General features: G+C 33.5%; 56 protein-coding genes, 2 pseudogenes and 1 CRISPR repeat array (2 of these 59 cut by a window edge). Of the genes and pseudogenes, 46 read left to right on the forward strand and 12 right to left on the reverse strand.

Annotated features, from left to right (window positions below; genetic code table 11):
- Positions 1 to 244: pseudogene (locus ssp1_RS00250) on the reverse strand (FMN-dependent NADH-azoreductase) (its annotated part extends 371 nt beyond the left edge of the window); the annotation flags it as partial.
- A 304-nt stretch (positions 245 to 548) separates the two neighbouring features.
- On the opposite strand from ssp1_RS00250, the gene ssp1_RS00255 reads away from it, so the two are divergent.
- Both ssp1_RS00255 and ssp1_RS00260 read left to right on the forward strand, forming a co-directional pair.
- Positions 549 to 1,979 (forward strand): MDR family MFS transporter, encoded by a 1,431-nt coding sequence (locus ssp1_RS00255; RefSeq protein ID WP_075777701.1) that lies wholly within the window; start codon positions 549 to 551, stop codon positions 1,977 to 1,979.
- Positions 1,980 to 2,003: 24 nt separating this feature from the next.
- Positions 2,004 to 3,242, forward strand: coding sequence for an ArgE/DapE family deacylase (locus tag ssp1_RS00260; RefSeq protein WP_075777700.1), 1,239 nt, complete (start codon positions 2,004 to 2,006; stop codon positions 3,240 to 3,242).
- Positions 3,243 to 3,308: 66 nt separating this feature from the next.
- Here ssp1_RS00260 and ssp1_RS11855 read toward each other — a convergent pair whose 3' ends face one another.
- Entirely contained in the window at positions 3,309 to 3,575 is a 267-nt protein-coding gene (locus ssp1_RS11855; protein ID WP_075777699.1) for a hypothetical protein, read from the reverse strand.
- A 153-nt stretch (positions 3,576 to 3,728) separates the two neighbouring features.
- On the opposite strand from ssp1_RS11855, the gene ssp1_RS00265 reads away from it, so the two are divergent.
- Positions 3,729 to 4,463, forward strand: a complete 735-nt coding sequence (locus tag ssp1_RS00265) for a class I SAM-dependent methyltransferase (protein WP_075777698.1) — start codon at positions 3,729 to 3,731, stop codon at positions 4,461 to 4,463.
- A gap of 341 nt (positions 4,464 to 4,804) precedes the next feature.
- On the opposite strand, the gene isaB is transcribed toward ssp1_RS00265, so the two are convergent.
- The gene (isaB, locus tag ssp1_RS00270) at positions 4,805 to 5,314 is read right to left on the reverse strand and encodes an immunodominant staphylococcal antigen IsaB family protein (RefSeq protein ID WP_049425553.1); all 510 of its coding nucleotides are present in this window, start codon (positions 5,312 to 5,314) and stop codon (positions 4,805 to 4,807) included.
- Positions 5,315 to 5,597: 283 nt separating this feature from the next.
- Between isaB and ssp1_RS00275 the strand changes: the two genes are divergently transcribed.
- Entirely contained in the window at positions 5,598 to 6,533 is a 936-nt protein-coding gene (locus ssp1_RS00275; RefSeq protein ID WP_075777736.1) for a hypothetical protein, read from the forward strand.
- Positions 6,534 to 6,658: 125 nt separating this feature from the next.
- On the opposite strand, the gene ssp1_RS00280 is transcribed toward ssp1_RS00275, so the two are convergent.
- Complete coding sequence (locus ssp1_RS00280) at positions 6,659 to 7,696, reverse strand: PTS sugar transporter subunit IIC (protein WP_075777737.1); 1,038 nt, start codon at positions 7,694 to 7,696, stop codon at positions 6,659 to 6,661.
- 305 nt (positions 7,697 to 8,001) lie between these two features.
- On the opposite strand from ssp1_RS00280, the gene ssp1_RS00285 reads away from it, so the two are divergent.
- The 7 genes from ssp1_RS00285 to ssp1_RS00315 all read left to right on the forward strand — a co-directional run bounded on the left by ssp1_RS00285 (position 8,002) and on the right by ssp1_RS00315 (position 14,464).
- Positions 8,002 to 8,223: a hypothetical protein gene (locus ssp1_RS00285; RefSeq protein ID WP_002450216.1), complete on the forward strand. Its 222-nt coding sequence runs from the start codon at positions 8,002 to 8,004 to the stop codon at positions 8,221 to 8,223.
- Positions 8,224 to 8,346: 123 nt separating this feature from the next.
- Positions 8,347 to 8,952: an FMN-binding negative transcriptional regulator gene (locus tag ssp1_RS00290; RefSeq protein WP_075777738.1), complete on the forward strand. Its 606-nt coding sequence runs from the start codon at positions 8,347 to 8,349 to the stop codon at positions 8,950 to 8,952.
- Positions 8,953 to 9,006: 54 nt separating this feature from the next.
- Positions 9,007 to 9,564, forward strand: coding sequence for a sugar O-acetyltransferase (locus ssp1_RS00295; RefSeq protein WP_075777739.1), 558 nt, complete (start codon positions 9,007 to 9,009; stop codon positions 9,562 to 9,564).
- Positions 9,565 to 9,788: 224 nt separating this feature from the next.
- Positions 9,789 to 11,150 carry a branched-chain amino acid transport system II carrier protein gene (gene brnQ, locus ssp1_RS00300; RefSeq protein ID WP_002450219.1) on the forward strand — a complete coding sequence of 454 codons (1,362 nt, stop codon included), beginning with the start codon at positions 9,789 to 9,791 and terminating at the stop codon, positions 11,148 to 11,150.
- Between the two features lie 159 nt (positions 11,151 to 11,309).
- Complete coding sequence (locus tag ssp1_RS00305; RefSeq protein WP_075777740.1) at positions 11,310 to 12,665, forward strand: MFS transporter; 1,356 nt, start codon at positions 11,310 to 11,312, stop codon at positions 12,663 to 12,665.
- A 339-nt stretch (positions 12,666 to 13,004) separates the two neighbouring features.
- On the forward strand, positions 13,005 to 14,198 hold the full coding sequence (gene fmdA, locus ssp1_RS00310) for a formamidase (RefSeq protein WP_015364571.1): 1,194 nt from the start codon (positions 13,005 to 13,007) through the stop codon (positions 14,196 to 14,198).
- Positions 14,198 to 14,464, forward strand: a complete 267-nt coding sequence (locus ssp1_RS00315; protein ID WP_015364572.1) for an FmdB family zinc ribbon protein — start codon at positions 14,198 to 14,200, stop codon at positions 14,462 to 14,464. Before fmdA ends, ssp1_RS00315 begins: the two co-directional genes overlap by 1 nt.
- A gap of 84 nt (positions 14,465 to 14,548) precedes the next feature.
- On the opposite strand, the gene ssp1_RS00320 is transcribed toward ssp1_RS00315, so the two are convergent.
- Positions 14,549 to 15,103: a cysteine hydrolase family protein gene (locus ssp1_RS00320; protein ID WP_118828054.1), complete on the reverse strand. Its 555-nt coding sequence runs from the start codon at positions 15,101 to 15,103 to the stop codon at positions 14,549 to 14,551.
- A gap of 116 nt (positions 15,104 to 15,219) precedes the next feature.
- Here ssp1_RS00320 and ssp1_RS00325 point away from each other — a divergent pair, with 116 nt between their 5' ends.
- The 3 genes from ssp1_RS00325 (at position 15,220) to ssp1_RS00335 (ending at position 17,497) form a co-directional block, all read left to right on the forward strand.
- The gene (locus ssp1_RS00325; RefSeq protein WP_158256662.1) at positions 15,220 to 15,615 is read left to right on the forward strand and encodes an AsnC family transcriptional regulator; all 396 of its coding nucleotides are present in this window, start codon (positions 15,220 to 15,222) and stop codon (positions 15,613 to 15,615) included.
- A gap of 116 nt (positions 15,616 to 15,731) precedes the next feature.
- Complete coding sequence (locus ssp1_RS00330) at positions 15,732 to 16,295, forward strand: TMEM175 family protein (RefSeq protein ID WP_075777742.1); 564 nt, start codon at positions 15,732 to 15,734, stop codon at positions 16,293 to 16,295.
- A 266-nt stretch (positions 16,296 to 16,561) separates the two neighbouring features.
- Positions 16,562 to 17,497 (forward strand): amidohydrolase family protein, encoded by a 936-nt coding sequence (locus ssp1_RS00335; protein WP_107536062.1) that lies wholly within the window; start codon positions 16,562 to 16,564, stop codon positions 17,495 to 17,497.
- 52 nt (positions 17,498 to 17,549) lie between these two features.
- On the opposite strand, the gene ssp1_RS11970 is transcribed toward ssp1_RS00335, so the two are convergent.
- The 3 genes from ssp1_RS11970 to ssp1_RS00345 are packed head-to-tail and all read right to left on the reverse strand — an operon-like array spanning position 17,550 to position 19,898.
- The gene (locus ssp1_RS11970; protein ID WP_342669753.1) at positions 17,550 to 18,452 is read right to left on the reverse strand and encodes an FAD-dependent oxidoreductase; all 903 of its coding nucleotides are present in this window, start codon (positions 18,450 to 18,452) and stop codon (positions 17,550 to 17,552) included.
- Positions 18,425 to 18,703 carry an FAD-dependent oxidoreductase gene (locus ssp1_RS11975; RefSeq protein WP_240328890.1) on the reverse strand — a complete coding sequence of 93 codons (279 nt, stop codon included), beginning with the start codon at positions 18,701 to 18,703 and terminating at the stop codon, positions 18,425 to 18,427. Before ssp1_RS11975 ends, ssp1_RS11970 begins: the two co-directional genes overlap by 28 nt.
- Before the next feature lie 46 nt (positions 18,704 to 18,749).
- Positions 18,750 to 19,898 (reverse strand): FAD-dependent oxidoreductase, encoded by a 1,149-nt coding sequence (locus tag ssp1_RS00345; protein WP_075777744.1) that lies wholly within the window; start codon positions 19,896 to 19,898, stop codon positions 18,750 to 18,752.
- Between the two features lie 321 nt (positions 19,899 to 20,219).
- Between ssp1_RS00345 and rbsR the strand changes: the two genes are divergently transcribed.
- The 4 genes from rbsR (at position 20,220) to rbsK (ending at position 23,630) form a co-directional block, all read left to right on the forward strand.
- Positions 20,220 to 21,209 (forward strand): ribose utilization transcriptional repressor RbsR, encoded by a 990-nt coding sequence (gene rbsR, locus ssp1_RS00350; protein ID WP_075777745.1) that lies wholly within the window; start codon positions 20,220 to 20,222, stop codon positions 21,207 to 21,209.
- Positions 21,210 to 21,390: 181 nt separating this feature from the next.
- On the forward strand, positions 21,391 to 22,272 hold the full coding sequence (rbsU, locus tag ssp1_RS00355; protein ID WP_118828056.1) for a ribose/proton symporter RbsU: 882 nt from the start codon (positions 21,391 to 21,393) through the stop codon (positions 22,270 to 22,272).
- An 18-nt stretch (positions 22,273 to 22,290) separates the two neighbouring features.
- On the forward strand, positions 22,291 to 22,695 hold the full coding sequence (rbsD, locus tag ssp1_RS00360; RefSeq protein ID WP_002467333.1) for a D-ribose pyranase: 405 nt from the start codon (positions 22,291 to 22,293) through the stop codon (positions 22,693 to 22,695).
- A 23-nt stretch (positions 22,696 to 22,718) separates the two neighbouring features.
- Entirely contained in the window at positions 22,719 to 23,630 is a 912-nt protein-coding gene (gene rbsK / locus ssp1_RS00365; protein ID WP_075777746.1) for a ribokinase, read from the forward strand.
- A 182-nt stretch (positions 23,631 to 23,812) separates the two neighbouring features.
- On the opposite strand, the gene ssp1_RS00370 is transcribed toward rbsK, so the two are convergent.
- The 3 genes from ssp1_RS00370 to ssp1_RS00380 form a co-directional block, all read right to left on the reverse strand.
- Complete coding sequence (locus ssp1_RS00370) at positions 23,813 to 24,781, reverse strand: amidohydrolase family protein (protein ID WP_075777747.1); 969 nt, start codon at positions 24,779 to 24,781, stop codon at positions 23,813 to 23,815.
- A 66-nt stretch (positions 24,782 to 24,847) separates the two neighbouring features.
- Positions 24,848 to 25,219, reverse strand: coding sequence for a DoxX family protein (locus ssp1_RS00375; RefSeq protein ID WP_023374382.1), 372 nt, complete (start codon positions 25,217 to 25,219; stop codon positions 24,848 to 24,850).
- Positions 25,220 to 25,239: 20 nt separating this feature from the next.
- Positions 25,240 to 26,661, reverse strand: a complete 1,422-nt coding sequence (locus ssp1_RS00380) for an MDR family MFS transporter (RefSeq protein WP_075777748.1) — start codon at positions 26,659 to 26,661, stop codon at positions 25,240 to 25,242.
- 135 nt (positions 26,662 to 26,796) lie between these two features.
- Between ssp1_RS00380 and ssp1_RS00385 the strand changes: the two genes are divergently transcribed.
- The 28 genes and pseudogenes from ssp1_RS00385 (at position 26,797) to ssp1_RS00525 (ending at position 57,559) form a co-directional block, all read left to right on the forward strand.
- Entirely contained in the window at positions 26,797 to 27,582 is a 786-nt protein-coding gene (locus ssp1_RS00385; RefSeq protein ID WP_075777749.1) for an arylamine N-acetyltransferase family protein, read from the forward strand.
- A 30-nt stretch (positions 27,583 to 27,612) separates the two neighbouring features.
- Positions 27,613 to 28,185, forward strand: coding sequence for a TetR/AcrR family transcriptional regulator (locus ssp1_RS00390; protein WP_171970100.1), 573 nt, complete (start codon positions 27,613 to 27,615; stop codon positions 28,183 to 28,185).
- Between the two features lie 286 nt (positions 28,186 to 28,471).
- On the forward strand, positions 28,472 to 29,311 hold the full coding sequence (cntK, locus tag ssp1_RS00395) for a histidine racemase CntK (RefSeq protein ID WP_075777751.1): 840 nt from the start codon (positions 28,472 to 28,474) through the stop codon (positions 29,309 to 29,311).
- Positions 29,311 to 30,126, forward strand: coding sequence for a staphylopine biosynthesis enzyme CntL (gene cntL, locus ssp1_RS00400; RefSeq protein ID WP_075777752.1), 816 nt, complete (start codon positions 29,311 to 29,313; stop codon positions 30,124 to 30,126). Before cntK ends, cntL begins: the two co-directional genes overlap by 1 nt.
- Entirely contained in the window at positions 30,119 to 31,417 is a 1,299-nt protein-coding gene (cntM, locus tag ssp1_RS00405; protein WP_075777753.1) for a staphylopine biosynthesis dehydrogenase, read from the forward strand. The genes cntL and cntM overlap by 8 nt, the downstream gene beginning before the upstream one ends.
- A gap of 61 nt (positions 31,418 to 31,478) precedes the next feature.
- Positions 31,479 to 33,077, forward strand: a complete 1,599-nt coding sequence (gene cntA, locus ssp1_RS00410; RefSeq protein ID WP_075777754.1) for a staphylopine-dependent metal ABC transporter substrate-binding lipoprotein — start codon at positions 31,479 to 31,481, stop codon at positions 33,075 to 33,077.
- A gap of 12 nt (positions 33,078 to 33,089) precedes the next feature.
- Complete coding sequence (gene opp1B / locus ssp1_RS00415; RefSeq protein ID WP_075777755.1) at positions 33,090 to 34,025, forward strand: nickel/cobalt ABC transporter permease; 936 nt, start codon at positions 33,090 to 33,092, stop codon at positions 34,023 to 34,025.
- A complete protein-coding gene (gene cntC, locus ssp1_RS00420) occupies positions 34,022 to 34,891 on the forward strand; it encodes a staphylopine uptake ABC transporter permease subunit CntC (protein WP_075777756.1) in 870 nt (289 codons plus the stop codon). The genes opp1B and cntC overlap by 4 nt, the downstream gene beginning before the upstream one ends.
- Positions 34,888 to 35,703, forward strand: a complete 816-nt coding sequence (cntD, locus tag ssp1_RS00425; protein ID WP_075777757.1) for a staphylopine uptake ABC transporter ATP-binding protein CntD — start codon at positions 34,888 to 34,890, stop codon at positions 35,701 to 35,703. The genes cntC and cntD overlap by 4 nt, the downstream gene beginning before the upstream one ends.
- Positions 35,696 to 36,445, forward strand: a complete 750-nt coding sequence (locus ssp1_RS00430; RefSeq protein ID WP_075777758.1) for an ABC transporter ATP-binding protein — start codon at positions 35,696 to 35,698, stop codon at positions 36,443 to 36,445. Before cntD ends, ssp1_RS00430 begins: the two co-directional genes overlap by 8 nt.
- An 11-nt stretch (positions 36,446 to 36,456) precedes the next feature.
- On the forward strand, positions 36,457 to 37,635 hold the full coding sequence (cntE, locus tag ssp1_RS00435) for a staphylopine family metallophore export MFS transporter CntE (protein WP_118828058.1): 1,179 nt from the start codon (positions 36,457 to 36,459) through the stop codon (positions 37,633 to 37,635).
- Positions 37,636 to 37,770: 135 nt separating this feature from the next.
- Positions 37,771 to 37,842 (forward strand): annotated as a pseudogene (locus tag ssp1_RS00440) (type I toxin-antitoxin system Fst family toxin); the annotation flags it as partial.
- A 52-nt stretch (positions 37,843 to 37,894) separates the two neighbouring features.
- A complete protein-coding gene (locus tag ssp1_RS00445) occupies positions 37,895 to 37,984 on the forward strand; it encodes a type I toxin-antitoxin system Fst family toxin (RefSeq protein WP_428848729.1) in 90 nt (29 codons plus the stop codon).
- A 290-nt stretch (positions 37,985 to 38,274) separates the two neighbouring features.
- Positions 38,275 to 39,213: a VOC family protein gene (locus tag ssp1_RS00450; protein WP_075777760.1), complete on the forward strand. Its 939-nt coding sequence runs from the start codon at positions 38,275 to 38,277 to the stop codon at positions 39,211 to 39,213.
- A gap of 156 nt (positions 39,214 to 39,369) precedes the next feature.
- A CRISPR array of direct repeats spans positions 39,370 to 40,064; the repeat unit is 36 nt; unit sequence GTTTTAGTACTCTGTAATTTTAGGTATGAGTGAAAC.
- 317 nt (positions 40,065 to 40,381) lie between these two features.
- Positions 40,382 to 43,546 (forward strand): type II CRISPR RNA-guided endonuclease Cas9, encoded by a 3,165-nt coding sequence (gene cas9 / locus ssp1_RS00455; RefSeq protein WP_075777761.1) that lies wholly within the window; start codon positions 40,382 to 40,384, stop codon positions 43,544 to 43,546.
- Positions 43,546 to 44,451, forward strand: coding sequence for a type II CRISPR-associated endonuclease Cas1 (gene cas1 / locus ssp1_RS00460; protein WP_232013272.1), 906 nt, complete (start codon positions 43,546 to 43,548; stop codon positions 44,449 to 44,451). Before cas9 ends, cas1 begins: the two co-directional genes overlap by 1 nt.
- A 4-nt stretch (positions 44,452 to 44,455) precedes the next feature.
- A complete protein-coding gene (cas2, locus tag ssp1_RS00465) occupies positions 44,456 to 44,764 on the forward strand; it encodes a CRISPR-associated endonuclease Cas2 (protein WP_049415451.1) in 309 nt (102 codons plus the stop codon).
- A 13-nt stretch (positions 44,765 to 44,777) separates the two neighbouring features.
- Positions 44,778 to 45,785, forward strand: coding sequence for a hypothetical protein (locus ssp1_RS00470; RefSeq protein WP_075777762.1), 1,008 nt, complete (start codon positions 44,778 to 44,780; stop codon positions 45,783 to 45,785).
- 396 nt (positions 45,786 to 46,181) lie between these two features.
- Positions 46,182 to 47,915: a DNA/RNA helicase domain-containing protein gene (locus ssp1_RS00475; protein WP_107536246.1), complete on the forward strand. Its 1,734-nt coding sequence runs from the start codon at positions 46,182 to 46,184 to the stop codon at positions 47,913 to 47,915.
- Positions 47,916 to 47,920: 5 nt separating this feature from the next.
- Complete coding sequence (locus tag ssp1_RS00480) at positions 47,921 to 48,259, forward strand: nucleotide pyrophosphohydrolase (protein ID WP_075777792.1); 339 nt, start codon at positions 47,921 to 47,923, stop codon at positions 48,257 to 48,259.
- Between the two features lie 118 nt (positions 48,260 to 48,377).
- A complete protein-coding gene (locus ssp1_RS00485; protein ID WP_118828060.1) occupies positions 48,378 to 50,237 on the forward strand; it encodes a BglG family transcription antiterminator in 1,860 nt (619 codons plus the stop codon).
- Positions 50,238 to 50,316: 79 nt separating this feature from the next.
- Positions 50,317 to 52,272, forward strand: coding sequence for a fructose-specific PTS transporter subunit EIIC (locus tag ssp1_RS00490; protein WP_075777765.1), 1,956 nt, complete (start codon positions 50,317 to 50,319; stop codon positions 52,270 to 52,272).
- A 14-nt stretch (positions 52,273 to 52,286) separates the two neighbouring features.
- Positions 52,287 to 53,222, forward strand: coding sequence for a mannose-6-phosphate isomerase, class I (gene manA, locus ssp1_RS00495; RefSeq protein WP_075777766.1), 936 nt, complete (start codon positions 52,287 to 52,289; stop codon positions 53,220 to 53,222).
- Positions 53,223 to 53,474: 252 nt separating this feature from the next.
- Positions 53,475 to 54,311, forward strand: coding sequence for a membrane protein insertase YidC (gene yidC / locus ssp1_RS00500; protein ID WP_049415466.1), 837 nt, complete (start codon positions 53,475 to 53,477; stop codon positions 54,309 to 54,311).
- Between the two features lie 844 nt (positions 54,312 to 55,155).
- Positions 55,156 to 55,764: a stage II sporulation protein M gene (locus tag ssp1_RS00510; protein ID WP_075777768.1), complete on the forward strand. Its 609-nt coding sequence runs from the start codon at positions 55,156 to 55,158 to the stop codon at positions 55,762 to 55,764.
- Between the two features lie 76 nt (positions 55,765 to 55,840).
- On the forward strand, positions 55,841 to 56,146 hold the full coding sequence (locus ssp1_RS00515) for an SdpI family protein (RefSeq protein ID WP_240328891.1): 306 nt from the start codon (positions 55,841 to 55,843) through the stop codon (positions 56,144 to 56,146).
- A gap of 334 nt (positions 56,147 to 56,480) precedes the next feature.
- Positions 56,481 to 57,287 carry a hypothetical protein gene (locus ssp1_RS11950; RefSeq protein WP_075777770.1) on the forward strand — a complete coding sequence of 269 codons (807 nt, stop codon included), beginning with the start codon at positions 56,481 to 56,483 and terminating at the stop codon, positions 57,285 to 57,287.
- Complete coding sequence (locus ssp1_RS00525; protein WP_075777771.1) at positions 57,284 to 57,559, forward strand: hypothetical protein; 276 nt, start codon at positions 57,284 to 57,286, stop codon at positions 57,557 to 57,559. Before ssp1_RS11950 ends, ssp1_RS00525 begins: the two co-directional genes overlap by 4 nt.
- A 54-nt stretch (positions 57,560 to 57,613) precedes the next feature.
- Here ssp1_RS00525 and ssp1_RS00530 read toward each other — a convergent pair whose 3' ends face one another.
- A protein-coding gene (locus ssp1_RS00530) for an LPXTG cell wall anchor domain-containing protein (protein WP_107535888.1) crosses the window boundary here: on the reverse strand, positions 57,614 to 57,671 show its final stretch. The gene runs 509 nt beyond the window's last position; 58 of the gene's 567 nt are visible here — the last part of the coding sequence; the start codon falls outside the window, past its right edge — the gene reads right to left on this strand; the stop codon is at positions 57,614 to 57,616.

Consider the following 57,671-nt stretch of genomic DNA (forward strand, 5'->3'; position numbering starts at 1 on the left):
CTTTAAATTGTTGTACTAAAAATGTAGATTTCTCAGCAACTTGTTGCTCTTCTTCAGATAACGGTGTACCCGCGCCAAGTTTATTCCACACGTTTAATAATTGCTCGCTATCAAGACGAGGTAATAAACCTTCATATAAGTTAAGTTCTTCAATCTCTCCGTTAGGAAATGCTTCATTATATTTTTCTAAAAACATAGCTTTCATTTGAGCAGTATAGGTACTGTCATTATTAAAATCAGGGTGTAAGTAACGTCTTCATAGTTAAATACTCCTTTGTATGTAATATGACAAGTATACACGGTTATATCATAAAATCCTATTACTATTGACTCTCAAATACATTATAAGTAATTAGTATCCTATTCACGTTAAAAATAAACGACATCATAACATTCACGTTGTTCAATTTCACACATTTTATTTCAACACACACAAATATTTTCAACAGTTAGGAATAATTTAGCGTCTTTTAAGTAAAATGGTTTGCTAAGCTAACTAAAAATGATACAGTTTTTCGTGGACAATTTTAAGAAAGGAGTAGGGTGTCGTGTCGAGTAGTGAAATGACAATAGCAAAACGAAATACGATTGTAGTAGTGATGTTAATCAGTGCATTCGTAGCTATGTTAAATCAAACCATTTTGAATACTGCATTACCGGCGATTATTTCAGGTTTAGGTATTCCTGAAACTACAGCACAATGGTTGATTACAGGATTTATGTTGGTTAACGGTGTTATGATTCCACTTACTGCATTTTTAATGGATAGATATTCCACACGTGGTTTATATATTTTCTCTATGGCTGCCTTTTTAATTGGATCTTTAGTGGCAGCACTTTCCCCAAACTTTAGTATTTTAATGGTGGCTCGTGTGATTCAAGCAATAGGCGCAGGTATCTTATTGCCGCTCATGCAATTTACGGTGTTCACCTTATTCCCAGTAGAAAAACGTGGATTTGCGATGGGACTAACAGGTATTGTCGCACAGTCTGCACCTGCGATTGGACCAACGTTAACGGGATTACTCATTGATGCGTTTAGTTGGAGAATGCCGTTTTACGTCGTCGCAACGATTGCTATTATTGCCTTTGTGATTGGTTACTTCTTCGTTGAAAACCATAGCTCTCCAAAAGATACTGCTTTAGACAAGATTTCTGTTGTATATTCTACCTTTGGTTTCGGCCTCATTTTATTCGCGTTTAGTAGTATCAGTACGGTGGGTATCACGTCACCAGCTGTAATCATTACATTTATTTTAGGTGTAATCGTGATTGCCATCTTTACATTCCGTCAGTTAAATATTGACCATCCATTGTTAAATTTACGTGTCTTTAGAAGTAAGACATTTACCTTATCAGCAGTAGCATCTATGTTGCTATTTATTGGTATCGTTGGTCCTGCATTACTCATTCCTATGTATGTACAAACAGGTTTAGGACTATCAGCGGTATTGTCAGGTCTTGTGATTTTACCAGGTGCTGTGTTTAATGCATTTATTTCTGTTTATACAGGTAAGGTGTTTGACCGTTTCGGATTACGTGTCCTAGTGATACCTGGCTTCACACTGTTGATTATTATGACGATTCTTCATACATTTTTATCAACAGATACGCCATTTTGGTATGTCGTCGTTATTTATGCGATTCGTATGTTCTCAGTCGGTTTATTAATCATGCCATTGAATACTGCAGGACTTAATGCATTACAATCGGAAGAAATTTCTCATGGTACAGCAATTATGAATTCATTACGTATTATCGCTGGGGCAATGGGTACCGCAGTTAGTATTACGATTCTTTCCATTGTATCTAAAAATGATCTAGCGGGTAGTCATACCGGGCAGTCTAAAACTGAAATGATGCGAGCAGCTACGGTGCATGGTGTAGATGCAGCATTTATATTTACAACCATCTTGATTGTGATTGCATTTATTCTATGTTTATTCATCAAAGATAAGACAAAAACTTCTAGAAAATAATAAAATTATAAAGGAGTATTTGACATGAGTGTATTTACAAAAGAGGACCATTTACAAATTTTAAAAGATATCGTAGAAATCAAAACAGTGAATGATAATGAAATAGAAGTAGCAAAATATTTAAAAGATTTATTAGAAAAGCATGGTATCAAAGCAGATATCGATGAAATTAAAGGTCATAACAATCGTGCTAACCTAATTGCTTCTATTGGTGAAGGTCACCCAGTCGTGGCGATTTCAGGACATATGGACGTGGTATCAGAAGGCGATTCTAATAATTGGCAATTCCCACCATTTGAATTAACAGAACAAGATGGCTTTTTATATGGTCGTGGCACATCAGATATGAAAGCAGGCTTAGCTGCACTAGTCATTGCGATGATTGAAATTAATCAAAGTGGCGCGTTAAAACAAGGTACTATCAAGTTAATGGCGACAGCTGGAGAAGAGATGCAACAACTAGGTTCAGAACAATTATATAAAGAAGGTTATATGGATGATGTGGATGCATTAGTCATTGCAGAACCATCCGAATCAGGTATTGTTTATGCGCATAAAGGTTCTATGGATTATCAAATTGTATCTCGCGGACAAGCAGCACATAGTTCTATGCCTGTGGTTGGACAAAATGCGATTAAACCATTACTAGATTTTGTACGAAATATTGATGAGGAATACGAAGACATTAGAAAAGAATTACAGTGTGAACAATTTGATTTCAAACATGTGATTGAGAGAATAAAAGGACGTGTGGGTGACAAAGTTGAGGAAGAAGAAATCGAGCGCGTCATTAATGGATTGGTAATTAACCATACAATTATTCAAGGTGGCAACCAAGTCAATTCTGTACCTGATATGGCAACAACAGACTATAACATTCGTACCGTTCCAGAGTTTAATAATGATCAAGTAAAAGCTTTATTTAAAAAGCATATTGAACAGATTAATAATGAAGGCGGTCAACTGGAAGAAGATATGTACTTAGACTTAGATCCTGTACTTACAACAGGGGAAAATCGTTTAATCGCGCTAGGTCAACAAGTGGCAGCCAATATTTTCAAGAGAGATGTCGTTGCAACACCAACAGTTGGTGTGACTGACGCATCTAATTTACTACGTGATAAAGATGAACATTTCTCATTCTTAATGTTTGGCCCAGGTACAGTACCACATCAAGTCAATGAACATGTGAATAAAGAAACATATCATCAATTCGTTGATTATTATATTGAATTATTAACATCTTATTTAAATGAAGCTTAAATAAACATATATAGGAGTAGCTATTGATTGCATGATATACGTATGATCAGGGCTACTCCTTTTATATTATGATAATAAGAGTGGCGTAGAAAATAGAATGAGTAAGATGATATTTAAAACACCTAATACAATGACAGTTAATTTGTGTTTACATTTTGAAAGTAAGGCTAAAAGGATGATTAAAGTCATGAAAATAAGACTAGCACCTGGCCAATACCAGAACGAGAATGTAGAATTGTTAAATAAATTAGTGAAAAAGGTCGTATAAACGATAAATAAATTCAATACTGTTAAAATAATTGAAGTGACATATAGTAAGCGGATGTTGGTCATGATGTTTATCCTTTCTAATCATGTTGTTATATTAATATCATATTATATATGGTTATTACTCAAATTTCAAATCAATTTAATTATTAAATTATATAAAGTGAAGGCACTTTAGCTTTAGGAAAATCGAGAGTTTTTCAAAAGGGAGAGAGATGAATGAATGAACGAAATGAAGTTATTATCAAGTTGCTAGATAGAGCAGATATTAAACCAGGCATGCGCATATTAGATATTGGATGTGCGACTGGGGAAGTCACTCAATTAGTAGCTGAACGTGTTGGATCACAAGGTGAAGTCATTGGTATTGATATGAATCAAACACTGTTGGAAAAAGCAGTTGAAAATAATCAATATGATCATGTGTCTTATCAACAACATGATATTTATCAATTGCCAGAAACATTAGGCCAATTCGATGTCATCATTGGTAGAAGAGTGCTCATGTATTTACCAGACGTGGCATGGGCGTTACGTATATTAAAGGACTTCTTAAAACCTGAAGGAATATTCTGCTTTCAGGAAAGTGATGCTATCAATGGCGGTACGGGTGCAGATGAACTGCCACTACATCAAACATCGATACAGTGGATATGGCAAACTGTAGCGCAAGAAGGTGGCGATATTCATATCGGCCAAAAGTTATACAATTTGTTGAACGAAATAGGTCTGAAAGACATTGATTACTTTGCGGAAGCGGTCATTCATACATCCGACAACAATGATTTAGAATGGCTTTTAGGCATTATGCTACCAAGAATGAAGGCACATCATATTGTGGACGAGACCTTCTCAATAGAAACGTTCAAAAAAGAATTAAAAGCAGAGGCACAACACAATCATAGTGCCTTCATAAGAGATATGGCATACGGAATTATAGGGAAAATGAAGTGATAAAGAAGGGAGAGGGACAGAAATAAAATTTTCTTAAAATTTATTTCGTTGTCCCACCCCGGCAAGGTTGACTAGAAATGAAAAAGCTTGGTACATTAGACCGTCTTTGTAATTTATTACTTAGACGGTTTTATGCATGAACTTTAGTTCATGTATACCTCTAAAGCTTAATTTGAACACATGAGTCAATACGCATGTGTAAGTCATTCTAATTTCTATAAGAAAAAGAATGACTTTACAGTCAACTACTGCCTAAACATAAATGTAACTTGAAGTATATATTTATGTCCTAGCTTCTCTTTTATATATGGAAGGTATAATATTAACTAGCTTTAAGATGTTTATGATACGTTGGCTTTAGTGACATATCCGTTTTCAATTGCAAACGCAATATGACCTTTGCCTACTTGATAACTATAAATGCCATCGCCTTTCTTTTTAGCAGGTCCTGTTAATGGATTTTGATAATCATAGTTATTACCATATTTTTGTTTCACTTGTTTTAAGCTAATTGAGTTTGGTTTTACTTTAATATCTACATTGTTTGCTTTGTGATTTTTATACTGTTGGAATGTTTGATCATAAATGACTTTAGAATTCGTTGGTGCTTGATATTTACCGCTAACTTTAACACCGTTGAACTCTAAATTATCCGCTTTTAAACCATTATAGAATGATTGGCTCAATACAAAGTTACCTCCTGAAGCAGTGTAACCGTTATATTTATACCAATACTGTGATGACGCCGCGTGTGCTTGGTGAGATGATACATTATCTGTAGAAACGCTTACTCCTAGTGCTGTGCCTAATACAATACTTCCCGCAACAAAAGTTTTAGTTAATTTCTTCATAAAGCATCACTCCTGTGTAATTTTCGGTAGTGAAAACGCTACCAACTTTAAAGTACAACAAATTTATAAAAGATTCAAATTTAAAGTATAAAATGATTGTCGATTTTAGCAATATAACTATTAATTTAAAAATACATTTTTGCATATACGGTATAAATATAAATGATTTCTGTTTGTTGGCCATATTTTTATAAAAATATAGTATAATTGCCTCGTATAAAGAAGTAGTAATAATATATATTTGGGAATTTTTGAAAAAACATTAAACAAAGGGGATTTATCATTGAAGAAATTTTTATTTTTAAGTGGAACAGCATTATTACTTTTGTCAGCTTGTAACAATGGCGATTCATCTAGTGATTCAAAAGGAGCATCGAAAGTAGAAGATACACAAAAGAGTGAAGACAGTAAAAAAGGGAACGATTCTAAGTCATCATCAAGCAAAGAAAGTTCAAACCAATCAAGCAAGTCTAAACAATCATCTACGAATGATATTTCGAATCTATCTGAAAAGGAAAGAATAGCGTTAATCTTTTTATCTAACGAATCAGGAGAGTACACTTATACTAAAAATGATATATTGACAGGTAGATATACTGAAAATAATTCACAAGGAAAAGAAACAAAAACTTTGACTGAATTAAAAATAAGTAAGGATGGTCAACAAATTCCGGGTGCACCTGCAGGCATGAAATTTTATAATGTTACACCATCAAAGGTTATGGCCGCTACAATTATTGGTATTAGTGATGACAAGATATATATCGGTGTTACTCAAAGTCAAATTCCTTCATATAAAGATGCCTTAAAAACTGGTGAAGAACACGATACGAAAGATGTTTATAATAAATACAAAAGCGATAGTGCTTTAAAAACAATAGCTGATAAAATTAGCTTATACGATAAGATGCCTACTTCATCTGACGACGAAAGTGATGATGATTCAAGTTCAGACGACAATAGTTCATCTGATAGTAGTTCAGATTCTGAAGAAGTGACACGTGATAATGTCATTGATAAAGTAGAATCTTACGAAGGTGAAAAGTTAGATACAGATACGTATACATTTAAAGAACCTGAAAAAACAAGTGATGGTAAATGGGGATTCTCATATGATGATAAAGAAGGTAATTTAGCCGGCTCATATACTGTTGATACAGATGATGGTTATGTGACTAAATTTGATGAAAATGGTGACAAAATCGGTTCAGGATATTAGGACTTGAATTAAATTAGAAAAGTTCGCTAAATTTGTAAAACTTTGTGTAAATATTGATTGTTAATAAGATATAAAAATAACTCCCAGCCGCGATAACAATCGCATGGTTGGGAGTTGTTTTTGTATTATGAGTGTTTCGTATTTTTTTGCCAAGGCATTGGTATGTGTAAGTGCATTAAATCGAATTTTTTAATGAGTGTACCAATAATAAAGGCGAGTACTAGACTTGTGATAGCTACGGCAATAATTGTAATCGCTGATGAAACTGGATTGTTAAAGCCAAATAAGACAATCGCACCTGCGATAGGTGTTGCCATACCAGTGACACCAATTTTCAGTCCACTAAATGCAATAATACAAGCATTGACCATACCAATAAGAGCATTCGTACCGTATAAAACGGGCGCATATCTTACGATTAAATCAATTTGTGTTAAAGGCTCGATAAAGACTGCAAATCGATTTGGTTTTTCGCCAATTTTCAAAATGTTGAATAATGTGAAGTTTACAAATGACGCACCTGTACAAGTAATAGCACCAATGGCCATTGGTAGTCCTGTAAGGCCTAAGATACTTGCGAGCACCATTGAACTTAATGGCGTCATACTTGTAACTGGAATAATTAAGCCTAAGATGATCGCTAGAGCATATGGACTACTGTCGCCAACTGAGTTCACGGCACCTGCAATTTGATTTAATACGGCTGTAACACCTGGATTAATCAGTGATGCAAGTCCATATACTAATGCCGGTGCAATGAGTATCACTGCGATTAAATCTAAACCTTCAGGCACTTTCTTCTGAATCAATTTAATAATAAATGCAACTATATATGAAGCGATAAACGCTGGTAATAAACTGAAATCCTTTAATACAAGACCGACGATAATAGCGAAGACAGGTGATACACCTAAATTGATACATGCGAGGATACCTACTGCAATACCACCTAGACTACCCGCAAGGTCCCCGATGTCTTGTAAGAATTTAATATGTAAGATACCACCAATTGCATAACTTAAGAATGCTTGAGGTAGGAATGTAGCACAAGCAGCACCAGATAAAGCTTGTAAGCCTTCCTTACCATATGGTGCGAATTTAAGGAACAATGTCATAATGACCAACACGATAACGAGTGTTCCGACGCCTAATATAATATTCATGTCATTAAACCCCTTTAGTAGAAATAAGAATTGTTCTATAAAAAATCATTTGACAATTGTAACATAATGTTCAAAAAATTAAATCGTCCACAAACCATTATTAATCAATATTTAATTTTTTTGAAAATTCAAATGAAATGCCTCTAACCTCCTTTGATAGACACGTCGAGGGAATGTAAATGAAACAATATACTTCAATATTCAAAATAATATTTTTAACAATATAGACAAAAAAGATGGCAATTTACATGAATAAAATGATGATTTGGGGTATATAATAAACACGTAAAGAGGGGGAGATAGTCATGAAATTTTTTAAACTAGATTATCAACATCATAAAGATATTGTAGATGATAATGTGTTAACAATGTTTGTGCTTGCAAAAGATAAAGATGAAGTGGAAGCATTCGCAAAGAAATTAGGGTATGCGGTCGAAAATATTAAGAAATTAACTGAAAAAGAATTCGAACATGAAAAAGAAGTGACAGAACATTATAGATTAGAACATGCAGATCAATATTTATAATGTTGTAATACGATAATTGAGGTATTAAAACGAGGAGCTGTGGATGATTGATCTACAGCTTTTTGAATATAAAAAAGAATCGATGATGAATAAGATGAATTCATTAAAAGGGTGTGTTACATCATGTATATTGGTAAGCATTCACAAATCAATGATTATGAAGAAATAAAACGATTTATGCAGCACAACAATTTTGCGACGATCGTAACGAGTAACGACGTAAAACCCATCGCGTCACATATTCCCGTGATGATTTCAGAACAAGATGATCAATTAGTGATTACAGGACATTTAGCGAAACATAATGAATTGGTACAAATGATAGAACATAACGCACATGTATTAGTGATCTTCCAAGGACCAGACTCCTATATTTCCTCTACATGGTACGAGACAGAAGATGTACCGACATGGGATTATCAAAGTGTGCATGTATATGGGGAAGGACGATTATTGAATCATGACGAACTAGTATCTGATTTGAAGCAATTATTGAATCAATATGAAGGCCATAAAGATGATGGTGCAACTTGGAATCATTTATCAGAAGATACTAAGAGACAAATACATGGGATTGTCGGATTTCAAGTTAAAGTGAATGACATAGAAGCAGTATATAAACTTAGTCAAAATAGAAGTAAGCAGGAAAAAGTGAATATTGTTAAGCAATTAAAGGCGTCGGGCAATCAAAAGGAAAGTAAAATTGCTAAAGAAATAGAGAAATATTAAGACATTATTTTATAGAATTCATGAATAACATAAACTTGGGAGGATTAGGTAGCAATGAGAGAAATAGACAAATTAGATAAAGGTATGCCGTATCATTTTGATGATGAGGAAGTGGCGGCACGTAAAGCTAGAGCAGCACAATTATGCCAAGAATTTAATGCCATTCCTGCTACAGAACCGGCACAACAAGAAAGCAAAATCCGCCAGATATTAGGGTCTGCTGGTGAAAACATTTCATTCCAAGCGACATTCAATTGTGATAACGGGAAAAATATACATGTCGGACATGACGTCTTAACAAACTATAACCTTACCATTCTAGATATAGCGCCAGTGAATATTGGGAACCATGTGATGATAGGTCCTAATGTCGATATTTATACTGTTAACCATCCATTAAGCGCAAAAGGAAGACGAGAGTATTTAGCTCAAGCAAGTCCTGTAAATATAGGCGACGATGTTTGGATAGGTGGCAAAGTCACGATTACTCCAGGAGTGACTATTGGAAATAATGTAGTGATTGCCTCAGGTGCAGTAGTCACAAAGGATATACCAGATAATACCCTTGCAGCAGGTGTACCGGCAAAAGTCATTAAAGAATTAGAAGAATAGCAGTTTGATAACTGATTGATAAAACAAATATATGAGAATGAAGTGCTATACAAATGGTGTATAGTACTTTTTTTAAAAATATCACTCAATGTGTTATTTTACATTTTATAAAGTAATAATGATGTATTATTGTCTAATTTTTTAAAATTTTCTTGTTATTTACATTTTTCCTTTACAAAATATCATGTATAATGAATAAAAAATAACTAGGAGAATAAACAGACATGATGAAAAACAAATTGACTTTAAAAGAGAACATTTTTATCGGATCAATGCTATTTGGTTTATTCTTTGGTGCTGGGAATATTATTTTCCCAATTCATCTTGGACAAACAGCAGGGTCAAACGTATTTATTGCCAATTTAGGCTTTTTAATTACTGCTATCGGATTACCGTTTTTAGGTATTATCGCTATCGGTATGTCTAAAACAAACGGTATTTTTGAAATTACGTCAAGAGTTAGTAAAACATATGCATACATATTTACGATTGGTTTGTATCTAGTCATTGGGCCATTCTTTGCGTTACCTAGGTTAGCAACAACATCTTTTGAAATTGCATTTTCACCATTCATTTCACCTGATGTTGCGAAGATTTACTTACCGATCTTTAGTATTATTTTCTTCTTATTAGCTTGGTTCTTTGCGAGAAAGCCGTCTAAAATTTTAGATTACATAGGTAAATTTTTAAATCCAGTCTTTTTAGTTTTATTAGGTATTGTTGTAGTCTTAGCGTTCATCCATCCATTAGGTGGGTTAACGAATGCGCCTGTGAGTGCAGATTACGATAAGAGTCCATTACTTAAAGGATTCATTGATGGTTATAACACGTTAGATGCATTAGCATCATTAGCCTTTGGTATTATTATTGTATCTACGATTAAAAAGTTAGGTATCACAAATCCTAACAGCATCGCCAAAGAAACATTTAAATCAGGAACTATCAGTATTGTATTAATGGGGATTATCTATAGTTTACTTGCGTTTATGGGTACAATGAGTATCGGTAAATTTAAAGTGAGTGAAAATGGTGGTATTGCATTAGCTCAAATCGCGAGACACTATCTTGGAGATTACGGAATTATCGTATTATCTCTAATCGTAATTGTCGCATGTTTAAAAACAGCGATTGGTTTAATCACTGCTTTCTCTGAAACATTTACAGAGTTATTCCCGAAACGTAGTTACTTAATGTTTGCGACAGTGGTAAGTATCTTAGCATGTATTTTTGCTAATGTTGGTTTAACTAAAATCATTATGTATTCAACGCCAGTATTGATGTTCATTTATCCATTGGCTATTACAATTATTTTATTAACTTTAGTAAGTCCATTATTCAATCATTCGAAAATTGTATATCGATTTACGATTTTCTTCACAATGATCGCGTCATTTATCGATGGTGTTAAGGCTAGTCCAGAGCCATTTTTGAAAACATCATTCGCTAAATTTATCATTTCATTAGGTGAAAAATACCTACCATTCTTTGATATTGGTATGGGTTGGATTCTACCGGCATTAATCGGATTTATCATTGGATTGATTGTTTATAAAATCCGCTCGAATAAGTCAACGACAACAGAATAATTGACTATATAGCGTCTATCTTACATTTGAGATAGGCGCTATTTTTTAAACAATGACAGAGCGACAGCGTATGACTTAAATAAATATTTATTTGCGCTTAACAATGAGTTAATAATCATTAATTACGCTTAATCTAAAATAAAATAAGGGATGGTTAATATGGAAATTGTGAAGTCAAAGCAAGATTTATATCGAATCATTGATGACGCGGACAAACAACATACATCCAATATGTTGTTATTGATGATATTAGGAACGATATTTTTAGATGCATATGATATTACCATTTTAGGAACGATGACAGACCAAATCACGAAAGAATTCAATTTATCTCCAACCATGCTATCATTCGTGATGACATCATTACCTGTAGGTGCATTAATTGGTGCGATTTTTGGAGGGACACTCGCGCATCGATTTGGTAGAAAGCGTATCCTTTCAATATCATTGTTAATATTAATGATTACGTCTTTAGGTGCAGCATTTTCGCCTAATATTATGACCTTATTGATATTTAGATTTCTGATGGGCATTGCGATAGGTATGGACAGTCCAGTAGCGTTTACATTTATTGCAGAAATTAGTAACAAAGTCCAACGAGGTCGTAACGTTAACTACTGGCAAGTCGTATGGTACATAGCGATTGTGACATCGTCGTTAGTGGTCATTGCATTTTTCTTAATGGGAGCAGGAGAAACATTATGGCGTATGGCAGTTGGATTTGGGGCTTGTATTGCTTTAGTGCTATATATCATGCGATTAAAGTATTTACAAGAAAGTCCGACTTGGATTATTGATCACTTTTCACTTGAAAAGGCGACACACTATATTCAGAAACATTACGATGTGCAGTTGAAATTAGATGAAAGACAAGGAGAACATCAATCAAACGCACAACAACAATCATATAAAGTACTACTTAAAAAACCATATTTAAAGAGATTAACACTAGCAACAGCGATATCAACATTACAAGGTATGCAGTACTACGCAGTGGGATTATATATTCCAATTATTGCTAAATATATGATAAGTGAGGATAAGTTAGGGGTCTTATTTGGTACAGCAATTGTCAATGTTGCTGGTATCATCGGTGCGTACTTAGGTGCACAGTATACATATCGTCTAGGTACAAGAAAACTTACAATGATAGGTTTCGGTATTGTCTTATTTGTTATGGTTGTAACAGGCCTATTTTACAATAACTTACCAATGGTGATTAATACATGTTTAATTGCATTGTTCTTATTCGGTCATTCAGGTGGACCAGGAACGCAAGGTAAGACAATTGGTGCATTATCATTCCCAACACATTTACGTTCACAAGCGACAGGTATTGTGGAGTCAGTGAGTCGAACGGGTAGTATTATAGGAACGTTTGTATTTCCGATTATATTAGCAGCAGTCGGATTAAACCAAACGATGTTATGGATTGGTCTCGTACCACTAATCGGTCTTGTCATTACATTTGTATTGAAATGGGAACCTGTTGGTAAAAATGTTGAAGATGAATAATTTAAGTATAGGCTAGAAAGTGAATCAATGAGAGTATAATTGTATCAATCCACTATAAAGATTGAAATGACAAGGGTTATAGAACTAAGGGTAAGACTTCCGTATGTCTGAAGGTAGACAAACGGAAGTCTTATTTGTTGAGTAATTCTATGCAACTTCCCCTCCCCTACTACCCTTTGAATGTTCAAACATATCCCTTTATATCATCTGTTTATCGTAATAATTCCAATTAATAAAAATATACACATTTTAATATATTTTGTAACTTTAATTGTGTTAATATTTAGATAACTTGATAATCAGTCATAACTAACTTTCATATGTAAGGGGGAAGGGCATATGCCTAAAAAGTTATTTAGTATTGATTTAAACAAGAAGATGGATCAACAAGCACATCCAGGACACAATCGATGGCATCCAGATATTCCAGCAGCATTTTCAGTAGATCCAGGAGAATCATTTAGAATGGAATGCTTAGATTGGACAGATGGGCAAGTAGCCAATAATGATGATCCAAGTGATATCAAACACGTGAACTTAAATCGTGTACATGTTTTAAGTGGTCCAGTGCATGTAAACAACGTACAACCGGGTGATTTACTTGTAGTAGATATCTTGGATATCGGTGTTTTTGATGAACATCAATGGGGGTTCAATGGTATTTTCGATAAAACAAATGGCGGCAGTTTCTTAGTTGACCATTATCCAAATGCACAGAAATCAATTTGGGATTTTAATGGTATTTATGCGACGAGTAGACATGTACCAGGTGTTGAATTTGTAGGACAGATTCATCCAGGATTGATTGGTGTGGCACCTACTCAAGAGATGCTAGATGAATGGAATCGTCGCGAGAAAGAATTAGTGGATACGGATCCAAATCGTGAACCAGTCTTAGCTAACTTACCTGATACGGATGCGGTTGTGGCCGGAACCTTAACTGGTAAAGACTTTGATAGAGTGGCGAGAGAAGGTGCGCGTACTGTACCACCTCGTGAAAATGGTGGAAACTGTGATATTAAGAACTTATCAAAGGGCTCTCGTATCTATTTCCCTGTATTTGTTGAAGGCGCAAAACTTTCAGTCGGAGATTTACATTTCTCTCAAGGGGATGGAGAAATAACCTTCTGTGGTGGTATCGAAATGCCGGGATGGATTGATTTAAGAGTTAATGTTATTAAAAATGGTATGGAAAAATATCATATTAAAAAGAACCCTGCGTTTAAACCAGGACCAGTAATGCCGAATTATACAGATTATATTGTGTTTGAAGGTATTTCTGTAAATGAATTCAGTGGTAAACAAACATATCTAGATGCCAATACTGCGTACCGAAATGCGGTATTAAATGCAATTGAATTCCTAAAAACACGTGGATTTACAGGTGAACAAGCTTATATGTTATTAGGTACTGCACCGGTACAAGGTACAGTCGCAGGTATAGTGGACGTGCCTAATGCATGTTGTACGATTGCGATTCCAAGAGAGATCTTCAAAGATGACATCGTACCGAATTTGGAGCCTGATCAATAATGCCTCAATATACTTATGAATGTAAAGAATGTGGCGAATTTACCTTACGCCAATCTATGAAGGAACAACATGATATGGCAGAATGTCCACAATGTCATCATGATGCAAAGCGCGTATTCTCGACATTCCAAACCTATAAAATGGATGGCAAACTGAAACAAAGAATTGAACGAGGGCAAACACCTCGCATCATGTCCAAAGATCAATTACCGAAAATGACACCAAGACCAACCAAACAAAGCAGACCATGGATGGCAGATCATTAGTCTTTGTAGACAACCAAATGACATAATAAAAACCCTCCCACTACAGTTCATGTGAGAGGGTTAACTTATTAGGAAAAAGTGAGATTATTTTAAGTTTGATAAAAATACAGTTGTAGTAGTAACTACTGCAAAGTTAGATAATGCTGAAATAAATGCGTTTTGTACATCTTTGGCCTCTGCCATTTGTCCTTTATATTCAAGGTTACATGTTGCAGTTGTATCTTCGATAAGAATAGGTTCATAACCTAATTCTGCAGCAGCTCGTGTTGTAGAATCGATAAACATGTGCGTCATCATACCAGTGATGACAAGTTGTTCGACGCCATATTCTTGTAATGTATCTTGTAACGTTGTTCCTAAAAAGCTATTAGGATACTGTTTTTCAATAACAATATCATCAGATTGTAGGTTAAACTTTTCATGGATTTCTATGCCATCTGTGCCAGCTTCAAACAAAGGTGCGTCCTCGGTATGATCAATGTGTTGAATATAAATAACAGGTCGTTCCAAGTGTTTGAATTTATCCTTTAATTGCACAGCGTTGTCTGTCGCAAGCTCTGGATTGACTAAAGGATTTTTACCTCCTTCAAAGTAATCGTTTTGTATATCTATAATAATAAGTGCTTGTTTTTTGGTCATGATATCTCCCCCTTAAATTTTTCTTATTTCTAGCGTAAATCATTTTAAATAAGGTATAAATAGACTATTGAAAGAAATGACTATGAATGACTTTCACAATGAAAAGAGTGAGACAAATGGATCAGATAGATAGACAAATTATCGAATTATTAGAAGAAAATAGTCGATTAACGAATAAACAAATTGGTGATCAAGTGCATATGACAGGACAAGCAGTCGGTAGTAGGATTAATCAATTGATTGACACAGGTGTTATTAATCATTTCACGATTCGCAAATCATACCAGTCTACACAGTTCATCAGAATATTTTTGAATGGTGTATATTTTGATCAAATAAAACAAATAACGATGGATTTTGATCATATTGAACAATTTTATAAAGTGAGTGGAGAAGCTTGTTTTATCGTATTAGCCCATTTCGATAATAAAGAACTAGATCAATATTTAGAGAAAATATCAAATTATGCTCGATATACGGTGGAACACACAGTAGGTGAAAATTTAGTTTGAAATGAGACGTTGTAAGCTGGTAAATCGTATATAAAATACAAATATATATTGACTATTTTTATAGAATAAGGTAACTTTTGATTCTTACATAAAGATGAGAAATGAGTTGGAAATGAATGTCAAAAAGTAGAGTTGAAGCATTTAGTGATGGCGTTATAACCATTATTATTACGATATTAGTATTAGAACTTAAATTACCAGAACATCATCATAGTTTAGAAGCTATTTTAGAATTGAAATATAACTTTATAGCGTATGCAGTTAGCTTTATAGCCATTGCAACAATTTGGATTAGTCATCATCATTTATTAAACCAAATTAGTGAAATCAACAATAAAATATTATGGACGAATATTAATTTCCTTTTTTGGTTATCACTACTACCAACCATCACTGCATGGTTTGGTCATGATATTATGTCATGGCAAGCAGCGTTATTGTATAACATAGATATTATCGCGTTTAATTTGTCATTCATGTTACTAAGAAACCAAGTAATTAAACTATCACCTAAAACGCAAAATCATCATTTGAGTGAAACAAGAGTCAAAGAAATGATTTCATTTGCTAACAATGTTATCACATTGATCATTTCCTTTTTCTTCCCACCGTATGCACTCATTGGATTGTTACTTAATATCTTAATATGGGTGATCCCATTTCATAAACAACATTCATAAATGATAGGTCGAAAATAAGCCTGTTCTAATACGGATATGACTCCTTATTAGAATAGGTATTTTTTATTGTGCTAAAACAGTCGTCCGAATGAGATTGTTTATTTTTACTTTAGAAATCAAATCTTTTGTAATTTAGAAAAATTTTTCTCATAATAAACGGATAGGTGTCCGAATAAAATTTTTAAGGACATTGAATGACTTTTACAATCGATTGGGTCAATGGTTGACGTATCAAACAGAGTCTATATAAAAGGAGTATATTAATGATGAAGAAAATAGATTTACATTCACATTACCTATCACCTGGGTTTGTGAAATTTTTAGATGATTATTTTGATGGTAAAGGAGACGGTGTACCAACGCCAGCATTCTCTGTCGATGACTATTTGAAATTAATGGCAGAAGAAGACATTGATTATGGTGTGCTTTCTATTTCAAGCCCCCATTTGAGTGCTGCACCAGATGAAGTGATGCTTGAACTCACAGAAGAAGTTAATGCCTATGCTGAAGATTTACATCATGCACATAGTGATCAATTAGGTTACTTTGCTTCATTACCACTACCATTAGTTGATGAAAGTATTCGCATGATTGACCATGCTTTAGATGAACAACACGCTCTTGGGTTTACATTGCCAACGAATGCACGTGGTATTTATCTAGGAGATGACCGTTTAGACCAAGTGTTAGCGAAATTGAATGAACGACAAGCGACCGTAGCAATTCATCCTAATGAGCCTAAACCAGTGAATGAATCCATTAAAGCACAAATTTTATCACCATTAATGGAATTCTTTTTCGATACTACACGTACAATCATTTTTATGAGTCAAAACAATGTATTTAGTAAGTATCCTAATATTAAATGGATTGTACCGCATAGTGGTGCATTATTACCTGTCATTGCGCAACGTGTTAATATTGGTAATAAAATGTTTAACGTTGAAAATGGTCCAGATGATATTGAACAAGTGATGCAAAGTTTATACTTTGATTTAGCAGGTATGGTTTTACCACATCAACTTCCAACCTTATTAAAAATGGTAGATGAAAATAAAATCGTATATGGTGCAGATGCGCCTTTTACAACAGATCAAGTCATTAAGCACTTAGTTAAAGATATTGAATCTACAGATTTACTAACAGAAGAGCAAAAAGAAAAATTCTTACATCGCAATGCGAGTCAATTATTAGGATTTTAAAATAAAGCTAACAAAGGAGCCTTCCAATTGGAACGCTCCTTTTTATATTATTTTAATTTGTGCCATCTAATTCCTTATTAGAAAGAACCTCCGCAAAGTCATACGGTGAACGATCACTTAAATGTTTGCCTAACATTTGGTCGGCTCTTGCAGCAGCTTTTTCACTACGTGGGAATAAAGCTTGTTCATATTGTGCGAATGCTGTTTCAATATCATTAGGATGTTCAATAATTGCTTGTGCTAATTCGGATCCGTCAAACATCGCTAAATTAGCACCTTCACCAGCTGGTGTCATGACATGTGCTGCATCACCTAAAATCGTAACTCCAGGTACACGATCCCATTGATGACCTACAGGTAAGGCATGTATTTTACGTAGAATTGGACCTTTTTCACTTTCAGTGATCAGTGCTAATAAGTCATTGTGCCATTGGTCAAATTGATCAGCTAATTGTTTAAGTGCAACGTTAGAATTATTAAAATCAATTTGATCTAATTCTGCCTCTGTTTGTCTTAAAGCAATATAAGTGTGAATGACATTTCCTGGTTCGCGATGTGCTTGGATCCCTTTACCAGGTGCAAGAGCATACATAGCGCCTTGACCTACTATATTGGCTGCGGAAGGATGTTGATTGTCTACATCATATAAATACGTTTCAATTAATGATGTACCTACGTATTGAGGTTTAGCATCAGAGACTAAAGGACGTATCTTAGAGAAAGTACCATCTGCGCCGACAAGGATTTGGGTTGTTACCGTTGTTCCATCAGCAAAGGAAAGTCGGTGTTGGCCGTGCTCTAAACTTTGAATGTCTGTTAATTTTTTATCCCATTGGATGGTATTCGGTTTAAGTGATTGGAGTAGTATTTGTCGTAAGTCACCGCGAAGTACTTCAGGGCGTCCATGATTACCATAATCTGGGATATCTACAATAGTATTGCCGTCTTTATCAATACTTTAGCAGCTGCACCGCCATCATGGATAATTGATTGGAATTGGTCGAAAAGCCCGGCTCTTTGTAATGCGATTTGACCGTCACGTTCATGGATGTCTAACTGCCCACCTTGCGTGCGTGATTCAGCTGAAGGTTCTTTTTCGTAAATTGTCACTGGGATAGAATTTAATTGCAGTACGCGGGCAAGTGTAAGTCCACCAAGCCCCGCACCGATAATTGTAATGTGATTGCTTTCAGTTTGAGACATCATATTCATTCCTTTTCTTTTTTAATTAATGAATCTAAAATAGCTATATTTATTTTCCATCAAGTGTTTCAGTTAAGATTTCGGCTAATTGATATGGTGTGTTCTCTCCTAATAAGATATCTAAGAATTGGTCTGCATGTGCTGCAGCCTTTTCACTTCGTGGAAACATGTCTTTTTCATAACTTGCAATGGCTTGATTGATATCGTTTGGGTGGTTTGCAATTGCTTGTCCTAACATGGCGCCATCGTACATCGCTAAATTAGCACCTTCTCCTGCAGGTGGCATTAAATGAGCTGCATCACCAATCAATGTGACGCCTTTCATTGGATTCCAGCGATGCCCTATTGGCAATGCATAGACTTTACGTAACACAGGCTGACGTTCTGTTTGATTGATGAGTGCTGTTAATGATTCAGGCCATCCATCAAACTCTGATTCGATATGCTTAATTACATGTTGAGTATCGTTAAAGTTGATTTGATTAAACCATTCCTTTGAACGTTGTAAAGTGACATAGGTATGAATAACCTGATTGGGTTCACGATGTGCTTGAAGCCCTTTACCGGGTGCGAGTGCATACATAGCACCATCACCAACCATTGCTGCTGTATCCGAATATTTTTCATCAACATTATAAAGATAAGTTTCAACTGAAGCTACACCAGTATACTCAGGTTGAGCCTCTGATAAGATTGGTCTCACTTTAGAGAAAGCACCATCTGCTCCTACGAGCATATGTGTCGTAGTTGTTGTGCCATCTTCAAATGACAATTCATAGTACCCTTCGGAAAGTGTAGTGACAGACTTCAATTTTTTGTTCCATTGAATCATATGGTCAGGTAATGCGTTAAGTAAAATGTCACGTAAATCACCTCGTAGTACTTCAGGTCGACCGTGAGTACCATCATCAGGATTATCTAGGAGAATACGGCCTTCTTGATTAATTACTCGAGATGCTTCGCCGCCATCTTGAATAATAGCTTGAAAGGCTTCTGTTAAATTTGCTATTTCAAGAGCAATTTGACCATCACGTTCATGGATATCTAACTTTCCACCTTGTGTTCTTACATTTGCTGAAGCTTCACCTTCATATATGACTACAGGAATATGGTTTAAGTAAAGTACGCGCGCTAAGATGAGTCCTCCCATCCCCGCACCGATAATTGTGACTGGTTCTTGTTTATTAAAATTCGTCATAATTTACCTCTCTTTAAAAAATGATTTTGTTTTCAAAAGAAAAATCAAAATATATAAAATGTCTTGTACATTATAAAGAGACTGATGTTATAGATACAACAAACAAGTTAAACATCATTGTAGGAAAATCAACATATTGTTTGAAAATGTAGAACAATGATTTTTGGTTATTTAATAAAGCGGTGGTCATTATGGAATGATATATGTATCGTTTATTAGAGTAGAGTCAAGAGGATATAAGTCTATTCAGCTACTCTGTTTAGTGATAAGATGTAAGCAATATATTGTGATATAGGACGTGTCAGTAAGGGGTAAGGACGTATGAAACGAGTATCAATTAAAGATGTGGCGAAAGAAGCGGGCGTATCAGTAACGACGGTGTCGCACATTTTAAATCAAAATGAAACAAGGTTCTCTAAAGAAACCATTCAAAAGGTATTATTAGCGAAAGACCGTTTAGGCTATATTCCCAATAAAAATGCCCAACAACTCAGAGGCCAAACAAGAAAGTTAATAGGTGTTGTCTTGCCTAACTTAACCAATCCATTCTTCTCTGCGATGATGCAAAGAATGGATGATTGTAAAGCAGATGACGTTGATCTATGTTTTATAGCAACATCAAGTACAGACTTCAAAGATAATATTCAACATCTTGTAGAACGTGGCATAGATGGTCTCGTTATCGGACGATATGTGAATGATCCACATCAATTAAATGATTATCTTAGTAAACATCATGTACCATATGTCTTACTAGATCAAAGTGAAGACCAAGGTTATACCGATATTATTAGAACCAATGAAATAGAGGGGGGTCAGACTGCCGCCCGACATCTTATCGATTTGGGACATCAACAGTTAGCGATTATTCAACCTCACGAGCTGATGGCTAATATGAAAGATCGAGTGAAGGGATTTGAACATACGTGTCAAAGTCATCAGTTGCCAGCCCCTGTCAGAATTTGTACTGAATTGTCTAAAGCGGGGGGACGTGACATTGCTACAAAACTGTTTGAGCATCATGTTACGGGTGTCTTTGCGATAAATGATGAATTAGCGATTGGATGCATACGTGGTTTAACAGAATGTGGTAAATCAGTACCGGATGATTTGTCGGTTGTTGGCTATGATGATATAGACATGGCAGGTTATATGACACCAGCACTCACAACTATTGCCCAATCGGTCGATGACATTGTTCATATCTCGTTGCAATTAATTACCGATAAAATCAATGGCAGACTACATGAAAATAAAAGAGTAGAACTGCCTACTCAATTGATTCAACGAGAAACGACACGACAATTATAAAGATTGCCCCAAAATTAAATAGTGATGTATACATACAAGCCATACAATCAGTCATTGATAAGTATGGCTTTTTTATCGTGTTTAAGAAAGCGTATACATTTACAAATAGAAGTGCTATAATTTAGTAAAACGTTTTACTAAACGCAACAGATAAAAAATATATCAATAGAGGTGTTGAATCATGAATTTAGTTGCATTGTTAATTGGTTTAGGGCCATTAATCGGTTGGGGTCTATTTCCAACGATTGCATCCAAATTTGGTGGTAAAACAGTTAACCAAATTATAGGTGCTACAGTCGGGACGTTAATCTTTGCCTTTGTATTCTTTATCTCCACAGGCCATGGCTTCCCAACAGGTATGGATTTGTTCTTTGCATTATTATCAGGAGCTGGTTGGAGTTTCGGTCAAATTATGACATTTAAAGCATTTGAATATGTAGGGTCATCACGTGCAATGCCAGTTACAACGGCCTTCCAATTATTAGGGGCATCACTTTGGGGCGTCTTTGCATTAGGTAACTGGCCTGGTGTTACAAATAAAATCATCGGCTTTTTAGCGTTAGTAGTTATCTTGATTGGTGCTTGGATGACAGTTTGGAGTGAACACCCTGAAGCTACAAATAAAAACTTATTACGTAAAGCGGTAGTGATTTTAATCATTGGTGAAATTGGTTATTGGTTATATTCAGCAGCACCACAAGCAACAGATATCGGTGGTAAAGCAGCCTTCTTACCACAAGCGATTGGTATGGTGATTGTTGCAGTTATCTACGGACTAATGAAAATGAAAAATGGTAATCCATTTACTAATAAAGTGACATGGTTACAAATTATTTCTGGTTTCTTCTTTGCCTTTGCAGCATTGACGTATCTCATTTCTGCGCAACCTAATATGAACGGTTTAGCGACTGGTTTCGTATTATCACAAACATCTGTAGTACTTGCGACATTAACTGGTATTTACTTCTTAAATCAACGTAAAACATCTAAAGAAATGTTAGTCACAGTGATCGGATTAGTTCTCATCTTAGTAGCTGCGACAGTTACAGTATTTATAAAATAATCAACTGGAGTGATATAAATGAAGAAAACAGCATTACTCAATAGTCATGTATCTAAAGCCATTGCGACAATCGGACACTATGACTTATTAACTGTCAATGATGCAGGCATGCCTATTCCTAATGACGATAGAAGAATTGATTTAGCAGTAACGAAAGAATTACCTAGATTTATTGATGTATTAGAAACAGTATTATCAGAAATGAAAATTCAAAAAATCTATTTAGCTGAAGAAATTAAAACAAATAATGCAACTCAATTAAAACAAATCAAAGCATTAATTGATGATGACGTTGAAATTGAATTTATTCCACACAGTGAAATGAAAGCATATTTAAGTCATCCATTAAATAAAGGTAACATTCGTACAGGTGAAATTACGCCATTTTCTAACATTATTTTGGAATCAAACGTGACATTTTAACATATAGAAATGGGGACATGATTATGACAAATAAAGTCGTTATTCTAGGATCTACCAATGTGGATCAATTTTTAACAGTTGAGCGCTACGCTAAACCAGGGGAAACATTACATGTAGAAGAGGCACAAAAATCATATGGTGGCGGTAAAGGGGCAAACCAAGCCATTGCAACGGCACGTATGAAAGCTGATACGACATTCATTTCCAAAGTGGGCAATGATGGATTAGCACAATTTATGTTTGAAGATTTTAAAGCAGCAGGTATGAATATGGACTATATTTTAGAATCCGAAACAGAAAAGACTGGCCAAGCCTTTATTACTGTGGATGCACAAGGTCAAAATACGATTTATGTCTATGGTGGTGCAAATATGTCGATGACACCAGACGATGTGAAAAGTGCGAAAGCAGCAATTGTCGATGCAGATTTCATTGTGGCACAATTAGAAGTACCAGTTCCGGCAATTATAGAAGCATTTAAAGTTGCGAGAGCGGCAGGTGTGACGACCGTCTTAAATCCCGCACCAGCCAATGAGATTCCCCAAGAGTTATTAGAATTAATCGACGTGATTATACCGAATGAATTTGAAGCTGAAATATTATCAGGCGTACCCGTCACAGATGAAAAATCAATGGCACAAAATGCAGATTACTTCTTAGGTTTAGGTGCCAAAGTTGTGATTATAACATTAGGTGAACAAGGTACGTACTATGCAGTTGAAAATGATTCAGGACTAGTACCAGCGCAAAAAGTAAAAGCTATTGATACAACAGCAGCAGGCGATACGTTTATCGGTGCCTTTGTTAGCCGCTTTAATATGAAAGATCGTAATTTAGTTGAGGCTATCGACTTTGCCAATAAAGCCGCATCACTAACAGTTCAAAAGTCAGGTGCACAAGCTTCTATACCATTAGCAGAAGAAGTTCAATCATAGATATGATAAATCCCATTCCAGCTAGTTTCAGTTGGAATGGGATTCTTTAGTACAAAAGCATAAATCATCCCTTTTGGTAGCATAGTCATATCGAATCGACTATCTATCAAAAGGGATTGTTTCATTTATATTTGAATTTAATCGCAAAATGTATCGCTACGTTATCCACTAAAGTAATTGTATTAAGAGTGGTGATGGTTTAACTGATAAAACTCAATAGCATTACCTCTTAAAATGCCGTCAATCGTGTCTGGATCAATATTACTGTTTTTAATATAGTCAACACCACGTGTATATTTCTCGTCTTGGAAGTAAGGGAAGTCTGACCCCATCATGAGCTTATCCTTACCGAATGTATCAAGGGTATTGATTAAAGAAGGTTCATGGAAATTAGCAGTATCATACCAAAATTGGCGATTTAATACTTCATATGGATCAATGTTAAAGGCATTCCAATCTTCATAATTGTCTTTAATACGAGTCATGAAGAATGGTAAAGCACCACCTAAGTGTGAAATATGGAATTTGATATTAGGATATTTTTGTGGAATCTCATTTTTAATTAATTGTAACGTAATGAATGTAGATTCTAATGGTGCACCAATTACCCATTCTAATTGATAGTCGTTCACGAGTGGACTTTGGGCACCGCAACCAGTTGGATGAATATAAAGTGTTGCGTTTAATTCGTTCATAGCTTCGAAGAAAGGTTCGAATTGTTTATCGGCCACTGACACTTTATCTTTTACAATAGTTGGAATCGCAATACCCACAAAGGCATCTTTTTTAAGTAGTTCTTGCGCTTCTTTAATAGCTTGATCGACATATGGAAGTGACACTGCACCATATGCTAAGAAACGGTCTGGGTATTGTTGAACCAATGATTCATATAAATCGTTAATCTCTTGTGCACTTTGATGTGCTTCTTCTTTTGTACCCCATTGTGGTGATTGTGGTGTGGCAGAAATGATTTGCATATCAACGCCAGCATCGTCCATCATTTTAAAGCGCTTGTCTAAATCTTCTTTAGAGGCAGATTGATTAATCCCTTTAGCAACCTCAGTACCTTGACTACCTAATTTGCCTAATTTCTCTAAATAGTCTTCATTCCATAAATGTGCATGTGTATCAATCGCTTTTGCATTTGACATATGATTGTCCTCCTTTAATTAAATGACTATATTAAATATTTATCCAGTTTTAAAAAATATAATCTTTTATTGACGACGATTTAAACTTAAAACTTCGATTAAGCTAAGAACATTTAACATAAAGAATTTAGAAGCGGCTTTGGCCCCTTGGTGACCATGTCCTGCTTTATAGTGATTGTAGATTGCTGTCCCCATCACAATGTTGATCATTAAAGTACCCACAACGACTAATTTTTGGCCAAGTTTGCCTAAAATTGAACTAAATAAAAAGATAGAACCTACAAATTCGAATAATCCTGCTAATCGCATTGAACGACGTGATAATCCAAATCCTTCTTTAAATTGTTGTGCCATAGCATCATCATTTTTTACTTTTGGTAAACTACTTTTAAAAATTTCTTTTCCTACGTATGCGTTAATAACATGTCTTAATAACATGCTTAACACCTCCTATTAAGTTATTTTAAAGTTTTAGTGTGTTGCTTTTGATTGTTTTTTTCTGAGAAGAGTGCAATGAATGCACCTATCAATGCCACAAAGGCAACGATATAAAATGTCATATCTAGACCCTGAATAAGACCGGCTGCACCGTGTAATGGTGAAAGGTGACCGAAACCAGTCATCAGTGTCACAAGTATACCCGTACCAATAGCTGCTGAAATTTGGCGGATTGTATTATTCATTGCCGTTCCATGTGCAATCAAGGATACAGGTAAAGCGTTTAATGCTTGTGTAGTCATTGGCGTCATAATCATAGAATTACCTAACATCAAGATTGAGAATGTCACAATGACATACAATGCTGATGTTTGTGGATTGAACTGTGCCATGAATAAGGCACCTATCATAATCAATAACATGCCAGTGATACTTAAACTTCGGCCGCCAACACGGTCGTAAAATTTACCAGTGACTGGCGACAACAAGCCCATGACGAGTCCGCCAGGTAGTAAGATAAGTCCAGATTCTAAAGGTGACCAATGCATCATGGTTTGCATGTAAATAGGTAAAATAGTCAAATTACCAATAAATAGTACAAACATTAATACAATTAAAGTCATCGAAATGGTGAAACTACGGTATTTAAATACTCTAAATTCGAGTAAAGGAGACGTAAGTTTCAACTGACGACGTATGAATAACGCAAGTATAATGATGGCAATGATGATCGTAATGTAAACAGCTGGGTGGGACCAACCAAGGTTACCGGCTGAACTAAAGCCGTAAAGTAAACCACCAAATCCTAGTGTAGACATGATAACTGACAAGATATCTAACGATGGTTGTTGTGTCTCGGTAATATTTTTCAAATATAAAAAGCCGAAAATAGCGTCAACCACACTAATTAAGAGCACGACTAAAAATAGGTAGCGCCAATCAAATAGGTGGATGAACCAACCTGCTGCTGTAGGACCAATCGCAGGTGCAAAGCCGATGACAAGGCCGAAGATACCCATTGCCATACCACGTTTTTCAACAGGAAAAATAATAAATAATAGTGTTTGAGACAATGGCATTAAAATACCTGCACCTAACGCTTGAATACTACGCCCAACTAATAATAGTGGGAACGTAACACCCAACATACAGATTAAAGAACCAAGTATTAAACAGGTCGCAGCCGTAAAGAATAATGTACGTAATGAAAATCGCTCAATTAAGTAGGCTGTGACAGGAATCATAATACCATTCACTAACATAAAGATGGTCGTTAACCACTGTGCTGTACTACTAGATATCGCAAAGTCCTTCATGACCTCTGGCAATATCGTTGTAAGTAACGTTTGGTTTAACACACCGATGAAAGCACCAATCATCATGACCGCAATCATTAAATTACGTTGTTTTAAATTTAAATGTGAAGGTTGTGTCTGAGTCATAAGTTCACCTCTTTTCTTAAATGGAATCGACTATCACTTATTTTATTCGGAATGCGTTCCGTTTGTCAAATTTATGGATTCGATATAATATAGATAGTGTTAAAAAACGAAAAAGTAAAAAGGAGATGCTTAGTAATGAATATTGAAGGTCTTGAAAAATATTTAAATATAGATCCAAATAAATATAATGAACCAAGCTTAGAAGCATTAAATTATTATTTAAAACGATATATGTTAACAGTGCCTTTTGAAAATATAGATGTTCAAAATGGTGTGAGAATATCAGTAGAAGTAGATGATATCTATGAAAAAATCGTTAATCACCAACGTGGTGGTTTCTGTTATGAAATGAATCATTTCTTCAAAGCGTACTTAGAAGCAAAAGGCTTCACAGCAAATATGGTATCTGCAACTATTCATACACCAGGGGGCGGACGTAGTCTTAAAGGCTCTCATATGTCATTAATCGTGCCGATTGATGGTGTCAATTATGTCGCTGATGTCGGTTATGGTGACTTGCCAATAAGTGCTATGCCAATTAATAATCAAGATAGTGATGCCATCATTGAGGATATTAACGGAGAATATCGTGCCATTTATGTAAATGATAACTTATTCTACATTCAAAAATGGAAAGACAATGAGTGGGATACAGAATACGAAGCTGAGTTAGAACCTAGAGACATTCATGATTTTGACTATAATATTGAATACAATCAAACTAGTCCTAACTCTACATTTGTTAAACGTCTGCTCGTTACAATGCCTAAATCATATGGTCGTGCGACAATGTCTCAAAATAATTTAACGTTAACAAAACAACGCGATAAAGAAAAATATGATGTGACAAGTCAAAATTATCGTCAATTTTTAAAAGAAGAATTCAATTTAGATGTTAAAATTAATAGATTAGAACCATAAAAGGGAGCACATCATTTGGAAGGGGATAAGATGACTAATCAACGGAAAAAGCGTAGTGATGCAACGCATAACAAAGCAATCATCTTACAGACAACGACCCAATTATTAGCACAAGGTGAAGATATTAGTGAGATGAATATGTCGGAAATCGCAAAGAAAGCGGGCGTAGGTGTAGGGACTTTGTATCGTCACTTTGAAAGTAAATCGTTACTATGCCAAGCGATGATGGATGAAAAGGTTCATGATATGTTTGATGCGATGGATACGTTTCTTCATCAACATCATGATGCGACTGTGAGAGATAAAATATATGGCATTTTATCTATTTATTTAGATTTAAAAGAGGCAAATTTTAAAGTCCTCAACTTTATTGAGAAATCTAATTCTCAACACCAGTCAATGATTAATATTCCATTCTACGAGCAACTGAAAGAGTTGATTAAAGACCAGTTCACTAGTCAACAGCAGACCCAAGATTTAGAGTTTAAGATTAATTTGATGCTGAACTCATTTTCATCAGATTTCTATTACTTTGCCAAACATGACCAACAACTGACTAAAGACCAATTTTTAAGCCGCTTATTAGATATATTTATAGGATAGACAAAAGCTTGTTCGCTGATAGTATGATCAGTTGAACAAGCTTTTGTTATATATAGAATGCTTTACCACCCCACTTTTATATCAACACATTCCCATTCACGATGTATTAAATGAAAATAATTATCATTTATATTGACAATATGATTCTACTCGTATATTATCTTCTTTAAATCGTAACCGTTACGATTTGTTTTGTGCAATTGTTTTGAGAATTAGGATAGGTTGATTTGAAAAACAACCTATCCATCAAAAATTCAAAAGAATATACAACATTAAGGAGCGTCGTATGAATCGACAAGTGATTGAATTTTCCAAGTATAATCCGTCAGGGAATATGACCATACTTGTTCATTCACAACACCATCCAAGCGACTATGCCAAGATTGCGAATCAATTAATGGCGTCGACACATGTATGTTGTGAGCAAGTGGGATTTATTGAATCTAACAATCTAAATCATGGGGATGATTGTCGATTAGTAATGAGCGGAAATGAATTTTGTGGTAATGCGACCATGTCATACATGCATTATTTACAAGAACATCAACGATTAACGGCACAACAATGTCATTTGAATGTATCTGGTTGTGATGATTTAGTGCCTTGTACTATCCATGGTCACCAGCAGTATGAGGTAGGGATGCCACAAGCACAATACGTCACAACTGATTATTTACACATTGCACAGCATATGTGGCAAGCGATCAAGATTACATACGAATCATACGTACATTATGTGATCCCAATCGAAGAGATCACAGCAACATTCAAACAACAAGTGGCACAATTTGTGCGTGAACAACAATGGGATGAACAGTATAAAACCATTGGTGTCATGTTGTTTAATGTTCAAGATCAATATTTACACCCGTTAATATTCATACCAGAAGTAAAGAGTCTGATTTGGGAAAATAGTTGTGGTTCTGGTGCAGCTTCGATTGGTGTATTTAACAATTATCAAAGTCAACGGTCATGCGAAGATTACATCGTTTATCAACCAGGTGGCAGTATTTCAGTTACATCTGCATATTGTTCTGAAGACGGATATCGCACCTCTATTAAAGGTCGTGTATCAACTGTTGCTAGAGGACAAGCTTATATAGAAGAGGAGACGATGACCCATTGATGCATTCAAATATAAAGATAGAAACACTTTTACAACAATATTTAGAACAATTCGAAGCACGATACCAACATGTTCTTAGTGATCCAAATTCGATTGACGCATTAGAATCATTAGTTGATGACTATAGTCAGTTGATATTAAATCCAACATATCAACAACAATATGATTTATGGCATGACGAACCACGTAAACAACTAATCACACAACAACTGCAAGATATCACTGCGCAATGTGTGAAACAAGTTGAGATGATTAGAGCAAGACGATTATTAGACGGTAAGGCGTCTACGTCAGGTTACTTTGACAACATAGAACACTGTATCGATGAGGAGTTTGGACAGTGTCATATTGGTAAAGAGGACAAGTTACTACTCGTTGGATCGGGCGCGTATCCAATGACATTAATTCAAGTAGCTAAAGAAACTGGTGCCTCAGTCATTGGTATTGACATTGATCCGCAGGCAGTTGATTTAGGCCAACGTGTGGTCAATGTGTTGGCGCCTAATGAAGATATCCAAATATCTAATCAAACTGTAGATCAGTTGCCTGATATTAACGAGGTAACACATATTATATTTAGTTCTACGATTCCAGTTAAATATGATATTTTAGCGCAATTATTTGAGTTAACTAATGACCATGTAGTGGTCGCTATGCGTTATGGAGATGGGATGAAGGCCATCTTTAATTATCCATCTCAACCTACGGCGTCAGACCAATGGCAATGTGTACATCAACTCGTTCAACCCAACCAAATATTTGATGTGGCACTCTATCAAAAGGCGTCATCAAAGGAAGGGATTACTTATGTCTAACATCTTGATTATTGGAAGCGGGCCTGTCGCTATTCAACTTGCTCAATTATGTGACCGTGTATCGGAAGATCGTATCGACATGGTTGGTAGAGCAGCAACTTCAAAGAAATCATTGGATGTCTATCAAAGCTACCAACAAGCAGGTACATTCACAGTTACCACACAGAATGATACACATCATCAATTTTCTGGTCAGTTTCAAATACGTCATTTTTATCAAGATATTCAACAGATTGACCAAAGCTATGACACCATCATTTTGGCATGTACTGCAGATGCTTATCGACCGATGCTACAGCAGTTGGCACCTACGATATTACAACATGTGAAACACATTATATTAGTATCACCAACATTTGGTTCACATATGTTGATTGAGCAATTATTGGTAGACATCAATACTGATGTTGAAGTTATTTCATTTTCAACTTATTTAGGAGATACGCGAGTGGTTGACACGTCTCAACCACATCGTGTATTAACAACGGCTGTGAAATCGAAATTATTCGTTGGATCTAACAAGCCATCATCCCAGTTGATTCCACAATTACAAACTTGGTTTGAATCATTACACATTCAACTTGCCGTGATGGACACACCCTTACAAGCCGAGATACATAATAGTTCGTTATACGTTCACCCACCATTATTTATGAATGACTTTGCATTAAAGGCGATATTCCAAGGGACTGAGGTACCGGTATATGTCTACAAATTATTTCCAGAAGGGCCTATCACGATGACTTTAATTCGAGAAATGCGTCAAATGTGGCAGGAAATGATGACGATATTACAGAAATTAAGTGTGCCCTCCGTCAATCTTTTGAAGTTTATGGTTAAGGAAAACTATCCCGTACGTTCAGAAACATTAAGTGAGTCGGATATCCATCAATTCGAAGAGTTACCTGCTATACATCAAGAATACCTACTTTACGTCAGGTATACGGCAATCTTAATTGATCCATTTTCCAAGCCAGATAAAGATGGACGTTATTTTGACTTTTCGGCGGTACCATTCAAGTCACTTTATCAAAATGAACAAGGTGTCGTTCATATACCAAGGATGCCAAGTGAAGACTATTATCGTACGACGGTCATACAAGCAATTGGAAAAGCATTAGGTGTGTCGACACCAATGATCGATACGTTATTACATCGATACGTCGGCTATTGCGAACGTTATCAAATCGAGCACCCACAACAATCTGTGTCGTCACAATTTAACCTTGATGATTTTGAAGAAGATATATCACTAGTCACAACGTATTTAGCAAACAGTTCAAATAAGTAATTCGTATGTCGTTTGAGACATGGCAACACATTTTTCAATCCATATAGAAAGAGGAAAAATAATGAATAAACTAACAAAAATGAGTGCAGTTTTACTAGCTTCTGGAATCATATTAACAGGATGCGGTGGCAACAAGGGATTAGAAGATAAGAAAGAACAGAAGACTTTATCTTATACAACAGTTAAGGATATTGGAGACATGAATCCCCATGTTTACGGAGGATCTATGTCAGCGGAAAGCATGATCTATGAACCGTTAGTACGCAATACGAAAGATGGAATTAAACCATTATTAGCTAAGAAATGGGATATCTCAAAAGACGGTAAGACCTATACTTTCCATCTAAGAGATGACGTCAAATTCCATGACGGTACGAAATTTAACGCAGAGGCAGTAAAGAAAAATATTGATGCTGTGCAACAAAATAAAAAATTACATTCATGGTTAAAAATCTCCACATTAATCGATGATGTCAAAGTGAAAGATGACTATACTGTACAGATTCACTTAAAAGAAGCCTATCAACCAGCATTAGCTGAATTAGCAATGCCTCGTCCTTATGTCTTTGTATCTCCTAAAGACTTCAAGCACGGTACAACGAAAGATGGTGTCAAAGCATTTGATGGTACAGGTCCGTTTAAAATGGGCGAACATAAGAAAGACGAGTCGGCTACATTTAATAAAAACCAACACTATTGGGGTGAAAGGGCTAAATTAAATAAAGTAGAAGCCAAAGTGAAACCAGCTGGCGAAACAGCATTCTTATCAATGAAGAAAGGTGAAACCAACTTTGCTTTTACAGACGACCGTGGTACAGATAGCTTAGATAAAGATAGTTTAAAACAACTTAAAGAGACAGGCGATTACAACGTTAAACGTAGCCAACCTATGAATACGAAAATGATTGTTGCCAATGCCGGTAACAAAGGCAGTGCTGCCAGTGATAAGTCAGTCAGACAAGTCATTGGACATATGGTTGATAGAGACAAAATCGCGAAAGACATTTTAGATGGCCAAGAGAAACCAGCAACGCAGCTCTTTGCGAAGAATGTCACAGATATTAACTTCAATATGCCAACACGTCAATTCGATACGAAGAAAGCTGAAAAGCTATTAGATCAAGCCGGTTGGAAAATGAATCAAGACAAACAAATTCGTCAAAAAGATGGTAAAGATTTAGCGATGACGATGTACTATGACAAAGGTTCTACAAGTCAGAAAGAACAAGCTGAATTTTTAGAAGCTGAATTTAAAAAGGTTGGCATCAAATTAAATATCAATGGAGAAACGTCAGATAAGATTGCAGAACGTCGTACATCAGGCGATTATGATTTAATGTTCAATCAGACATGGGGATTATTATACGATCCACAAAGTACCATTGCAGCCTTTAAATCTAAAACAGGCTATGAAAGTGCTACCTCAGGTATTAAAGATAAGACAAAGTTATATAACGATATCGATGAGGCATTCAAGATGAAAGATGAAAAAGCACGTTCTAAAGCTTATCAACAAATCTTAAAACAAGTGGATGACGAAGGTGTATTTATACCTATTTCACATGGCAGTATGACTGTCGTTGCACCTAAAGATCTGAAAAATGTGTCATTTACTCAATCACAATACGAATTACCATTTAACGAAATGCAATATAAATAAAGGAGCGTCTCAATGTTCAAATTAATAATAAAACGTATTGCACTCATGTTTCCGTTACTGATTGTAGTGAGTTTTATGACATTTATGATGACGTATCTAACGAATGAAGATCCAGCGGTAACCATTTTACATGCGCAAGGTACACCGAATGTGACACCGCAATTAATAGCTGAGACAAAAGAAAAGTATGGGCTCGATGCACCGATTCTTGTTCAATATAAGGATTGGCTGCAACAAGCCGTTCAGTTTAAATTTGGGACGAGTTATATTACAGGCGATCCAGTATCAGAACGTATCGGACCTGCATTTGTGAATACACTGAAATTAACATTGATTTCAAGTGTATCAGTCATGGTGACATCCATATGTCTCGGTGTGGTAAGTGCCTTGACGAGAGGACAACGTACAGATCGTGTGATTCGTTCTGTCGCATTCTTTTTAACGGCCTTACCTTCGTATTGGGTCGCATCCATGCTCATTATTTATGTATCAGTAAAGTTAAATCTATTGCCAACATCTGGATTAACAGGCCCAGAAAGTTACGTATTACCAGTTATTGTAATCACGATGACCTATGCAGGTATTTACTTCAGAAATGTGAGACGTGCCATGATTGAACAACTTAATGAAGATTATGTCCTCTATTTAAAAGCAAGTGGTGTAAAGACCATGACCTTATTGCGACATGTTTTACGAAATGCATTACAAGTGGCAGTGTCTATCTTCTGTATGTCGATACCAATGATTATGGGCGGCCTTGTCGTTATTGAAAATGTGTTTGCGTGGCCGGGATTAGGACAGCTGAGTATTAAAGCGATTGTTGAGCATGACTTTCCAGTAGTACAAACGTATGTGTTAATCGTGGCGGTGTTATTCATCATCTTTAATACATTAGCCGATATCATCAATGCGCTTTTAAATCCTAGATTAAGGGAGGCATCACGATGATGATTGTAAAACGATTATTACAAGATAGAGGAGCAGTCATTGCGTTAGTGATTATCGCGACATATTTCTTGCTCGGATTCCTAGCGCCAGTGATTACCTTTCATGAGCCGAATCATATTGACACGGCACATAAATTTGCAGGTATAAGTGCGACACATTGGTTGGGTACCGATCATTTGGGTCGCGATGTATTGACGCGATTGATTTACGCTATTCGACCAAGTTTACTCTATGTCTCAATCGCATTAGTCATATCAGTTGTGATTGGTGCCATACTGGGGTTTATTTCCGGATATTTCCGGGGTTATATTGATGCACTGATTATGCGATGTTGTGATGTGATGCTAGCATTTCCAAGTTATGTAGTGACTTTGGCTTTAATTACATTATTTGGTATGGGTGTGGAAAATATCATTTTAGCTTTTATACTCACACGTTGGGCGTGGTTCTGTCGTGTCATACGTACGAGTGTGATGCAGTACACGTCAGCTGATCATGTCAAATTTGCTAAAACGATTGGCATGAGTGATTTTACAATCATTCGCAAACATATTTTACCGTTAACTTTAGGAGATATCGCAATTATTTCCAGTAGTGCTATGTGCTCGATGATATTGCAAATGTCAGGGTTCTCATTTTTAGGTTTAGGTGTAAAGGCACCGACTGCAGAATGGGGCATGATGTTGAATGAAGCACGTAAAGTGATGTTCACTCATCCTGAAATGATGGTCACGACAGGTATCGTCATAGTCATTATCGTCATGGCCTTTAACTTCTTATCAGATGCATTACAAGTAGCGATGGATCCACGTATCTCTTCTAAAGAGAAAATGCGTGCAGTTAAGAAAGGTGTGATGCATGAATGACCTTATTAACAGTTCAACAGTTAACGATTCGCGATGAATGGACAGATACAACACTTGTCGATGATATTAACTTCCATGTTAAGCGTGGTGAGACATTAGGAATTATTGGTGAAAGTGGTAGTGGTAAGTCGATGACATGTAAGGCATTAGTAGGGCTTAATCCAAGTCGTCTCAAGGTTACAGGGAAAGTCCATTTTGACGGTCATAACTTGTTAGCATTATCAGAAAGGCAATTACGCCAATACAGAGGACAAGCGATTGCGATGGTCATGCAACAAGGTGCACGTGCCTTTGACCCATCTACCAAAGTCGGAAAACAAATGATAGAAACCATGCAGGTACATACGTCATTATCGACACCAGAGATTGAACAAATATTGATTGACTATATGACCTATATGAATTTAACAGACCCGCAAACGATTTTGGCGTCTTATCCATATATGTTATCAGGTGGGATGTTGCAACGATTGATGATTGCATTAGCTTTGGCATTAAAGCCTAAATTGATTATTGCAGATGAACCCACCACAGCATTAGATACGATTAATCAGTTTGATGTGTTAGAAGCATTCGAAGATATTAAACAACATTTTGATTGCGCGATGATATTCATTTCACATGATTTAACCGTCATTCATAAAGTGGCTGATCGTGTCATTGTTATGAAAGAAGGGCAATTAGTCGAAGAAGGAACAACAGAAGCGGTTTTACATCATCCACATCACAGGTATACGCAATATTTATTATCGACGAAACAAAAAGTAAATGACCATTTTCAACGTGTCATGCGAGGTGATAGCCATGATTAAAATCAATCATGTTGAAAAACATTACGGCAAGCGTAGTTTGTGGGGACCTAAACCTAAACCGATTATTAAAGATGTGAGTTTAGACTGCCCTGTAGATGAAGCGATAGCTATTATCGGTGAAAGTGGTAGTGGTAAATCGACATTGAGTCGCATGATATTAGGGATTGAAAGGCCAGATAAAGGTACAGTGACATTAAATGACCAACCGATGTACAAGAAGAAGGTCAGACGTCATCAAATTGGCGCCGTATTCCAAGATTACACCTCTTCACTTCATCCATTTCAAACTGTGCGAGATATTCTATTTGAAGTGATGTGTCAATGTGATAAACAAAGCACTGATGAGATGGAAGTAGCAGCTAAGACACTATTAGAAGAAGTGGGATTATCAGAAGATTTTCTAGATAAATATCCCAATATGTTATCAGGTGGCGAAGCACAACGGGTTGCTATTGCTAGAGCGATATGTATTAACCCAACTTATATCTTGTTCGATGAAGCAATCAGTGCGCTAGATATGTCGATACAAACACAAATATTAGATTTGTTGAAGCGGTTAAAGCATACACATCATTTAAGCTATATCTTTATTACACACGATATTCAAGCCGCTACATATCTGTGTGATCGTTTAGTTATTTTTAAAGACGGTCAAATTGAAGAACAAATCGCAACACGTGATTTACATACAACAACCAATGCTTATACCCAAGCATTGATAGACAAACAACTATCATTCTAAGGAGTGAGACAATGAAAGGTGCCATGGCTTGGCCATTTCTAAGATTATATATACTCACACTCATGTTTTTTAGTGCGAATGCCATATTAAATGTATTCATTCCATTAAGAGGACATGATTTAGGGGCAACCAACACAACCATTGGTATTGTGATGGGTGCTTACATGTTAACAGCAATGGTCTTTCGTCCGTGGGCAGGCCAAATTATTGCCCGTGTCGGACCTATCAAAGTATTACGTATTATTTTATTGATTAATGCTTGTGCGTTAATACTATATGGACTGACTGGATTAGAAGGCTATTTCATAGCCAGAGTGATGCAAGGTGTGTGTACGGCATTCTTCTCAATGTCACTACAATTAGGTATTATAGATGCTTTACCTGAAGAACATCGATCAGAAGGTGTGTCACTATATTCATTATTCTCTACAATACCTAATTTGGTTGGACCACTTATTGCAGTAGGCATTTGGCATTTAGATCGCATAGCAATATTTGCTATAGTGATGATTGCGATTGCCTTAACAACGACATTCTTCGGTTCTCGTGTCACCTTTGCTAGTGAAGAACCTGACACGCATAAGAAGGTTGAACCATTGCCATTTAATGCAGTCACAGTCTTTGCACAATTCTTTAAAAATAAAGAATTATTTAATAGCGGACTCATTATGATTGTAGTATCAATTGTCTTTGGTGCAGTGAGTACCTTTGTGCCGTTATACACAGTCAAATTGGGGTTTGCAGATGCCGGAATCTTCCTAACCATTCAAGCTATAGCTGTCGTGTTAGCACGTATTTATTTACGTAAATACATTCCTTCAGATGGTATATGGCATCCGGTTTATATGGTCAGTGTTTTGATGCTACTTGTCATTGCATCGATGCTTGTAGCCATAGGGCCACATATACACGTACTTATATTCTACAGTAGTGGAATATTGATTGGTGCCACACAAGCTTTAGTATATCCGACACTTACGTCATATTTGAGCTTCGTTTTACCCAAAGCAGGTCGAAATATGCTACTAGGATTATTTATAGCCTGTGCAGATTTAGGTGTCTCATTAGGCGGTAGCTTGATGGGGCCTATATCCGATTTAGTAGGATTTAGCTGGATGTATACCATTTGCGGTATGCTGGTTGTAGTTATGATGTTAATGAGCGCATTAAAAAGTGTACGACAAAAGTAATTGTCGACAGTGTTGAGTTTATGGAAAGTGATTTGGAAGTTAGAAAATAAGTGAATGTAAAGCGATGAATTAGCATCCCCCTTACTTTATTCGAGTAAGGGGGACTTGTATATTGCGATGTATATACTCGCAGACATCAGTGGTTGTATTGTTGCGATATTTAAGCATTGGCTACGTAATCGCAATGATAAAAAGGATGACAAGTAGTCAACACTAAAGATTCAATAGCCAAGGCTTTAGTGTTGCAACAATAACATTTATTGTAAGTACCATTGTCACTATAATAAGTGGCTGCATTGTTTCAGTATTTACATACTGGTTACATACTAGAAACAATAAGAATAAATAGACGATTTGTAACCAGCACAATAAAACCCCCTTACTACGGCAATAGTAAGGGGGGTGGTGCATTTTAAGCGATGTAATTACATTGTTATTGTAGCAAGTCATGTATGATAATAAAATCATTTATAAAATTTCTGTGTATAGGAATGCAATTTATAATTAAATGACGTTTGAGCACGCATGTCAGAATGGAATACGTTTGATTATAGGATTTGATTTTAAAACAGAGAAGTTGCTAAATACATACAAACACTATTTAATAGATGAAAAGATAGAGTTAGAGGAGTGGTTGGTATGACAATAGTAGGGCACCATCATATTTCGATGTACACCAAAGATGCGGTCAAAAATAAGGCGTTTTATACTGAGGTACTTGGATTAAGATTAGTAGAGAAAACAGTTAATCAAGATAATACAAAAATGTATCATTTATTTTATGGTGATAATGCAGGTCATCCTGGTACATTATTGACATTTTTTGAAATTGAAAATGTTGGTAAGCATAGACCGGGAACAGATTCGATTCATCGGCTAACGTTACTTGTACCATCGGAAGCGGCATTGGACTATTTTAAACAGCGTTTAGACCAAAACAATGTGGAATGGACGTCACTCACCTATGTAGGTCAGTCTGCGGTATTGCTAAAAGATCCGGATGAACTTGAAATCATTTTAATAGTGAACGATCATTATCAAACACCAGAACAATGGTCGGCCAATGATGAAACGGACATACCTAAAGATGTTCAAATACTGGGAATGGGACCAGTTGAATTACGTAGTAGAAAGCCAGAAGCATTAACTGAATTTCTTGAATATATCTTAGGTTATCATCAGCGTAATGATATAGAAGTAGATGATAATACAACCATCATGACATTAGACGAACAAGGGTTATATACAGACTTTGTCATCGTTAATCAACAAGGTCATCGTGTTCGACCAGGGCAAGGCTATGTACATCATGTAGCAGTCAATCTTCCTACAGATACAGACTTAAATGACATTTATGAAAAAATAGCACGACAACCCAACCCTAACTCCGGCATTATCGATCGATACTTCTTTAAATCATTATACTATCGACATAACCAAATACTATTTGAATTTGCGACAGCAGAGCCAGGATTTACCGTTGATACACCCGTCGATAAACTAGGTCAACAACTCAACCTCCCCGATTTTCTAGAGGACAAAAGAGACGAGATTGAAAGCCAATTGAGAGAAATATAGAGGACAATGTTAAAGCACTCGCTATTACGGCGCGTGCTTATTTGTGGTTATAAAAGTAGATTTTTATTTGTTTAAGATATATATTTAGATTATCAAGTAGATAATACGAAAAATGGATTACTAAAATTTTTAGTAGTAGAGTTTTATATGCTAGAGGTTTTAGTACTCTGTAATTTTAGGTATGAGTGAAACAACTGCACGTTGTAATACAAGCCTTCTTCTGTTTTAGTACTCTGTAATTTTAGGTATGAGTGAAACATATTTGCTATAGATAGAAGATGCACCTTGGTTTTAGTACTCTGTAATTTTAGGTATGAGTGAAACAAATAAAAGGTGAATTTAAAGGTGCTGAGTGTTTTAGTACTCTGTAATTTTAGGTATGAGTGAAACGACAAGTGGACCAATCAATAACGGTACTGGGTTTTAGTACTCTGTAATTTTAGGTATGAGTGAAACCGTGGCGCTTGCTAGGTAACCGTATCTTAGTTTTAGTACTCTGTAATTTTAGGTATGAGTGAAACGTGGTAATCCTACCGCTACAGTGCATTTATGTTTTAGTACTCTGTAATTTTAGGTATGAGTGAAACTAAAGTAATGTGACTGCTCTTTTTTACTAAGTTTTAGTACTCTGTAATTTTAGGTATGAGTGAAACCAGATAATTATTCTAATGCGGCTGTTATTGGTTTTAGTACTCTGTAATTTTAGGTATGAGTGAAACTTAACTTCTAGTATATTCAATCCAGTATCTGTTTTAGTACTCTGTAATTTTAGGTATGAGTGAAACTCACTCCTTTCTGCAATAATGGGTGGGGTTGTTTTAGTACTCTGTAATTTTAGGTATGAGTGAAACGGTGTTTTTAACAAGTCTAATCCCGTATGCGTTTTAGTACTTTGTAATTTGAATATTGAAAGTATAATATTTTAGTTGCAATGCTATTGAATAACAATTATAATTTAATTACAGAGAACAAGTTTAGCTAACTTGTACTCATACCTAAAATTACAGAATCTACTGAAACAAGACTATATGTCGTGTTTATCCCACTAATTTATTAGTGGGATTTTTTGTGTTTTAGTACAACTTCTGTAGAAAAAATATAAAAAGTAGTGCCACGTTTATTGGTTTTAAATTATAATAAAATAAAACAAATAAGGTGGGTGTAAACTATGAAAGAAAAATATATTTTGGGTTTAGATTTAGGTATTACATCAGTAGGATATGGAATTATTAATTTTGAAACTAAAAAGATTATAGATGCAGGCGTTAGGCTTTTTCCAGAAGCAAACATAGATAATAATGAAGGTCGTAGAAGTAAAAGAGGATCTAGACGATTAAAAAGGAGAAGAATACATAGATTAGATCGAGTGAAATCATTACTCACAGAATATAACTTAATAAATAGAGAACAAATACCAACATCAAATAATCCTTATCAAATTAGAGTTAAAGGACTAAGTGAAATATTAAGTAAAGATGAACTTGCTATTGCTTTATTACATTTAGCGAAAAGAAGGGGAATTCACAACATTAATGTTAGTAGTGAAGACGAGGATGCCTCCAATGAGTTATCTACAAAGGAACAGATTAATAGAAATAACAAACTATTAAAAAATAAATATGTTTGTGAAGTACAGTTACAAAGATTAAAAGAAGGACAAATAAGGGGAGAAAAAAATAGGTTCAAAACAACAGATATATTAAAGGAAATTGATCAACTCCTTAAAGTACAAAAAGATTACCACAACTTAGATATAGATTTCATTAATCAATATAAAGAAATAGTTGAAACACGTCGAGAGTATTTTGAAGGACCAGGACAAGGTAGTCCTTTTGGATGGAATGGTGATTTGAAGAAATGGTATGAAATGCTAATGGGATACTGCACGTATTTCCCTCAAGAACTACGAAGTGTAAAATATGCATATTCTGCTGATTTATTTAACGCATTAAATGATTTGAATAATCTCATAATACAAAGAAATGATTCTGAAAAATTAGAATATCATGAAAAATATCATATTATTGAAAATGTATTTAAACAAAAGAAAAAGCCAACTTTAAAACAAATTGCTAAAGAAATAGGGGTAAATCCAGAAGATATTAAAGGATATAGAATAACAAAATCTGGGACGCCACAATTTACAGAATTTAAATTATATCATGATTTGAAGTCAATTGTGTTTGATAAAAGTATTTTAGAAAATGAAGCCATTTTAGACCAAATTGTTGAAATATTAACAATTTATCAAGATGAAGAGAGCATAAAAGAAGAGCTAAACAAACTACCAGAAATCTTAAATGAACAAGATAAAGCTGAAATAGCAAAACTAACAGGATATAACGGAACACATCGTTTGTCATTAAAATGTATTCATTTAATTAATGAAGAATTATGGCAAACATCTAGAAACCAGATGGAAATCTTTAATTATTTGAACATTAAACCGAACAAAGTTGACTTATCCGAACAAAATAAAATACCAAAAGATTTGGTGGACGAATTTATTTTATCTCCTGTAGTTAAGAGGACTTTTATTCAATCAATCAATGTTATCAATAAAGTGATTGAAAAATACGGTATACCTGAAGATATCATTATAGAATTAGCTCGAGAAAATAATAGTGATGATAGAAAAAAATTTATTAATAACTTACAAAAGAAAAACGAAGCAACTCGTAAGAGAATAAATGAAATAATCGGCCAAACTGGTAATCAAAATGCCAAAAGAATTGTAGAGAAGATAAGATTACATGATCAACAAGAAGGTAAATGTTTGTATTCATTAGAAAGTATACCTTTAATGGATCTGTTAAATAATCCTCAAAATTATGAAGTTGATCATATTATTCCTCGTTCTGTAGCATTTGATAACTCAATTCATAATAAAGTATTAGTTAAACAAATAGAAAATAGTAAAAAAGGTAATAGAACACCATACCAATACCTTAATTCTAGTGATGCAAAGTTATCATACAATCAATTTAAACAACATATCTTAAATTTAAGTAAATCGAAAGATAGAATTTCTAAGAAAAAGAAAGACTATTTATTGGAAGAACGCGATATTAATAAATTCGAAGTACAAAAGGAATTTATCAATCGAAATTTAGTTGACACAAGATATGCAACTAGAGAACTTACTAGCTATCTAAAAGCATATTTTAGTGCTAATAATATGGATGTAAAAGTTAAAACAATAAATGGAAGCTTTACTAATCATTTACGAAAAGTATGGCGATTTGATAAATATAGAAATCATGGTTACAAACATCATGCTGAAGACGCTTTAATAATCGCGAATGCAGATTTTTTATTTAAAGAAAATAAAAAATTACAAAATGCAAATAAAATTTTAGAAAAACCAACAATTGAAAATAATACTAAAAAAGTAACAGTTGAAAAAGAAGAAGATTATAACAACATGTTTGAGACACCTAAGCTTGTTGAAGACATTAAACAATACAGAGATTATAAATTTTCTCATAGAGTAGATAAGAAACCGAATAGACAACTTATTAATGACACTTTATATTCTACAAGAATGAAAGATGAACATGATTATATTGTTCAAACTATTACTGATATTTATGGGAAAGATAATACTAATCTAAAAAAGCAGTTTAATAAAAATCCAGAAAAATTTTTAATGTACCAAAATGATCCAAAAACTTTTGAAAAATTATCAATTATAATGAAACAGTATTCTGATGAAAAAAACCCGCTAGCTAAGTATTATGAAGAGACCGGAGAATATTTAACAAAGTATAGTAAAAAAAATAATGGTCCAATTGTTAAAAAGATAAAGCTTTTAGGAAATAAAGTAGGGAATCATTTAGATGTAACAAAAAAATACGAAAATTCTACAAAAAAATTAGTGAAATTATCAATTAAAAATTATAGGTTTGATGTCTATTTAACTGAAAAAGGATATAAATTCGTAACAATTGCTTATTTAAATGTATTTAAGAAAGATAACTATTATTATATCCCTAAAGATATGTATCAAGAGTTAAAAGCAAAGAAAAAAATTAAAGATACAGATCAATTTATTGCTAGTTTTTATAAGAATGATTTGATTAAACTAAATGGCGATTTGTACAAAATTATTGGTGTGAATAGTGATGACAGAAATATCATTGAATTAGATTATTACGATATTAAATATAAAGATTACTGTGAGATAAATAATATTAAAGGTGAACCACGTATAAAGAAAACAATTGGTAAAAAGACGGAATCAATTGAAAAATTAACAACAGATGTTTTAGGTAATTTGTATTTGCATAGTACTGAAAAAGCACCACAATTAATATTTAAACGAGGTCTTTAATGATGAGTTGGCGAATCGTGTATGTTTCAGATGTAAACCATATGTCTTTAAATTTAAATAGTTTAAAAATCATGAAGGGTGATTTAGAAACTAAAATACCATTATCCGATATATTTGCCTTAGTAATAGAAGATTTAACTACAACGATTACGGCAAGACTTCTAGTTGAATTATCTGATTACAATATATTAGTCATATTCTGTAATCAAAAGCATCTGCCTGAATGTACATTACAACCAGTTTCAGGACATTTTAATCAATATACACAAATGAAAGAACAATTGAAATGGGATGAGGCTAGAAAAAGCGAATTATGGAAAATTATTATTGAAAATAAAATTCAAAATCAAATTGAATGCATGAAATACTTATCAATTCAAAGTGATAGAGTAGATAAGATGATAGAATTAAAAAATTCTGTAACTCTTTTTGACAGAAATAATATTGAAGGACAAGCAGCGAAATATTATTTTAATAGTTTTTTTGAAGACTTTACTAGAGATAATGAAGAAATTATAGAGAATGCAGTATTAAATTATGGATATACAATTTTGAATTCAGCGATAGCTAGAACGATTGTTGCAAAAGGCTTAATTCCAGCAATTGGGATACATCACATAGGAGGGAGAAATCATTTTAATTTAGCTTCTGATTTGATCGAACCTTTTAGACCAATTGTAGATTTATTTCTTTTAAAACACCCGCCCCAAGACTTTTTAACCAAAGAATACCGGGTAAAAATTATTAATTTATTACATGCACGTATTGAAATTGATGGGAAAATGCAGACTGTAATTAGAGCAATTGAAATCATGATTCAATCTATCATTGACTATTTTAAAGATGGACAACTTGATAGAGTTAAATTTCCTAAATTAAGTAAATATAGTTTTTATGAGTTATAGGTTTATGAGAGTATTATTAATGTTTGATTTACCAACTGAAACGAAAAAACATCGTAGGATTTATAGTAAATTTAGGAAAAATTTAATTGAAGATGGATTTTTGATGATGCAATACTCTATTTATATAAAAAGTGTTGTAAATAAAGACGCTGCGAACCAAACGATTAAACGTGTAAACACATTTTTACCATCAGAAGGGCATGTCAGGGCTTTGATCATTACCGAAAAACAATATGAACATATGCAAATATTATTGGGCGAGGAAAATCAAAATATTGAAATATTAGGTGACAATCGAACAATCATATTTTGAATGAGGTATTATCATGACAAATTTACAATGGTGTATTAAAACAGACAGTTTACCAACAATAACATTAAATATTGGTAAATATACGGCTATTTATAATGAGTATGAAACGATAGAAGAAGATTTGCTAAATGTAATCAATCAATATTTTAAAAAGAGAAATTCTAATAAAAGTAATGTGACCATCGCGGAAATGTTAAATCAAGAAGAAATTTCACCACTTTCTTATGAAAGTATAATCATTGATAATAGAGCGATAGATAATGAGTTTTTGTTAAGTAGCAATTCAATTATAAATAAAAAGTTGCAACGTGATTTTTATGAAAACATTGAAAGTAATTCTTATATAGAATCTATTAATGTATTATTTGAAGATTTATTAAATTTGATTAATAAAGCAGAATTACCTTTGAAAAGTAAAACATTTGATATCAAACAATTTATTAAATTATTAAGCTTTGAGTATAGTTTGAATGAAGATTATTCTAAATTAATCGTCAGAATCGAACAAATATTACCGCTTTTAGTTGAGGAGTTAAATAAACAATACGGTGGCAAGTTGCTATTAATATATTTGTATCCTGAAGCAAATTTAAGTCCAAAAGAACAAATACGTTTGAAAGAGTTAATAATATCACTTGGAATTGATATTATAGTATTAACAGGGTCATTGCATTTTTTAGCTAAGGATTGGAAGTATAATAACTATATTAGATGTGATAATCAAAAAATATCATCTGAATTGGTAGATAATCTACTTTGGAATGCCCCATTAAATTTTGAAAGAAGTGAAATAGAGCAGAGTTTAAATCAATTTATATTAGCTTACCAAGATAAAATCGAAATAAAACCGATTATCTCTAATTATCAAATTGCTCAAATTATGTTATTTAGTTCAATTGATTTATATGTAGGAGTTTCATATATGCAACATTGCAATCATGAATTTATATTGAATATAGATGAGACGAAATTACCCTTAAGTATGGCTAAATATTTAGAACAGTTTGTTAAAGAAAATTAACTATAATTTTGCGCTAGAGGTTTTAGTACTCTGTAATTTTAGGTATGAGTGAAACGAGATTTTAAAGTTTTATAGCCTTCGTTGAGTTTTAGTACTCTGTAATTTTAGGTATGAGTGAAACGTTTCACATCATCTATCCATTCCAGACAGAGTTTTAGTACTCTGTAATTTTAGGTATGAGTGAAACGACGTCGAATTGTTCTGTGTACGCTGCGAGTTTTAGTACTCTGTAATTTTAGGTATGAGTGAAACTAACATCTCATTCTGTTCCAGGTACTTATAGTTTTAGTACTCTGTAATTTTAGGTATGAGTGAAAACGTTACTGAACGTGGAATCGACTTCGAGGAGTTTTAGTACTCTGTAATTTTAGGTATGAAGTAGATTGGAGGATATTTATGAGTAGCATGAGGAAGCCGATTATAAAAAATATTAGTTATTCTAATGAAGAGCTAGTTAATTCATTAGGCGAGTGGCAACAGAGTGATGATTCCAAATTTTTACTCAGATATCCCACCGTCTATATTATAAATGATAAAAATAAGTCTGATCATTTTAATTTGTATGTTGGTGAAACAACGGATATCAAAAATAGAACAATTCAACATTTGAAAAATGATGTGAAGCTTAAAGACTATTGGAAATCATTTTACAGTTCTGATACGTCTTCGATGTATGTCATCGGACATCCGTTCTTTAATAAGTCTTTAACTTTAGATATAGAAAACAAGTTTATGCAATATTTGTCTAGTGTAGATGCTGTGACTTCAATATTTAATAGTAGAACAAATCAGCAAAATGAATATTATACTTCTGAAAAATTAGATGAAATATTCACAAATATTTGGCAACAATTACATAAAGAGAATAGTAAACTTTTTCCTATTGAAAGTGTAATTAAAGACTCAGCGATTTTTAAAGCATCTCCATTTCATAAATTAACGAATGAGCAACAATCAGTTAAAGATGAAATTTTAAATAAAATAGAACATGCTATTTTAAGTGAAAGTGAAGAAAATCAATTGATTTTAGTAGAAGGAGAAGCTGGTTCTGGTAAAACTGTATTAATGAGCACATTGTTTTTTGAGCTAAAGCAAATGATGGATTTAGATGAGATGAAGAATTTAGATATTCATCTATTGGTTAATCACGATCAACAATTAAAGGTATATAAGCAAATTGCTAATAAACTTGGTTTAGAAGGAAAAAATCAGAATATAATCAATAAACCCACTAGTTTTATTTTGAATAGAGATGTTGAAGATAAAGCGGATGTTGTTATTATTGATGAAGCACATTTACTGCTTACGCAAGGTAAAATGTCTTATCGAGGAGAAGGACATCTAAAAGATATTCAAAAAAGAGCTAAAGTCGTTGTTGCAGTCTTTGATAAAAAACAGATATTAAGTAAACAACAAATATGGGAATTTGATACACTAGATAAATTAATACAGTATTCTAAAGATCAAAATAATCATTTACTACTTAAGAACCAACTAAGAATCAATAGTAGCATTGAAACAATGAATTGGTTAAGACATTTAATAGATGATCATAAAATTGACCCAATCCCCCATGATAGCAAAGGATACGATATTAAAATTTTTGATACACCAGCAGAATTAGAAAAAGCGATTTTAAGAAAATCTAAAAATATTGAATCAGGTTTGTCTAGAATGCTTGCGACATTTGATTGGGAATTTAAAAATGGAAAATCACCGAATGATGGATTATTTTGGGAAGTTAAAATAGGACAATGGTCTAGACCATGGAACTTACAATTAAAATGTCCTAGAGGCGAGAAAAATTTAGCATGGCCAGAACAGAGTCAAACGATTAATGAAATAGGATCAACATTTACAATTCAAGGATTTGATTTAAATTATGCTGGTGTAATTATTGGACCATCAGTGAAGTTTCGAAATGGTAAGATTATTTATGATAAAAGTGAAAGTAAAAATATACAGGTAACACAAAACCGAAAACTCTCTGATGATACTATGAAAAATTTTGGCGAAGAATTATTAAGAAATGAATTGAACGTTCTGCTTACAAGGGGCGTCAATGGTTTATATATTTATGCGGTTGATGATGAACTAAGAAATGCACTTAAAGAAGCTTCGAAAGGATGATAGAAATGAGAACTGAAAACAGTGTTATGGAAAAAATTAATCAATTTAGAGATGAACGTAATTGGAGACAATTTCATAATGAAAAGGATTTGGCGTTGTCTATAACACTAGAAGCTTCGGAGTTATTAGAATTATTTCAATGGAAATCAGCAGAAGATGTTGTCGAAAGTAAAAGAGAACGATTAGCAGAAGAATTGGCTGATATTTTAATATATAGTTATATGTTTGCCGATAATCTAGATTTCGATATCAATGAAATTATAGAGCAAAAACTTGTTAAAAACGCAGAAAAGTATCCTGTAGATAAAAGTAAAGATAATAATTCAAAATACAATGAATTATAATTACTCATTTCATTAAATTACTGAACAGTACATTTAATTGCCGAAACTTCCTTTTAATTCTAAAATATGGTTTGAAAGCGTTATTTCAAATGAATTTTAGATGAAAGGGGGTTTTTTAATGATTGAAAGACAAATTAAGCTTATAGAATTATTGCGTAATAAGCGAAGTGATTATCTAAAATCTGATGATATAGCGGCCTATTTAAACATTTCAAATAGGACAGCTAGAACCGATATCAAAATCATTAATAATCAATTTATGCCAGAAGTGATTGGGAATATTAAATCTAAAGGGTATTTTTTAAATACGACACGCTATTCTCTTGAAGATATTGATCATCAACTGAGCAATTATTTAAATCAAGATGGTAAGTTGTTGATTAAAATAGCATACCAATTACTCATGTATAGTAAATCAGTATTAATAAGTGAATTAATGGAACAATTTCAATTGTCTAAGAAAGAGATTTTGGATTATATGAGTAGAATTCAAATGTGGTGTGAGAAATATGAAGTTAATATCATTATCAAGAGAAAGACAGGTATTACGGTAACAGGTAATGAAAAAGATATTAATAATGCGATTTTACATTTGAACCAGTTATCAAAGCAACATCACCGAGTTGAAGATTTGATATTAAATGAATTGCCCAAGGCTCATATACAAATGATTAAACAAATAATTGAAGACAACTTAAGCGTTCATGATATTCGTACTTCACATCTTCAAATAGAACAACTTGTCATACACCTAATATTAATTTTAAAAAGGCAATCCATATCAGAAGAATCATGGAATATTAATGATGAATCACTAGTCATTTCAAATGAAATTATAAAAGATATCAATCAGCGCTTAGGATATCATTTAAATACGCAAACGGTACATTTATTCTCATTTTTTATTAGTTATCATTTTAATAAATTTGATTTAGGTTTTGAGAAAGTTTTCATTGAAAGTTACATACAGCAGTTGATTACAAAAATGGAACAAAAGATGCATCTTAAATTTGGTTCGGATAATGTTTTAAAGGACAATTTACTTGCACATTTTAGTCGTACCTATTTAAGAATTATGAAGGAAGTTTACTTAAATAATCCATTAACAGGTGAAATAAAAATACTTTATCCATATGTATTTAACGTATTATACGATATTATCCATGAACTTGCTAAAGATACTGGAATCAATTTAAGTGAAGATGAAATTGCATTTTTAACGATACATTTTCAAGCATCTATAGATCGAAATGAAGTATCACAGGTTAATATAGCTATTTGTTGTTACTATGGATTAGGTATTTCTCAATTATTAGAAACCAAAATATCGAAAGTTAACCAGCATGTTAAGGTTACAGATATACTAAGATTTGAAGATATTGAAAATGATGCATTTGAAAATATAGATATACTTATTACAACGCATGATATTCATATGCAATTACCACAAGATTTAGATGTAATTAAAGTTTCTCCACTATTTTCAGAAGATGATCAATTTAAATTGAATCGAATCGTTAAAGGTAAATTAAACCCGATAGCTAAAAATAATGAATTAAATGAGATACCTGTTACGATCGTTAACAATGATTTTATACAAACCATACCAGGTGTGTTTGAAACGGCGCATCAAATTTTGAATAACTATAAAGCGATTAGTAGTGGATATATAGAAACAGCATTAAATAGAGAAAAAGCTTCCTCAACATATATCGGTAATAGCATGACAATGCCCCACGGTGATCCTACAAAGGTATTAAGCTCACATATTATTATATTTAAGAGTGATAATGGATTTTATTGGAAAGAGCATAAAGTAAAATTAGTGTTTTTCTTAGCGATTGCTAAACCAGATATCCATTTGATGAAACAAATGATGCAAAACTTGTCTTTATTAGATGAAGAAGATATTCATCAATTAGCACATCTTGAAGAAACAACATTTCAAAATAAAATATTAAAACTAATCAAAGGATAATTACCACTAGTAACGGTAATTATCTTTTTTTATAGCATTCTGACAACGCTTACACTATAAGTAAAGGAGCGTGAAGACGATGAAAATATTAGCAATAACATCTTGTCCAAACGGTATTGCTCATACTTATATGGCTCAAGAGAAGTTAGAACAAGCAGCCAAGAAAATGGGTGTAGATATTAAAGTTGAGACACAAGGTGGCGTAGGTGCAGAGAACGTTTTAACTGCAAAGGAAATTAGAGAAGCTGATGGCATTATTATTGCAGCTGATAGACAAGTGGATTTATCAAGATTTAATGGTAAGAGATTGGTTAATGAAAATGTAAGAGAAGGCATCCATCATCCAGAAAACTTAATACAAAGGATTATAGATCAAGATGCTAAAATTTATCACGATAAAAATGCAACAACACAATCTAATGATTCGGATGACGAAGAAGATCGAAAAAGCGGTATTCAGATGGTGTATCAACATTTAATGAATGGTGTTTCATTCATGGTTCCGTTTATCGTAGTGGGTGGTTTACTGATAGCAATCGCTTTAACTTTAGGAGGACACCCTACATCTGAAGGTCTCAAAATTCCTGATGATTCATTTTGGAAATCAATTGAGAATATAGGTAAATTATCATTTGGCTTTATGGTTCCAATATTAGCAGGTTATATCGCATATAGTATTGCTGATAAACCAGGTTTAGTCCCAGGTATGATTGGTGGTGCTATTGCAGCTGATGGAAGCTTATACGGCAGTGAAGCTGGCGCAGGTTTCTTAGGTGGTATTGTGGCAGGTTTCATAGCAGGATATGTTGCTAAATGGATTAAAAATATTAGAGTACCTAAAGCAATGGCACCTATTATGCCAATTATCATTATTCCAATACTTGCATCTTTAGTAGTGGGACTTATCTTTATATTCCTTATAGGAGCGCCTATTTCAGGTATATTTATAGCTTTAACTGGATGGTTGAAGGGTATGCAGGGCGCTAACATTATTATATTAGCTCTTATTATAGGTGCGATGATTGCATTTGATATGGGAGGTCCGGTGAATAAAGTAGCTTTCTTATTCGGATCTGCTCTTATTGCAGAAGGAAATTATGCTGTGATGGGAATGGTAGCAGTTGCCGTTTGTACACCGCCAATTGGATTAGGGTTAGCAACATTTGTTCAAAAACATAAATTCAATCATGCTGAACAAGAAATGGGGAAAGCCTCATTTACTATGGGATTATTTGGTATTACTGAAGGTGCTATACCGTTTGCTGCACAAGATCCATTGCGTATCATACCTTCTAATATGATTGGTGCAATGGTTGCTGCAGTCATTGCTGCTATGGGTGGCGTTGGAGATAGAGTTGCGCATGGTGGTCCTATTGTTGCTGTTTTAGGTGGTATCGATCATATTATTTGGTTCTTTATAGCAGTCATTATCGGTAGCTTGGTAACAATGATTACCATTTTAATTTTAAAAAGAAATACACCTGTAACTGATGTAGAAGAGGATCAAGAAGATGCGCATTTAGAAACAAGTACAAATAGTAGTCAAGAAAGCACAGATTCAGAGTCTAAAGTGGATGAAAGTGTTGAACATAACGATAACGTATTTCAAAAAGACGTTATCAATATAAATACTAATGTGAAAACTAAAGAAGAAGCTATTGATTATATGGTGAAAAATTTAAAAGAACATCGCTTTATCGACAATGAAGATGTTGTTAAACAAGCTATTTTAGATAGAGAAGCGGAATCAACAACAGCCATTGGTATGAATGTGGCAATCCCTCATGCTAAATCTGATGCAGTTAACCAACCTACTGTAGCCGTTTTACAAAATAAAGAAGGCGTAGATTGGATTAGTTTAGATGAGACACTTCCGAAAATACTCTTTATGATTGTCGTACCAAATGACAGTAATAATACACATTTGAAATTACTACAAAGACTGTCTAGAAGCCTGATGGATGACAAAACAAGAGAAGCACTTATTAATGCACCATCCAAAGACGATATTTACGACATTTTAAAAAAGATATAGAGGTGAATTAAAACATGGCATTATTTTTAAAACCAGTATTTCAGGAAAAAATTTGGGGTGGCACTGCATTAGAATCATTTAATTATCACTTACCTAGCAATAATGTTGGAGAATGTTGGGCCATTTCAGCACATCCCAATGGTCCCAATGTGATAGAAAATGGTCATTATAAAGGTAAAACGTTAGATGAAGTATGGTCAATTGATCGTTCATTATTTGGAAATGATCAAAGAGATAAATTTCCATTATTAACTAAAATCTTAGATGCTAATGATAAATTATCGGTACAAGTTCATCCCGATGACGATTATGCTCAAAAGTATGAAGGTGAATACGGTAAAACTGAATGTTGGTATATCTTAGATGCCAAAGAAGATGCAGAAATCATCTACGGCATTAATGTTGATAATAAAGAAGATTTGGTTGAGTGTATTAATAATCGAGAGTTTGATCGATTATTTAAAAAGGTGAAAGTTAAACCAGGTGACTTCTATTATGTGCCTGCGGGGACAGTTCATGCTATTGGTTCAGGTATATTGATATTAGAAACTCAGCAATCTTCTGATACAACTTACCGTATATATGATTATGATCGTAAAGATAAACATGGGCATTTAAGAGATTTACACTTAGAACAAAGTAAAGCAGTCATCAATATTAATCAAGAGAACCCTAATGTGGTACCTCAACAAAGTGAAGTTCAAGGACAGACAGTAACTCAATTTGTATCAAACGAATTTTTTACAGTAGAAAAATGGAGAATTAATGGGAAATTAAATTACAATAAACCACATGCTTATTGCTTAGTTTCAGTCATCGATGGGACAGGTAGTGTGATTATAGATGATGAAAGATACGATATACAAAAAGGTAGACATTTTATCATTACAAATGAAGATCAAAATATTTTATTTGAAGGTAAATTAGAAATAATAATAAGTTACTCGTAAATTTAGGTAAGGGTTTAAGTGAAGTTAGTGAAAGGGGGAGAAGCACTGTGATGTCGGTGTTCTCCATTTAAGTATGATTAAACTAATTAATAGTTATGTAAAGTCAATTTGTAAGAATTATATATTTTCACTTTAATTTAAATTCTTTTTTTAGTAAGATGACTTTAGTAATTTTTTTACACTTTATTGTAATATTCACAGGCAACCTATATGGTTGCTTTTTTAATTATTTTGTTGAAAGGATACATAAAAATGAAACTAAAATATGTGATTTTAGTATTATTAGCACCTGTATTTTTATCAGCTTGTAACTATTCTAAACCAGAGAATCGAAATGGCTTTTTCTATAATACTTTTGCTAAACCAATGGATTTATTTTTAAATTGGATGGGAGAACATCTTAATCATAATTATGGTCTAGCTATTATTATTATCGTATTAGCGATTAGATTAATAATGTTGCCATTTATGTTATCACAAACTAAAAATGGCCAGTTTATGAGAAAACTAATGAAAATCGCTAAACCAGAGTTAGATCCTATTCAAGAAAAAGTGCGACGTGCGCGCACACAAGAAGAAAAAATGGATGCTAATAAAGAGATGATGGATGTATATAAAAAATACCATATTAATCCAATGAAAAGCATGTTAGGTTGTCTTCCTATGCTTATTCAAATGCCAATATTATTTGGTCTATATGCATCATTAAAATGGCCAGTACATAATCATTTATCACAATATCCTCACTTTTTATGGTTTGATTTATCCAATCCAGATATTTATATAACACTCATTGCGGGTATTTTATATTTTATCCAATCTCTAGTAAGTTTAGGTAACATGCCCCAAGAACAAAGACAAATGGGCTATATGATGATGGTAATTTCACCTATATTTATTATTTATATTTCATTCACATCAGCATCTGCTTTAGGACTATATTGGTCCATCAATGCATTATTCCTTATCATTCAAATGTATTTTTCAAATCAATATTATTCAAAAATTGCAGACGAGTATGTAAAATCATTTGAAAAACAAAATGATAAAAAGTCACAGAAAGCAAAAACAATTAAAAAGAAGAAATAATCAATAATAAAAAGGGACTCTGCAATGACCCAAAATTTGGGAAATAACTAAAAAACACTTTCGTTGAATTCATATTAAAATGAATCATGCGAAGGTGTTTTTTCTATGAAAAGAGTAGTTTATTCATTAGCAACTAAAAATAAAGTGATTGAAATGAAAGTAGTTATTTATATGACAAAAGAATTATGAAAGCATAAAATATTAGGAATAGAAAACAAGTGAAAACTTGATGTCAATGATATTGAGAAGAGTGAAAGGCATAGGTTTAACCAACAAGACGGTAAACTATATGATTATAGTAAGGGATTGGAAGAATTATTAGAATTAGAACAATTGAATTTAGAGAATAAGAGAAAAGATGTTGAAATCGCATTCAATAAAATCTAGGCAACTTATCACTATGCATAAAAAGGTTTAAAATAGGATGCTGATTGTTATAAATTCATAAAGATATGCGTATAAAATAGAGAAATTACTATTCCTAATGTTCTGAATAAAAATACTAGAACATAATTTTTAATGTTTAATACTAATAATATAGAAACGATTACTAATGGGATATAACCTAATATATTTTGAAATTGATAATCTATTATCATTCCTATATATTCCATAGGTAAAATTGACAAAATACTAACATAAATAAACCAAGACTTTTTCATTTAATTTTTCTCCTTTCTTCTATTTAATTATTTTAAGTTTACTTATATAGTCATTAATTTTTGAATAAAAGTATTTTTGTATTTATTGATATTCTAATGTTAGACTGAAATTAATCATAGTAGATTTGGCAAATTTCTTTGTATTTTCCATGAATTTTCATTAATAGTTAAAGGAGAAGGTTATGTTAAATATAAGTGATAAGCAGTATGTTCAAAGGACTATGAAATGGTTTGTATTTTCGATGATTATTTTGATTATAAGCTTTATTTTATCTAGTATATTTAGTCCATCTCTTGATACTTTTAAAAGTATCGGAGACCAAATACCATCTAGCTTAGATAAAGCTACTGGTTTAAATAAAGTATGGGAATTCATCATAAATAATGGTTTTAGAGTCCCTTTACAAATGCTAATACTCTCTTTAATTCCTATTCCATTTTTATATTGCGTAAATTTAATTTTTACAAGTACAATTACCGGAATCATGTTTGGATTCGTAATCAACTTTGACTTTCATAAAGGTTCGATAGTGATTTTATCATCAATTCCACATATCGTTGTTGAAATATTTGCGATGTGCTTTGTTGTCAGTAGTTTATTTAAATTAAATCAAGCAATTGTTAGAAAAATCAGCAATTTGTTTAGAAAAGAGAAAAAACAAAATGTTTCATTTAAACAAGCGTTAATTCAATTAATTAAAACATATATCTTAATTGCGCTACCTTTATATATTATTGCAGCTTTTTTAGAAACTTACTTCACTGAATGGATATATAGTATATTGATATAAACTAAATGATGATGTTTATTTGAAATTTTTACGAATAGAGGAGATATACTTGTTACTCTTTCCTATGAGCCTTTTTATGATTGTGGTAGGTATTTTATATAGTAAAACCTATCCAAAAGAAAGAAATCGATGGTATGGTTTTAGATCAAAAAAATCAATGAAAAATGATGAAATATGGCTTAAAGCACAATTTTTATTTATTCAGTACAACAAGAGTATATTTAAATATAGTGCCATATTTTCAATTGTTTTCGTAATATGTGATATAGCATTGATTATATTGAAATTAGAAGACCAATTAATGGGGTCTATATTAATACAGACAGGAATTATTTTTATATTATTAGGTGTACTCCATTGGAGTGTGAATAGAAAACTATAAATGGAAAAATATTATGAAGGTAGATGATGAAATTTTAAGTATACATAAATGTAATATTAATATAGGTATGAAAAATCATTATATGTGAAATAGACGACAAAATGAGGGCAAGGAACTTGAAAATAGTAACTATGAGATTTAAAGGTAGAATACTTAAAAATTATTTTAAATGACGGACGTATGGTGTCCATTAAGATGTATATAATACATCTTAATGTCTAGTTAAAATGCATAAATATATAGAGAAGGTTAAAAATTTAATATTTAGTTTAAGCGACTTAACTCATCATATTTGTATAAGTTGCACTTTAAATAGTAAAAAAGTGGGGGTTTAATGAAAAATTTGAGTATCCAAAGTGTAGATAGTTTCAAAAGTAAATACAAAAGCGTACCCGATAATAAAGTCTTGCGAAATATGAATAGTGATGAATTAGAATCATACTTTTTAATGTTATATAATATAAGAAATACTATTAATCAAGGACAAGCACAATATAATAAATTATTGAAAAATAATAATGATAAGAAAAATAGAAAAATAGAGACTATTACCAGTGAATACAATGAAAGGCAAGAAACATTAAAATATTATACGCCTGAGACTGATAAAATTGATGCTAAATATAAGCAGCGTAGGGATTCGATTGTAAAACCTATCAATATCATTTGTAAGGTGTTATCAGTAATCATTGCAGTAATAGTATTTCTTAATCTCTTTTTTATTTCAAAAATCCTGGCTACTATTTTATGTTTTGTTACTTATAAAATGGTAGATTTGATATTAAGTTTTGTTGGTGGATTTATTGAAAGAAGAATATACAAAGCTAAATATAGAGAATGGACTGTAGCAAGAGCGCTAGATCAAGATTACTTTAATAGAGAGATTGCTAGGTGTGAGGCACAGTTTGAAAGTGACAAGCAATATATTTTATCTGAACATAAAAGGTTTGATAGTAAAATAAGGAATGATTATCAATCGATTTATACCCATTTTGAGAATGAAGCGCAAAAATTAGAAACATATCTTCCATCTGAGTTTAGAAGTCTAGATATTTTATCTACATTATTTGCAATTTTAAATGCTGGATTTGGTGACAGTTGGAAAGAAATCATCAATGTATATAGAGATCAAAAAATATGAATGAATTGAAATCTCATATCAATGATATTCAAAATACATTAAATAGTATGAGTAACAATCAAAAAGCAACTATTCAAGCAATCAATCATCAAGGTCAGCAACAACAAAGGTTATTAAATGAACTTAATGTAGGGATACAACAGTCAAACAATAACATCGAGAAGTTGACTAATGATATCAACAGAGGTTATGAAAAAGTACAAAGAAATCAAAAAGCTATACATGATGAATTAGCTGATATGAATCCTCATAATCCTAGAAGTAAATATTAAATCAATATATACAAAAAGAGTACAAAATTGTACTCTTTTTGCATATTATTAGAACTATTTTTCTTTTGAAAAACGTTTGAAAGTAAGTAATGAACCAATAGCTAATAATACC

The sequence above is a fragment of the Staphylococcus sp. M0911 genome (assembly GCF_003491325.1).
In the GTDB taxonomy this organism is placed as follows: domain Bacteria; phylum Bacillota; class Bacilli; order Staphylococcales; family Staphylococcaceae; genus Staphylococcus; species Staphylococcus warneri_A.

Excerpts from the sequence above, each read along its gene's own strand:
- ssp1_RS00260 (WP_075777700.1), top strand. The coding sequence starts at position 2,004 with ATGAGTGTATTTACAAAAGAGGACCATTTACAAATTTTAAAAGATATC.
- ssp1_RS11855 (WP_075777699.1), bottom strand. The coding sequence starts at position 3,575 with ATGACCAACATCCGCTTACTATATGTCACTTCAATTATTTTAACAGTA.
- ssp1_RS00265 (WP_075777698.1), top strand. The coding sequence starts at position 3,729 with ATGAATGAACGAAATGAAGTTATTATCAAGTTGCTAGATAGAGCAGAT.
- isaB (WP_049425553.1), bottom strand. The coding sequence starts at position 5,314 with ATGAAGAAATTAACTAAAACTTTTGTTGCGGGAAGTATTGTATTAGGC.
- ssp1_RS00280 (WP_075777737.1), bottom strand. The coding sequence starts at position 7,696 with ATGAATATTATATTAGGCGTCGGAACACTCGTTATCGTGTTGGTCATT.
- ssp1_RS00285 (WP_002450216.1), top strand. The coding sequence starts at position 8,002 with ATGAAATTTTTTAAACTAGATTATCAACATCATAAAGATATTGTAGAT.
- ssp1_RS00290 (WP_075777738.1), top strand. The coding sequence starts at position 8,347 with ATGTATATTGGTAAGCATTCACAAATCAATGATTATGAAGAAATAAAA.
- ssp1_RS00295 (WP_075777739.1), top strand. The coding sequence starts at position 9,007 with ATGAGAGAAATAGACAAATTAGATAAAGGTATGCCGTATCATTTTGAT.
- brnQ (WP_002450219.1), top strand. The coding sequence starts at position 9,789 with ATGATGAAAAACAAATTGACTTTAAAAGAGAACATTTTTATCGGATCA.
- ssp1_RS00305 (WP_075777740.1), top strand. The coding sequence starts at position 11,310 with ATGGAAATTGTGAAGTCAAAGCAAGATTTATATCGAATCATTGATGAC.
- fmdA (WP_015364571.1), top strand. The coding sequence starts at position 13,005 with ATGCCTAAAAAGTTATTTAGTATTGATTTAAACAAGAAGATGGATCAA.
- ssp1_RS00315 (WP_015364572.1), top strand. The coding sequence starts at position 14,198 with ATGCCTCAATATACTTATGAATGTAAAGAATGTGGCGAATTTACCTTA.
- ssp1_RS00320 (WP_118828054.1), bottom strand. The coding sequence starts at position 15,103 with ATGACCAAAAAACAAGCACTTATTATTATAGATATACAAAACGATTAC.
- ssp1_RS00325 (WP_158256662.1), top strand. The coding sequence starts at position 15,220 with ATGGATCAGATAGATAGACAAATTATCGAATTATTAGAAGAAAATAGT.
- ssp1_RS00330 (WP_075777742.1), top strand. The coding sequence starts at position 15,732 with ATGTCAAAAAGTAGAGTTGAAGCATTTAGTGATGGCGTTATAACCATT.
- ssp1_RS00335 (WP_107536062.1), top strand. The coding sequence starts at position 16,562 with ATGAAGAAAATAGATTTACATTCACATTACCTATCACCTGGGTTTGTG.
- ssp1_RS11975 (WP_240328890.1), bottom strand. The coding sequence starts at position 18,703 with ATGATGTCTCAAACTGAAAGCAATCACATTACAATTATCGGTGCGGGG.
- ssp1_RS00345 (WP_075777744.1), bottom strand. The coding sequence starts at position 19,898 with ATGACGAATTTTAATAAACAAGAACCAGTCACAATTATCGGTGCGGGG.
- rbsR (WP_075777745.1), top strand. The coding sequence starts at position 20,220 with ATGAAACGAGTATCAATTAAAGATGTGGCGAAAGAAGCGGGCGTATCA.
- rbsU (WP_118828056.1), top strand. The coding sequence starts at position 21,391 with ATGAATTTAGTTGCATTGTTAATTGGTTTAGGGCCATTAATCGGTTGG.
- rbsD (WP_002467333.1), top strand. The coding sequence starts at position 22,291 with ATGAAGAAAACAGCATTACTCAATAGTCATGTATCTAAAGCCATTGCG.
- rbsK (WP_075777746.1), top strand. The coding sequence starts at position 22,719 with ATGACAAATAAAGTCGTTATTCTAGGATCTACCAATGTGGATCAATTT.
- ssp1_RS00370 (WP_075777747.1), bottom strand. The coding sequence starts at position 24,781 with ATGTCAAATGCAAAAGCGATTGATACACATGCACATTTATGGAATGAA.
- ssp1_RS00375 (WP_023374382.1), bottom strand. The coding sequence starts at position 25,219 with ATGTTATTAAGACATGTTATTAACGCATACGTAGGAAAAGAAATTTTT.
- ssp1_RS00380 (WP_075777748.1), bottom strand. The coding sequence starts at position 26,661 with ATGACTCAGACACAACCTTCACATTTAAATTTAAAACAACGTAATTTA.
- ssp1_RS00385 (WP_075777749.1), top strand. The coding sequence starts at position 26,797 with ATGAATATTGAAGGTCTTGAAAAATATTTAAATATAGATCCAAATAAA.
- ssp1_RS00390 (WP_171970100.1), top strand. The coding sequence starts at position 27,613 with ATGACTAATCAACGGAAAAAGCGTAGTGATGCAACGCATAACAAAGCA.
- cntK (WP_075777751.1), top strand. The coding sequence starts at position 28,472 with ATGAATCGACAAGTGATTGAATTTTCCAAGTATAATCCGTCAGGGAAT.
- cntL (WP_075777752.1), top strand. The coding sequence starts at position 29,311 with ATGCATTCAAATATAAAGATAGAAACACTTTTACAACAATATTTAGAA.
- cntM (WP_075777753.1), top strand. The coding sequence starts at position 30,119 with ATGTCTAACATCTTGATTATTGGAAGCGGGCCTGTCGCTATTCAACTT.
- cntA (WP_075777754.1), top strand. The coding sequence starts at position 31,479 with ATGAATAAACTAACAAAAATGAGTGCAGTTTTACTAGCTTCTGGAATC.
- opp1B (WP_075777755.1), top strand. The coding sequence starts at position 33,090 with ATGTTCAAATTAATAATAAAACGTATTGCACTCATGTTTCCGTTACTG.
- cntC (WP_075777756.1), top strand. The coding sequence starts at position 34,022 with ATGATGATTGTAAAACGATTATTACAAGATAGAGGAGCAGTCATTGCG.
- cntD (WP_075777757.1), top strand. The coding sequence starts at position 34,888 with ATGACCTTATTAACAGTTCAACAGTTAACGATTCGCGATGAATGGACA.
- ssp1_RS00430 (WP_075777758.1), top strand. The coding sequence starts at position 35,696 with ATGATTAAAATCAATCATGTTGAAAAACATTACGGCAAGCGTAGTTTG.
- cntE (WP_118828058.1), top strand. The coding sequence starts at position 36,457 with ATGAAAGGTGCCATGGCTTGGCCATTTCTAAGATTATATATACTCACA.
- ssp1_RS00450 (WP_075777760.1), top strand. The coding sequence starts at position 38,275 with ATGACAATAGTAGGGCACCATCATATTTCGATGTACACCAAAGATGCG.
- cas9 (WP_075777761.1), top strand. The coding sequence starts at position 40,382 with ATGAAAGAAAAATATATTTTGGGTTTAGATTTAGGTATTACATCAGTA.
- cas1 (WP_232013272.1), top strand. The coding sequence starts at position 43,546 with ATGATGAGTTGGCGAATCGTGTATGTTTCAGATGTAAACCATATGTCT.
- cas2 (WP_049415451.1), top strand. The coding sequence starts at position 44,456 with ATGAGAGTATTATTAATGTTTGATTTACCAACTGAAACGAAAAAACAT.
- ssp1_RS00470 (WP_075777762.1), top strand. The coding sequence starts at position 44,778 with ATGACAAATTTACAATGGTGTATTAAAACAGACAGTTTACCAACAATA.
- ssp1_RS00475 (WP_107536246.1), top strand. The coding sequence starts at position 46,182 with ATGAGTAGCATGAGGAAGCCGATTATAAAAAATATTAGTTATTCTAAT.
- ssp1_RS00480 (WP_075777792.1), top strand. The coding sequence starts at position 47,921 with ATGAGAACTGAAAACAGTGTTATGGAAAAAATTAATCAATTTAGAGAT.
- ssp1_RS00485 (WP_118828060.1), top strand. The coding sequence starts at position 48,378 with ATGATTGAAAGACAAATTAAGCTTATAGAATTATTGCGTAATAAGCGA.
- ssp1_RS00490 (WP_075777765.1), top strand. The coding sequence starts at position 50,317 with ATGAAAATATTAGCAATAACATCTTGTCCAAACGGTATTGCTCATACT.
- manA (WP_075777766.1), top strand. The coding sequence starts at position 52,287 with ATGGCATTATTTTTAAAACCAGTATTTCAGGAAAAAATTTGGGGTGGC.
- yidC (WP_049415466.1), top strand. The coding sequence starts at position 53,475 with ATGAAACTAAAATATGTGATTTTAGTATTATTAGCACCTGTATTTTTA.
- ssp1_RS00510 (WP_075777768.1), top strand. The coding sequence starts at position 55,156 with ATGTTAAATATAAGTGATAAGCAGTATGTTCAAAGGACTATGAAATGG.
- ssp1_RS00515 (WP_240328891.1), top strand. The coding sequence starts at position 55,841 with ATGATTGTGGTAGGTATTTTATATAGTAAAACCTATCCAAAAGAAAGA.
- ssp1_RS11950 (WP_075777770.1), top strand. The coding sequence starts at position 56,481 with ATGAAAAATTTGAGTATCCAAAGTGTAGATAGTTTCAAAAGTAAATAC.
- ssp1_RS00525 (WP_075777771.1), top strand. The coding sequence starts at position 57,284 with ATGAATGAATTGAAATCTCATATCAATGATATTCAAAATACATTAAAT.